We start from the raw sequence: 57,671 nt of genomic DNA on the forward strand, positions 1-57,671 counted from the left end.
GAAGCTAAGCCTTTCAGCGCCGATGGTACTGCAGGGGGGACCCTGTGGGAGAGTAGGACGCCGCCGAACAATCATTGTGGGAAAGCCCCGCACCTCATGGTGCGGGGCTTTTCTGCGTTTACGGTACGGATCCCCTTTCGGAGGGGGTGTCTGTCGTTCGGGCTCAGAGGCGGCCGGCCGCTTTCAGGGCCAGGTAGGCGTCTGCCAGGGCCGGGGCGAGGGTGTCGGGGGTGGCGTCGACGACTGTGACGCCGTGGTGCTGCAGTTGGTCCGCGGTGCGGGCGCGCTGGGACTGTGTCTGCGTTGCCGCCGCTGCCTCGTAGACCGCCTCGATGGTGCCGCGGGCCTTGGACATGTGCGTGACGTGCGGATCGGCCACGGAGGCCACCAGGACGGTGTGGCGCTGGGCGAGTTGCGGGAGGACCGGGAGGAGGCCCTCCTCGATCGGGGCCGCGTCGAGGCTGGTGAGGAGGACGATCAGCGAGCGGCGCGGCGCGCGTGCCAGAGCCGTCGCGGCGAGGCCGCGCGCGTCCGTCTCCACCAGCTCGGGCTCCAGCGGGGCGAGGGCGTTGACCACGGCCGGCAGGACGTCGCCGGCGGAACGGCCCTGGACCTGGGCGCGCAGGCGGCGGTCGTAGGCCAGCAGGTCCACGCGGTCACCGGCGCGGGAAGCGAGTGCGGTGAGGAGGAGGGCCGCGTCCATCGAGGCGTCCAGACGGGGTACGTCGCCGACGCGGCCCGCCGAGGTGCGGCCGGTGTCGAGGACGATCAGGATGTGCCGGTCGCGCTCCGGGCGCCAGGTGCGGACCGCGACGGCGGTCTGGCGGGCCGTGGCCCGCCAGTCGATCGAGCGGGTGTCGTCTCCGGGGACGTACTCGCGGAGGCTGTCGAACTCCGTGCCCTCGCCGCGGGTGAGCACGCTGGTGCGGCCGTCGAGCTCGCGGAGCCGGGCCAGACGCGACGGCAGGTGCTTGCGGCTGGTGAAGGGCGGCAGGACGCGGACGGTCCAGGGGACCTCGTGGTGGCCCTGGCGGGCCGCGAGGCCGAGAGGTCCGAAGGAACGGACCGTGATCCGTTCGGCGCGGCGGTCGCCGCGGCGCGTCGGCCGCAGGCTTGTGGTGAGGCGGCGGCGCTCGCCGGCGGGGACGGTCAGGCGGCGGCGTGAGGCGGCCTGCTCGGTGCCGGGGAGCCAGCTGCTGGGCGGCCAGGCGTCGCGGAGCTGGGCCCGGAGCCGACGGCGGGACGGGTTGGTGACGGTGAGCTGGACTTCGGCCCCGTCACCGAGTCGAACGGATGTATCACCACTTCGGGTGAATTGGAGCGTTCTCACTGGCGCCGCCAACGCGTAGTCGCACAGAATTGCGAGCGAGAGAGGCGCGTTCACCGCGAGCATCCCCGCCCAGCTGGGGGCGAGGATGCCCACGGGGAGCGATCCGAGAGCCGCGAGCAGCGCGGTTCGTCCGGTGAGGGCCATGGGGCGCCGTTCTCAGCGGGGGACGGGGACGTGGGCGAGGATCGAGTTGATGACGGAGTCGGGGGTGACCCCCTCCATCTCGGCCTCGGGCCGCAGGTGGATGCGATGACGCAGAGTGGGGAGCGCGAGGGCCTTCACATCGTCCGGGGTGACGTAGTCCCGGCCTGTGAGCCAGGCCCAGGCGCGGGCGGTGGAGAGCAGGGCGGTGGCGCCTCGGGGAGAGACCCCGAGCGTGAGTGAGGGGGAATCACGCGTGGCACGACAGATATCGACGACATAGCCGGCGATCTCGGCGGAGACCGAGACCTTGGCGACGGCGGCCCTGGCCGCTTCGAGCTCGGCGGGTCCCGCGACGGGGCGGACGCCGGCGGCCTTCAGGTCGCGGGGGTCGAATCCCTCGGCGTGGCGGGTGAGGACGTGGATCTCGTCCGCGCGTGACGGCAGAGGGACCGTCAGCTTGAGGAGGAACCGGTCCAGTTGGGCCTCGGGGAGCGGGTAGGTGCCCTCGTACTCGACGGGGTTCTGGGTCGCGGCGACCAGGAACGGCTCCGGGAGGGGGCGCGGGGTGCCGTCGACCGTGACCTGACGCTCTTCCATCGCCTCCAGGAGGGAGGACTGGGTCTTCGGGGGCGTGCGGTTGATCTCGTCGGCGAGCAGCAGATGGGTGAAGACCGGGCCGGGCTGGAAGGAGAACTCGGCGGTGCGGGCGTCGTAGACCAGGGAGCCGGTGACGTCACTCGGCATCAGGTCGGGGGTGAACTGGACGCGCTTGGTGTCGAGTTCGAGTGCGGCCGCCAGCGAGCGGACCAGGAGGGTCTTGGCGACTCCGGGGACGCCTTCCAGGAGGACGTGTCCCCGGCAGAGCAGGGCGACGACGAGACCGGTGACGGCGGGGTCCTGGCCGACCACGGCCTTCGCGATCTCGGTGCGCAGGGCCTCCAGGGAGGCGCGGGCGCTGTCCGAGTCCGTGGCGGTCTCGGGGGTCGGGGCGCTCATGAGGTGCGTACCTCTCTTTCGAGGGCGTCGAGTTGGTCCGCCAGGCGGATGAGGGTGGCGTCGTCGGCGGGAGCCGGGCCGAAGAGGAGGTTCCTGGGGTCCGCGGTGGTCCCGGGGAGACGGGCGGAGAGTGCGGGGAGGAGACGGTCGGGGGAGTGGGCGTCCTGGAGGGGGACGCCGAGCAGGGGCGCGATCCGGGAGCGGGTCGCGGTGCGCAGGACGGTGGCGGCGCGGTCGCGGGCGTTGGCCTTGCGGTAGAGGCGGGCGCGGCCCTCGGTGGCCTCCGAGGCGCGGAGGGCCACGGGGAGGCGCTCGGTGACCAGGGGGCCGAGGCGGCGGCCGCGCCAGAGGGCGGCGAGCAGGGCTGCGAGGGCGAGTTGGAGGGCGCCCCACAGCCAGCCGGAGGGGATGAGGGCGAGGAAGTTGCCCGTGGTGTCGTCGGCCGGTGCGTCGGCGGTGGCCGAGGCATCGGAGAGGGAGGGGAGGTACCAGACGAGATGGGGCTGGGAGCCGAGGAGTTGCAGGGCCAGCGAGGCGTTGCCCCGTTGGTCGAGGCGGGAGTTGTAGAGGATGTCGGGCGAGCCGAGGAGGACCGTGTCCGTACCCGTGCCTCTGCCGGAGTGGGTGTCGGGGAGGTGGAGCAGGGTCGGCAGGCCGTCGGCGAGGTAGCAGACGGAGGTGGTGGTGCCGGGGGAGGGCTCGTAGCGTTCGCCGCCGAGGTCGACGCTGCCGGCGCGGGTGGCGGCCGGCAGGGCGCAGTCGGGGGTGCGTTCCCGTACCGGGACGCTCGGGGCGCTGGTGACTCCCGGGGCGAGGGTGGAGAGGGACGCGCGGCCGGCGCCGATGAGGACCGTGCGGCCGGTGGAGTTCTCCATGGCCCTGTGGAGGGTGGACTGCTGGGAGTCCGTCAGCAGGTCGGGGGTGGTGACCAGGAGGGTCGTTCCGGTGTCCGTGGCCGCGGTGGCCTCGTCGAGGGTGGTGGCGAGGGTGACGGTGACGCCGCGGTCCCTGAGGAGTTCGGCGACGGCCAGGCTGCCGTGGGGGTCGGCGGAGCGCGGGTCGAGGGCGGCGTGGGCGTCGGTGGAGCGGACCGTCGCGAGGACGAGGCCGCCGATCAGGACCAGGGCGACGACGAGGACCGCGCCGCGGACGCGGGTCCACACCTGGCGGGCGGTGGGTGCGGTCGAGGTGCCGGCGGCCGGGCGGCTCATGCGGGTGCCCCCGTGGAGGCGGAGTCGAGGGTGGGGCGGGTCCGCTCCAGGGCGGTGTCCAGTTCCTGGACGCGGCGGTACGCGGGCTCGTCGGCGGTGCGGCCGCCGTATGTGACGTCGTCGAAGGTGCGGGCCGCGAGGCGGAGCTCGTCCGCGTGGGAGGGGAGGGTGCGGCCGGCTTCGGCGGCGGCCTCGTCGGCGGTGCGGCCGGGGCGGGGTTCGAGGAGGGTGCGCTCTTCGAGGGAGCGGACGATGGCGCGCATCCGTTCCTGCACGGCCTCGTTCCAGCGGCCTGCGGAGGCGTGCCGGGCGGCGGCCGTGCGGTGGTCCCGGGCGGTGCGGGGGCCGTCGGCGAAGAGCGAGTCGCCGGTGGTGCCGGGGGCCCGGCGCGGGGTGCCGAGGCGCCACCAGAGGGCGGCGACGAGGGCGGCCACGAGCAGGACGATGACGACGAGGCCGAGCACGCCGCCCGGGGTGGCCCCCGAAGCGGCGCCGAAGAGGTCGTCGAGCCACTCCCAGAAACGGTCGAGGCCGCGCTGGAGGAGGTTCGGGTCGTTCTGGTGGTACTTCGGGTCGGACAGCTCCCGTTCCGCCGCCTCGCGGGCCGGGACGCGGGAGATGTCCACCGGTACGTCGCCGTCGGCGCGCAGCCGTCCCAGTGTCGCGGCCGCTCCCCCCGTGACCGTCACCGCATCAGCCCCCGACGGTGTCGGTGCCCGGCGTGGTGCCGTAGCCGGGGAGGCCCGCGGCCCGGGCCAGTTCGAGGTCCAGGGCTTCGCGGCGGATGCGCTGGTCCACGTAGAGGAGGACCGTGACACCGGCCGAGATCGGGTAGGTGATCGCGCTGGTGATCACGCCGCCGATGCCCGTGACGATCAGGAACGGCCAGCCGACGGTGGTGGCGGTGCCGGAGAGCACGCCCTCGAAGCCTTCGCCGTCCACCGCGAAGCCGACGATGGTGAACGGGATCGCGATGATCATGGCGAAGAGGAAGATCAGCAGCTGCGTCAGCATCGTGATGCCGAAGATCCGCCACCACGAGCCCTGCACCAGCTTCGCCGAGCGCTTCAGCGACGGGATGATGCCCTGGCGCTCCAGCATCAGGGCGGGGGAGGAGAGGCTGAAGCGGATCATCAGCCAGACGACCGCCACCATGGCGCCGAGACCTCCGAGGAAGGTCAGGGCCACACCGGCGGCGCCGCCGATCAGGAGACCGGGGAACAGGCCGACGCTCACGATGGCGGCGACCATGACGGCGAGCAGCAGGGTCAGGCCGAGCATCTGGAGCAGCCGCGGGCGGGCCTCCTGCCAGGCGGAGCCCAGGGAGACCGGGCGGCCGAGGATCGCGCGGCTGATGACGACGGTCAGCAGGGCGGCGCTCACCAGCGACGCCATCATCGTCACGAGCAGTGCGGGGCCGAGGCCGATCAGGGAGGCCTGGGCCGCGTCCAGGGACTGTTCCAGCGCCTCGGCGGGCGTGGCGTCCGGGTTGAGCTCCGGGGCGGCCGGCACGAGGTAGCGCTGGGCCAGGATGTCGGCGATCTGGGAGATCACCGCGACCGTGACCGTGATGGAGAGGACCGTGCGCCAGTAGGTGCGGAGGGTCTTCGCCGCGCCGTCGAGGATCTCCCCCATGCCCAGCGGGCGCAGCGGGATGACTCCGGGCTTCGCGGCCGGAGGCCTGCCCCAGTTGACGTTCGGGGGCGGGGTTCCCCAGTTCTGGCCGGGTGCCGTCGGCGGGGTCCGGTCGGTCGGCGGGGACCACTGGCCGGCGGGCGGCTGGTCCTTGGACCACTGGGTGGCGGAGCCGTTCGCGTCGGCCGCGGAGGGGGGCCCGGGGACCCCCGAGCCGTCCTGGCCGTCGGAGGGGGCGGATCCGGGCGAGGTCCAGCCCGGAGTGTCGTTCACGGTCGTCCACCTCGGAGGAATGGTCGCGGTGCCGGATCGGCGAACCGGCTCGGTCACGGCGGCCGACACCTGACACGGCGGCGGGCCGGGTGCCATCGTGCCACGCGGGGCCCGCCCGTGGGCCGGAGCCTTGATCTCCTTCGTACGTTCGTCCGGACCTTCATTGTGCGAGCGGCAGACGGCACACTGTGCGGATGCCCGATCAGGTCGCGCGAACCGCACGACTACGGGCCGAGCGGGCCACCGACCATGAGATCAGGGCCCGGGCTGGGGGAGGCGCTGTGGGACAGGTCACGGCAGGTAACGATTGGCTAATGGGATGATGTCGATATGAAGGGACGCGTTCTTGTCGTCGACGACGACACCGCACTGGCCGAGATGCTCGGCATCGTGCTGCGGGGTGAAGGGTTCGAGCCGTCGTTCGTCGCTGACGGTGACAAGGCGCTTGCCGCTTTCAGAGAGGCCAAGCCAGACCTGGTGCTGCTCGACCTGATGCTGCCCGGCAGGGACGGCATCGAGGTGTGCCGGCTCATCCGGGCCGAGTCCGGGGTGCCGATCGTCATGCTCACGGCCAAGAGCGACACCGTCGACGTGGTCGTGGGCCTGGAGTCCGGTGCCGATGACTACATCGTGAAGCCGTTCAAGCCGAAGGAGCTCGTCGCCCGCATTCGGGCGCGGCTGCGGAGGTCCGAGGAGCCCGCTCCCGAGCAGCTCACCATCGGCGACCTGGTCATCGACGTGGCCGGGCACTCCGTGAAGCGGGACGGTCAGTCCATCGCGCTGACCCCGCTGGAGTTCGACCTGCTGGTCGCGCTGGCGCGCAAGCCGTGGCAGGTGTTCACGCGTGAGGTGCTTCTGGAGCAGGTCTGGGGCTACCGGCACGCGGCCGACACCCGGCTGGTGAACGTGCACGTCCAGCGGCTGCGCTCGAAGGTCGAGAAGGACCCCGAGCGCCCGGAGATCGTGGTGACCGTCCGCGGTGTCGGTTACAAGGCGGGACCGAGCTGACATGAGTGCAGGCAGTGCTGCTCCGAGGCCCGGGGACCCGGGAGTCCGTACGGGGCGGACTGCCGGACCGGGGCGGGGGGGCTCGCGATTCGGCCGTCTGCTCCGCAGCAGGGCGGTCCTCCGGCTGTTCGCGCGCTGGGTCCGCCGGCCGCTGCTGCCCGCGGTGCGGCTGTGGCGGCGGAACATCCAGCTGAGGATCGTCGCGGGCACCCTGCTGATGTCCCTCGGAGTGGTGCTGCTGCTCGGCATCGTCGTCATCGGGCAGGTCCGCAACGGTCTGCTCGACGCCAAGGAGAGAGCCGCCCAGAGCCAGGCCGCCGGGGGGTTCTCCGCCGCCCAGGACCGGGCGGCGACCACCCCCTCGGCGCCCGGGCAGCAGGACGGCGGACGGGCCGGCGCCTCCGTGAACTGGCGCTCCACCCTGGTCGAGCAGCTCGCCAGCGGTGGGCAGAGCGCGTTCAACGTCGTGGCGCTCTCCCTCGACACCGGTGACACCGCGAGCCGCGGCGCCCGCGCCTCCGGCGAGGTCGACCCGACCACGAGCATCCCGGCGGACCTGCGGCACTCGGTCGCCCAGGGCACCGGGACCTTCCAGAAGTTCACGCGCATCCACTACACCAGTGGCAAGGCGTCCGAGGCCGGCCTGGTGATCGGCAAGCGGCTGAACGACGCCGACGGCGACCAGTACGAGCTGTACTACCTCTTCCCGCTGACCCAGGAGGAGGACTCCCTCACCCTGGTCAAGGGCACCCTGGCGACCGCCGGGCTCTTCGTCGTCGTGCTGCTCGGCGCCATCGCCTGGCTCATGGTGCGCCAGGTCGTCACGCCCGTACGGATGGCCGCCGGGATCGCCGAGCGGCTCTCGGCCGGCCGCCTCCAGGAACGCATGAAGGTCACGGGCGAGGACGACATCGCGCGCCTCGGCGAGGCCTTCAACAAGATGGCCTCCAACCTCCAGCTGAAGATCCAGCAGCTGGAGGAGCTCTCGCGGATGCAGCGGCGCTTCGTCTCCGACGTCTCGCACGAGCTGCGCACGCCGCTGACGACGGTACGGATGGCCGCCGACGTCATCCATGAGGCCCGTGTCGACTTCGACCCCGTCACCGCCCGCTCCGCCGAACTCCTCGGCGACCAGCTCGACCGCTTCGAGTCGCTGCTCTCCGACCTCCTGGAGATCAGCCGCTTCGACGCGGGCGCGGCCGCCCTCGAAGCCGAGCCGATAGACCTGCGGCAGGTCGTCCGCCGGGTCATCGGCGGCGCCGAACCCCTCGCCGAGCGCAAGGGCACCCGGATCGTCGTCCTCGGCGACCAGCAGCCCGTCGTGGCCGAGGCGGACGCCCGCCGGGTCGAGCGCGTGCTGCGCAACCTCGTCGTCAACGCCGTCGAGCACGGCGAGGGCCGCGACGTCGTCGTGAAGCTCGCCGCCGCCGGCGGGGCCGTCGCCGTCGCCGTACGGGACTACGGAGTGGGTCTGAAGCCCGGCGAGGCGACCCGCGTCTTCAACCGGTTCTGGCGTGCCGACCCGGCACGTGCGCGGACGACCGGCGGCACCGGCCTCGGCCTGTCGATCGCCGTCGAGGACGCGCGGCTGCACGGCGGCTGGCTCCAGGCCTGGGGCGAGCCCGGCGGTGGCTCGCAGTTCCGGCTCACCCTGCCGCGCACCGCGGACGAGCCGCTGCGGGGCTCCCCGATCCCGCTGGAGCCCGAGGACTCACGGCGCAACCGCGAGCAGGCGGCCGCCGTACGCGAACAGGAGAGCGGCCGCCTCACCTCGGTGCCGACGCAGCCCGCGGGCGACCGGCCCGCGCTCGCCGTGCCGCCGAGGCTGCCCGCGCCGCCGCGGGCGACCGTCGATCCGACGGCGCTGCCCGGCAGCGGCGCCCGGGTCGTGGCGCGCGCGGCGACGGACGGCGACGGCGGGGTGGGCACGACGACGGCCGGTGGAGACGGGCACCTGGAGCGGGAGGACGGAACACGTGGGCGCTGACTCCCGAGCGGAGCACGCGGGGCGGGGACGGAGTACACGCGCGGTGGTCCTCGCCGCGTGCGGCGGGCTCCTGGTGACCGGATGCGCGACGATGCCCGACAGCGGCGACGTACAGCCGGTCAAGGGGTCCAACACGGGCGACTCGCAGGTGCGGGTCTACGCCGTCGCGCCCCGGGAGAACGCGGACCCGGACGAGATCGTCGACGGCTTCCTCGAAGCCATGACCAGTGACGACCCCGGCTTCGCCACCGCCCGCAAGTACCTCACCAAGAAGGCCGCGCAGAGCTGGAGGCCGGAGCAGAGCATCACCGTGCTCACCACCGCGCCCGACCGCGAGCCGACCGACCGCAACGCCGACCCCGACAACCAGGGCCGCGCCTACCCGCTGTCCGGCCGCAAGATCGCGACCGTGGACGCCCGGCACGCGTACCAGCCGGTCAGCCCCGCCGAGTACCTCCAGTCGATCCACGTCGTGCAGCAGCCCTCGGCGAACGGCAAGGGCAAGGAGTGGCGCATCGACAGCCTCCCGCCCGGCCTGGTCCTCGGCGAGGCCGACTTCCTCCGCAACTACCGGTCGGTCAACAAGTACTACTTCGCCTCCGGTGCGAACTGGGTCGTCGCCGACCCCGTCTACATCCGGCAGCGGCAGGACCCCGTCACCCGGATGGATCCGGTGACGCAGACGGTCAAGGCGCTCCTCGAAGGCCCGACGAACTGGCTCAAGCCGGCCGTCGACTCGCAGTTCCCCTCCGGTACGGAGCTCAAGAGCGGCGTCACCACCCTGACCACCGACGACCAGTCCACCCTGAGGGTGCCGCTCAACCGCAAGGCGGACCGGGCCGGCGGAGAGGCCTGCCGGCGGATGGCCGCGCAGCTGCTGTTCACCCTGGGCGACCTCACCTCCGTACGGGTCGAGCAGGTGGAGCTCCTCGGATCGGGCGGGCAGTCGCTGTGCCGGCTCGGCAAGGGGCAGGCGGCCGAGTTCGCGGCCGTGCGCAACGCCGACCGCGAGGAGACCCCCTACTTCGTCGACGAGCACGGCAAGCTGATGAAGCTCCTGATCGGCGGCAAGGAGGCGGACGCGCCGATCGAGGTGCCGGGGCCCTTCGGCAAGGGCACCGTGCCGCTCGGCTCCGTCGCCGTCGACCGGAGCGAGACCCGGGCCGCCGGCGTCGGCGAGACCGGCCGCCAGCTCCTCGTCTCCTCCATCACCACCGAGCAGGACCCGCTGCCGCCGGTCCTGACGAGCCGCGGCGCCCGGCCGTCCGACCGGCTGTCCGCCCCCAGCTGGGACGTCAGGGGCGACCTGTGGGTCGCCGACCGCGACCCGGCCGCGTCCCGGCTGTGGATGGTGCCCGGCGGCACCGGCCACCCCGTCAAGGTCCGCACGCCCTGGCTGGGCGACGACACCCGCATCGAGTCCCTGCGGGTCTCCGCGGACGGCGTACGGATCGCCCTGGTCGTCACCCGGGGCGAGCGCACGACCCTGCAGATCGGCCGGATCCAGCGCCAGACGTCGGGCGACGAGGAGGTCGTCTCGGTCCTCGACCTGCAGCCCGCCGCGCCCCGGATGGAGTCGGTCACGGCCGTCTCCTGGGCGGGGCCGAGCCGGCTCGTCGTGGTCGGCAAGGAGGCGGGCGGCGTCCAGCAGATCCGCTACCTCCAGACCGACGGCTCGACCTCGACGACCTCGGTGCTCCCCGGTCTGAACGGGGTGACGTCGGTGGCCGCGCCGCACACGGACAAGGCGCCGGTGGTGGCCGACTCCGGCGACGACGGCATCGTCCGGCTGGCCCCGGGGACGAACTGGCAGCCGGTGGCCAAGAAGGGGTTCTCGCCCGTCTACCCCGGCTAGGACCCCTTCCGCCGAGCGCTGACGAGGCCCCGGCCGAAGGGCGTACCTGACGTACTTCCGGGCTGCCCGTGGGTTTTCCACAGGGGTGGCCCGGAAGCGTCCCGAGGCGCACAGTGGAGCCATGCGGGGGTGGTGGCGCGAGATCGCCGGGCTGGTGCTGCCGGTCGCCTGCGGAGGCTGCGGCAGACCACGCACGGAGTTGTGCCCTGCCTGCGCGGACGCGCTCGCCGGTTCGGCGCCGCGCAGGGTGCGGCCCTCGCCCGAGCCCGCCGGGCTGCCCGTGGTGCACGCCGCCGCGCCGTACGCCGAAGCTGTACGGGAGCTGCTCATCGCCCACAAGGAACGCGGCGCGCTCACGCTCGCCGGGCCCCTGGGCGGCGCCCTCGCCGGGGCCGTGGAGGCCGCTGCCGGGGCCGCGAAGGGGCCGGCGGACGGTCCACTGCTCCTCGTACCGGTGCCGTCCTCGCGGCGTTCCGTACGGGCGCGTGGCCATGATCCGACGCGGCGGATCGCGCTGGCGGCCGCGGCCCGGCTGCGGCGGGCGGGCCGGCCGGCGCGGGTCGTGCCCGTGCTGCGGCAGCGGCGTCACGTGGCGGACCAGGCGGGCCTCGGGGCGCGCGGGCGGCTCGCGAACCTGTCGGGGGCCCTGGAGGTCGTACCGGGCGGAGCACGGCTTCTGACGGCGGGAAGGGTGGTGCTCGTGGACGACCTGATGACCACGGGCGCCTCGCTCGCGGAGGCGGCGCGCGCCATCGGAGCCGTACACCTTCCGTTCATTCACGGAATACCGCACGGCTTACCGGCCGGTTCGGCGCAGCGCGGAATCGAACAGCGGGTGGCGGCTGTGATCGCATCCTCTCCCGCTTCGTTCGAAATAAACCGGAACTCGCCGGAAACTTGGATCGTTGCAGGTGGTGAGAGGTGAAAGCACTCGAACGGAGGTATGTCGCGGTAGCGGGTGCCGACACCCGTCCGAAGGGGCTATGTTCGGTTGTGAGGAATGGCGAATGCCATCGCCTCACCGAATACATGGTTGCGCCTACAGGACAGGAGTTCAGGGCGAATTAACCTCTTGTCGATGGGGTGGAGATCTTGTCGACTGGGGAGGAGGAGGTCGAAGTCGCCAAGTCCGAGCTCCGGTGACCACCGGAGCTGGTGCAAAGGGAGATGCCCGGCGGCCAAGGAGCCGACCAGGGCGATCCGGGAACGGAGTTCTGCGTGGACATCGTCGTCAAGGGCCGCAAGACCGAGGTGCCCGAGCGGTTCCGCAAGCACGTGGCCGAGAAGCTGAACCTGGAGAAGATCCAGAAGCTCGACGGCAAGGTGATCAGCCTCGACGTCGAGGTGTCCAAGGAGACCAACCCGCGGCAGGCCGACCGGTCCGACCGTGTGGAGATCACCGTCCATTCCCGAGGCCCGGTGATCCGGGCGGAAGCAGCGGCAGGCGACCCTTACGCAGCGCTCGACCTCGCCCACGGCAAGCTCGAGGCCCGACTGCGCAAGCAGCACGACAAGCGGTACACCCGCCGTGGCAGCGGCCGGCTGTCCGCGGCGGAGGTCGCGGACGTGGTGCCCGGCGCCGCCAAGTTCAACGGAAACGGCCAACTGGCCGTGGACGAGACCGAGACGGTCCCCACCACGATGATGGGCTCCATCGAGGTCCAGGGCGAAGGCCCGCTCGTGGTCCGCGAGAAGACCCACCGGGCCGCACCGATGACGCTCGACCAGGCGCTCTACGAGATGGAGCTGGTCGGGCACGACTTCTACCTCTTCGTCGACTCCGACACCAAGCAGCCCAGCGTCGTCTACCGGCGACACGCCTACGACTACGGCGTCATCCACCTGGAGAGCGACCCGCTCGCCGAGGGCGGCGGCGTCGGCGGTGCGCTCGGCGGCTGACCGGCCGCCCGTACCGCCTCCGAACTGAGGTGTCCCTCTCGGTGCCCCTGGAGCGCACTTCGCGCCCCCAGGGGCACCCCCGTGCGTCCGTGGATCGCCCCGTGGCCGCCCGGGCATGAAATCATGGCGTGCACGCCAACCGGTGCCGAGCGAGCACGGGTTGGAGGACCGGAAACGAATTCAGGCCACGGCCTTCAGGGGGAGGAACGATGGCGGACAGCTTCGGGCCGGTGCTCAGCGGGCGCGAGCACGGTGGCGCGGTCCCGGAGGGATCGGATTCGGACAGCGGAGCCTTCCGCAAGGAGCCGATCCGGGTCCTCGTCGTGGACGACCATGCCCTCTTCCGCCGGGGACTCGAGATCGTCCTCGCCCAGGAGGAGGACATCCAGGTGGTCGGCGAGGCCGGTGACGGTGCCGAGGCCGTCGACAAGGCCGCCGATCTGCTGCCGGACATCGTTCTGATGGACGTACGGATGCCACGGCGCGGCGGCATCGAGGCGTGCACCTCCATCAAGGAGGTGGCCCCAAGCGCGAAGATCATCATGCTGACGATCAGCGACGAGGAGGCCGACCTCTACGACGCGATCAAGGCGGGGGCCACCGGCTACCTCCTCAAGGAGATCTCCACCGACGAGGTGGCCACCGCGATCCGCGCGGTCGCCGACGGGCAGTCGCAGATCAGCCCCTCGATGGCGTCCAAGCTCCTCACCGAGTTCAAGTCGATGATCCAGCGCACCGACGAGCGCCGGCTCGTGCCCGCGCCCCGGCTGACGGACCGCGAGCTGGAGGTCCTCAAGCTCGTCGCGACCGGGATGAACAACCGGGACATCGCCAAGGAGCTGTTCATCTCCGAGAACACGGTGAAGAACCACGTCCGGAACATCCTGGAGAAGCTCCAGCTGCACTCCCGCATGGAGGCCGTGGTCTACGCGATGCGGGAGAAGATCCTCGAGATCCGCTGAGGCCCCACCACGAGGCGCTCCCTGCTGGGGGGCCGGGGGTCGTCCCCCGGGGGATGCAGTGCGATGCGGGAGAAGATCCTCGAGATCCGTTAGGGCCGCAGCACCGGGGCGCCCCTGTGAAGAGCCTCGAGATCCGCTGACCCTCAGGCGAGCGCCTTGAGCAGTTCGGGCAGCAGCTGCGGGTGGTCGAGACGCTCCACCGTCACCGCCTCGCAGCCCACCCATTCGGCCGCCTCGCGCAGTGCCTTCGCCACCGCCGGTACGGCCTTGGGGCCGTCGAGCGAGACCTGCTTCGCCACCAGCGTCCGGCCCTCCCGCGCCGGGTCCACCCGGCCGACCAGCCGGCCCCCGGCGAGCACCGGCATCGCGAAGTAGCCGTGGATCCGCTTCTGCTTCGGCACGTACGCCTCCAGGCGGTGCGTGAAGCCGAAGATCCGCTCCGTGCGGGGCCGCTCCCAGATCAGCGAGTCGAAGGGCGAGAGCAGCGTCGTGCGGTGCCGGCCGCGCGGCTCCGTGGCCAGCGCCGCCGGGTCCGCCCAGGCGGGCTTCCCCCAGCCCGCCACCGTCACCGGCACCAGACCCGAGGCCTCCACCACCGCGTCGAACTGCTCGGCCTTGATCCGGTGGTAGTCGGCGATGTCCGCGCGCGTGCCCACGCCGAGGGCCTCGCCCGCCTGCCGTACCAGCCGTCGCACGCACTCTGCGTCGTCCAGGTCGTCGTGGAGCAGCTCCTGCGGGATCGCCCGCTCGGCCAGGTCGTACACCCGCTTCCAGCCGCGCCGCTCCGTGACCACCACCTCGCCGTACATCAGGGCCCGCTCGACGGCGATCTTGCTGTCGGACCAGTCCCACCACTCGCCCTTGTTCTTCGCGCCGCCCAGCTCGGTCGCCGTCAGCGGGCCCTGGTCCCGCAACTGGTCGATCACCTTCCCGTACGCCCCGGGGGACAGCTCGTGGCCCCAGTGCGGGCGGTCGCGGTAGGCGCGCCGGCGGAAGGCGAAGTGCGGCCACTCCTCGACGGGCAGGACGCAGGCGGCGTGCGACCAGTACTCGAAGGCGTGCGCCCCGGTCCAGTACGCCCGCTCCACCGCCGGGCGGCCCACGGCGCCCAGGCGCGCGTACGGAATGAGCTCGTGCGAGCGGGCCAGGACCGAGATGGTGTCGAGCTGGACCTGGCCGAGCGACCGGAGCACCCCGCGCACCCCGGCCCTGCGGTCGGGCGCGCCCAGGAACCCCTGGGCGCGCAGGGCGATCCTGCGGGCTTCGTCGGCGGACAGTTCGGCGGCGGGTCGCGGCGCAGTCGTCATGGACCGCACCCTAGGCCCCGGCACTGACAGTGGCCCGTGCGCTCAGGCGGTACGGGCCGGGAGGTACGGCAGGGGGCTGGGCAGTCCGAAGTCGGAGGGGAGCAGGGCGCCGACCCAGGCGTCCCGGAGGGTGCCCTTGTTGGGCAGGCCGGCGCGCTGGACGCCCTCGACGACGAAGCCGACCCGCTCGGCCACCGCGCGCGAGCCGGCGTTGCCGACCTCGGCGCGCCAGATCAGGCGGGTGCAGCCGAGCCCGGTGAAGGCCCAGTGGGCGAGCGCCCGGACGATCTCGGTCATGTGGCCCGCGCCGCGGTGCTCCTTCGCCAGCCAGTAGCCGACCTCCCAGACGCCCCCGCCGCGACTGCTCAGGCTGGCCGCGGCGAGCAGCGGGCCGCCCTCCACGGGTTCGGCGGCGAAGGCGTACTCGGTGTCGTCGCGCCAGCCGTCCGGGACGAGGCGGTGGACGAACAGCTCGGCGTCCTCGCGCCGATAGGGGTCCGGGACCGTCGTCCAGCGGCGGATGTCGGGGTCCTGGCAGATCGCGTACACCGCGTCCACGTCCTCGGGGACGAAGTTCCGCAGACGCAGCCGGTCGGTCGTGAGGGTGATGGGATCCATGCCGGGATTGTGGTGACCACGCGGACCGGAAGCGAACACTTTTCGGATGGGGCGGCACCTTCCGCCCACCTCGTGCGTTCTCTTTACGGGCGGACGTACGGCTCCGGCACTGCGGGCCTCCCTCTGCACGGGCGGTCTCGCTTACGATGGCCGTTACGGTGGGGACCACCTGCCGTGCCCGCGCTCGCGTCCATCACAAGACCCAGTGCCAGGCCCGACCGGCAAGGAGACCAGCCTCAGTGTCCGTCTTCAACAAGCTCATGCGTGCAGGCGAAGGCAAGATCCTGCGCAAACTGCACCGCATCGCGGACCAGGTCAACTCCATCGAAGAGGACTTCGTCAACCTCTCCGACGCCGACCTGCGGGCGCTCACCGAGGAGTACAAGCAGCGGTACGCCGACGGCGAGAGCCTCGACGACCTGATGCCGGAGGCCTTCGCGACCGTCCGCGAGGCCGCCAAGCGCGTCCTCGGCCAGCGCCACTACGACGTCCAGCTGATGGGCGGCGCCGCCCTCCACCTCGGCCACGTCGCCGAGATGAAGACCGGTGAGGGCAAGACCCTCGTCGGTACCCTCCCGGCGTACCTCAACGCGCTCTCCGGCAAGGGCGTGCACCTGATCACGGTCAACGACTACCTGGCCGAGCGCGACTCCGAGATGATGGGTCGCGTCCACAAGTTCCTCGGTCTGACCGTCGGCTGCATCCTGGCCAACATGACGCCGGCCCAGCGCCGTGAGCAGTACGCCTGCGACATCACGTACGGCACGAACAACGAGTTCGGCTTCGACTACCTGCGCGACAACATGGCGTGGTCCAAGGACGAGCTCGTCCAGCGCGGCCACAACTACGCCTGTGTCGACGAGGTCGACTCCATCCTCGTCGACGAGGCCCGTACGCCGCTGATCATCTCCGGCCCGGCCGACCAGGCGACCAAGTGGTACGGCGACTTCGCCAAGCTGGTCACCCGGCTGAGCAAGGGCGAGCCCGGCAACCCGCTCAAGGGCATCGAGGAGACCGGCGACTACGAGGTCGACGAGAAGAAGCGCACCGTCGCCATCCACGAGGCGGGCGTCGCCAAGGTCGAGGACTGGCTGGGCATCGACAACCTCTACGAGTCGGTGAACACCCCGCTCGTCGGTTACCTGAACAACGCCATCAAGGCGAAGGAACTGTTCAAGAAGGACAAGGACTACGTCGTCATGGACGGCGAAGTCATGATCGTCGACGAGCACACCGGCCGTATCCTCGCCGGCCGCCGCTACAACGAGGGCATGCACCAGGCGATCGAGGCGAAGGAAGGGGTGCAGATCAAGGACGAGAACCAGACCCTCGCCACGATCACCCTCCAGAACTTCTTCCGCCTCTACGACAAGCTCTCCGGCATGACCGGTACGGCCATGACCGAGGCCGCCGAGTTCCACCAGATCTACAAGCTCGGCGTCGTCCCGATCCCGACGAACCGGCCGATGCAGCGCAAGGACCAGTCCGACCTGATCTACCGGACCGAGGTCGCCAAGTTCGCCGCCGTCGTCGACGACATCGCGGAGAAGCACGAGAAGGGCCAGCCGGTCCTCGTCGGCACGACCTCCGTCGAGAAGTCCGAGTACCTCTCGCAGCAGCTCGCCAAGCGCGGCATCCCGCACGAGGTCCTCAACGCCAAGCACCACGAGCGCGAGGCCACGATCGTCGCCCAGGCCGGCCGCCGCGGCGCCGTCACGGTCGCCACGAACATGGCCGGCCGTGGTACGGACATCAAGCTCGGCGGCAACCCGGACGACCTCGCCGAGGCCGAGCTGCGCCAGGCGGGCCTTGACCCGGTCGAGCACGTCGAGGAGTGGGCCGCGGCCCTGCCCGGCGCCCTGGAGCGGGCCGAGAAGGCCGTGAAGGCGGAGTTCGAGGAGGTCAAGGAGCTCGGCGGGCTGTACGTCCTCGGTACCGAGCGCCACGAGTCGCGCCGTATCGACAACCAGCTCCGCGGTCGTTCCGGCCGTCAGGGCGACCCCGGCGAGTCCCGCTTCTACCTCTCGCTCGGCGACGACCTGATGCGTCTGTTCAAGGCGCAGATGGTCGAGCGCGTGATGGCCATGGCCAACGTGCCGGACGACGTCCCGATCGAGAACAAGATGGTCACCCGCGCCATCGCCTCCGCCCAGTCGCAGGTCGAGACCCAGAACTTCGAGACCCGTAAGAACGTCCTGAAGTACGACGAGGTCCTCAACCGGCAGCGCGAGGTCATCTACGGCGAGCGCCGCCGCGTCCTGGAGGGCGAGGACCTGCACGAGCAGGTGCGCCACTTCATGGACGACACGATCGACGACTACATCCGCCAGGAGACCGCCGAGGGCTTCGCGGAGGAGTGGGACCTCGACCGTCTGTGGAACGCCTTCAAGCAGCTCTACCCGGTGAAGGTCACCGTGGAGGAGCTGGAGGACGCGGCCGGGGACCGGGCGGGCATCACCGCCGAGTTCATCGCCGAGTCCATCAAGGACGACATCCACGAGCAGTACGACGCCCGTGAGAAGCAGCTCGGCTCGGACATCATGCGCGAGCTGGAGCGTCGCGTGGTCCTCTCCGTCCTCGACCGCAAGTGGCGCGAGCACCTCTACGAGATGGACTACCTCCAGGAGGGCATCGGCCTGCGCGCGATGGCGCAGAAGGACCCGCTGGTCGAGTACCAGCGCGAGGGCTTCGACATGTTCACCGCCATGATGGAGGGCATCAAGGAGGAGTCCGTCGGCTACCTGTTCAACCTGGAGGTCCAGGTCGAGCAGCAGGTCGAGGAGGTCCCGGTGCAGGCGTCCGCTCCTTCGCTCACGAAGGAGGACGCGGTTCCGGCGGGTGCCGGGCGTCCGGAGATCCGCGCCAAGGGGCTCGACACCCCGCAGCGGCCGGACCGGCTGCACTTCTCCGCGCCGACCGTGGACGGGGACGGCGGTGTCGTCGAGGGCGACTTCGGCGCCGAGGACGCGGAGGGCGACGGGATGACCCGCGCGGAGCGCCGCAAGGCGCAGAAGAACGCGGGCGGCGGGCGTCGCCGCAAGAAGTGACGTTCTGAAGCTGTCGTAGGAGGGGTCGGTCGCCCGGGAGGGCGGCCGGCCCCTTCGTCATGGGTGGCGGGCGGCCACGCCGAGGCCGTCGAGCTCCACGGCGGCGCAGCGCCAGCGCTGGTCCTCGCCGCGCTCCAGGCGGAACGCCATGGCCCGTACGCGGGGGCCGGTCGCGATGGTCGCGAAGGCCTCGATCGCCGCCTGCGGCCGGTGGAGCTGGACCGAGCAGCGGCGCAGGACCGGGCGCGGGCCCAGCGAGCGCAGGGGCGTCTCCGGGGCCAGCCGGACGAGCTGCTCGTACGCGTCTCCGACGGTGTGGCCGAGCATCCAGTGGACGGGTCGCTCCCCGCTCAGCACGGCGAGCAGGCGCTCGGCGAAGACGGTGTGCGGGGGGAGCGTGCGGGGCGGGCCGGCCTGGGCGGGGGTGCGGGGGCGGGTCCCGGCGGAACCGCGCGGGCGCGTGCCGGCCGGGCCGCCCGGGGCCGTGCGGGAGCGGGAGCGGGGTCGGGGGAGCGGGGAGGGCGTGGTGGTGAGCGTGGCGTTCATGGCGATCCCCTGTCGTTGCGTAACCGAGTGGTACCAGTCGGTAACTTCCGTTGGGGATCTTGTACGGCTCGACTCCGAGGCCCCGCAAGGAGTCCGACGCGACGGATGGGCTTCGAAACCGGATCACCTATCCGGGTGACGCGCTCGAAAATCGGGTCTCCGGCGGCTCGGCGGGCGGCCCTCGGCGGTGGACGGACGGCAAGTCCGGCCCGCCGCCCCGAAGGGGGACTCCGCACGTATCCTGAGGGCCCTGCGTCTACGAAAGCGGCCTGCCATGCGCGTCTACGTCCCTCTGACCCTCCCCGGTCTCGCACAGGCGCACAAGGCGGGCGAGCTGGGTCCCGGTCCGCTGACCGCCTACGCCGTCACCCCCGCGCTGCGCGAGTGGTACGTCTCCGACGACATCGAGGAGCTGGAGTACGCGGCGCTCAACCGGGCCGCCTCCGCCTCCCTGCGGCTCCTCGCCGGCGACCCCGACGCGCCCCGGCGCCGGATCGTCGTCGCCGTCGACGTGGCCGACAAGGACGCGACCGTCGACCCCGACCGCGGCCTCGACTCCGGCTCCATCGGCGAGGTCCGCGTCGCCGGAGCCGTACCGCTGGCCAAGGCCGCGGCCGTGCACGCCGACGCGGACGACGCCGAGGCCGACGTCACGGCGGCGGCCGACGCGCTCGGCGCGGCGGACCAGGGCGACGACGACGCGCAGTTCGTCGTGGACGGGGCCGAGGACCACGAGCTGCTCTGGTTCGGGGTGCAGGAGATCCCCTCCCTGCTGGGCTGAGCCGCCGGGTACCGTCTCTCTCCATGGGGAAGCACGGAAAACACCTGGTCTGGGACTGGAACGGCACACTGCTCGACGACATCGGCGCGGTGATCGGCGCGACGAACGCGGCCTTCGCCGAACTCGGGCTCGAATCGATCACGCTGGAGCGGTACCGCGATCTGTACACGGTGCCGGTGCCGAAGTTCTACGAGCGGTTGATGGGGCGGCTGCCGACGGACGAGGAGTGGACCGTCATGGACGGGGCCTTCCATCGGCACTACTGGGAGCGGGCCGAGTCCTGCGGGCTCACCGCGGGGGCGGCGGAGCTGCTCCTGGCGCGGCAGGAGGCGGGGGCCACGCAGTCGCTGCTGTCCCTTGCGCCGCATGCCGACCTGATTCCGCTGGTGCGGAGGCATGGGATCGCGGAGCGGTTCGTCCGCGTGGACGGGCGCGTGGATGCGTCGACCGAGGGGAAGTCGGGGCACATGGTGCGGCACCTTGCCGCGCTGCGCGTTCCGGCCGAGCGGGTCGTCGTCATCGGCGATGCGGCGGATGACGCGATCGCTGCGGCACATGTGGGGGCTCGGGCGGTGCTTTACACCGGGGGGTCGCACAGTCGGGCGTCGCTGTCGCGGGTGGGGGTGCCGGTGGTCGACTCGCTGGAGGAGGCCGTCGCCGTGGCGGAGGAGCTGGTCTGACGGACGCTGTCCGGGTGGGCAGGCGGACCGGCCGGGTGCGGCCCGGTGGGTGGGTTGTGCCCACCTTTCCGCCCTGCGGAACGCCTGCCCACAACGGGGGTCCTAGCCCTTGGCGCGGAGGACCTTCAGGAATTCGCGCATCCAGGTGGGGTGGTCCGGCCAGGCCCGGGAGGAGACCAGGAGGCCGTCCACGACCGCCTCGCTGTCCTGGTAGGTCGCTCCCGCCGACTGCATGTCGAGTTCCAGGGCCGGGTAGGCCGTGACGCGGCGGCCCTCAAGGCTGCCGATCGCCGCCGTAAGGAGCGGGCCGTGGCAGATCTGGGCCACCGGCTTGTCGGCGTCGAAGAAGGCCTTGAGGATCTTCCGGAGCTCCGGATCGTTGCGCAGGTACTCGGGCGCCCGGCCGCCCGGGATCACCACCGCCACGTACGCGCCCGGGTCGACCTCCGAGAAGGCCAGGTCGGCGGGCCAGGTGTAGCCCGGCTTCTCCGTGTACGTGTCGTAGCCCGGTTCGAAGTCGTGGACGACGAAGCGGAGCGTCTTGCGGGCCGGGGCCGCGATGTCGACCTCGTAGCCCTCCTCCAGAAGCCGCTGGTAGGGGTACATCACCTCCAGGGACTCCGCTGCGTCCCCGGTCACGATCAGGATCTTCGCCATGGCTCTCCCAGATCACAGATGGTCGGTCTGTCGTGCTGTGTCCATGCTTGCGCACACGGTGCCTCCGGCGTGCGGGTTTGCCGAGGAGACACGTGTCGCTGTCCATATCGTCAAACTTCCCCCGCTCTTTTGTACGCATACGGCTCATGACGGTTCGGGGGTCGGGGGCGATAGGCTTTTGCCGTGATCAGCGCGATACGCCAGGGGGGCAGTGAAGCCCCCGGCTGCCGCCCGGACCGCAACAGCGGCCGGGCCGACCGTGCGTTCGCCGATCCTCTCCGTCCGGGCGTGCCGCTCTCCGTGGCCGGATTCGGCCCGGGCGTCTCTCATTCGGGCATAACGTCTCCTTCGACCGGAATCACCGCGTCGTGGCGTTGTGCCCTTTCTTCCACCGACGTCACGCAACGGCGCGCGACAGGAGTCAGAGGACATGCAGACCAAGCTGGACGAAGCAAAGGCCGAGCTGCTCGAGAGGGCCGCTCGCGTAGCTGAGCACAGCCCGGTCGGGGGGCGACTTCCGACGGGCCCGGAGGGCTCTGGGGAGCGTCCGGACCGGGACACCGTGCTCGATTACCTCCAGCGCTACTACCTGCACACCGCGCCCGAGGACCTCGCCGACCGCGACCCGGTCGACGTGTTCGGCGCCGCGCTCTCTCACTACCGCCTCGCGGAGAACCGCCCGCAGGGCACCGCGAACGTGCGCGTCCACACCCCGACGGTGGAGGAGAACGGCTGGACCAGCAGCCACTCCGTCGTCGAGGTCGTCACGGACGACATGCCGTTCCTCGTCGACTCGGTCACCAACGAGCTGTCCCGCCAGGGCCGCGGCATCCACGTCGTGATCCACCCGCAGGTCCTCGTCCGCCGTGACGTGGCCGGGAAGCTCATCGAGGTCCTGTCGGCGCAGATCCACGGCGAGCTGCCGCACGACGCGCTCACCGAGTCCTGGATCCACGTCGAGATCGACCGCGAGACCGACAAGGCCGACCTCAAGCAGATCACCAACGACCTGCTGCGCGTCCTGTCCGACGTCCGCGAGACCGTCGAGGACTGGGAGAAGATGCGCGATGCCGCCCTGCGCATCGCCGACGGCCTCCCCGGCGAGCCCACCGCCTCCGACCTGCGCCCGACCGAGGTGGAGGAGGCCCGCGAGCTGCTGCGCTGGCTCGCCGACGACCACTTCACCTTCCTCGGCTACCGCGAGTACGAGCTGGTCAACGGCGACGCCCTGTCCGCCGTTCCCGGCACGGGCCTCGGCATCCTGCGCTCCGACCCGCAGCACGGCGCCGACGACGAGGGCCACCACGCCCACCCCGTCTCGCCGTCCTTCAGCCGGCTGCCCGCCGACGCCCGCGCCAAGGCGCGCGAGCACAAGCTGCTGATCCTGACGAAGGCCAACAGCCGGGCGACCGTGCACCGCCCCTCGTACCTCGACTACGTCGGCGTGAAGAAGTTCGACGCCGAGGGCAACGTCATCGGCGAGCGCCGCTTCCTCGGCCTCTTCTCGTCCGCCGCCTACACCGAGTCCGTCCGCCGGGTCCCGGTCGTCAAGCGCAAGGTCCAGGAGGTCCTCGAGGGCGCCGGCTTCTCGCCGAACAGCCACGACGGCCGCGACCTCCTCCAGATCCTGGAGACCTACCCGCGCGACGAGCTCTTCCAGACCCCGTCCGACCAGCTGCAGTCCATCGTCACCAGCGTCCTGTACCTCCAGGAGCGGCGGCGGCTGCGGCTCTACCTGCGCCAGGACGAGTACGGCCGCTACTACTCGGCCCTCGTCTACCTGCCGCGCGACCGCTACACCACCCGCGTCCGGCTGCGGATCATCGACATCCTGAAGGAGGAGCTCGACGGCACCAGCGTCGACTTCACCGCCTGGAACACCGAGTCGATCCTCTCCCGGCTGCACTTCGTCGTCCGCGTCAAGCCCGGCACCGAGCTGGCGAAGCTCACCGACGCCGACGTCGACCGCATCGAGGCCCGGCTCGTCGACGCCGCCCGCTCCTGGGCCGACGGTTTCGGCGAGGCGCTCAACGCCGAGCTCGGCGAGGAGCGCGCCGCCGAACTCCTCCGCCGCTACGGCAACGCCTTCCCCGAGGGCTACAAGGCCGACCACTCGCCGCGCGCGGCCGTCTCCGACCTGGTCCACCTGGAGGCCCTCGCCAGCAGCGGCAAGGACTTCGCGCTCTCCCTGTACGAGCCCGTCGTCGCCGGCCCCGGCGAGCGCCGCTTCAAGATCTACAAGACGGGCGACCAGATCTCCCTCTCCGCCGTCCTGCCGGTCCTCAACCGGCTCGGCGTCGAGGTCACCGACGAGCGCCCGTACGAGCTGCGCTGCTCCGACCGCACCCACGCCTGGATCTACGACTTCGGCCTGCGGATGCCGGCCGCGACCGGCAACGGCGGCGACTACCTCGGCGACGACGCCCGCGAGCGCTTCCAGGAGGCCTTCGCCGCCACCTGGACCGGCGAGGCCGAGAACGACAATTTCAACTCCCTCGTCCTCTCCGCCGGGCTCACCTGGCGCGAGGCGATGGTGCTGCGCGCCTACGCCAAGTACCTGCGGCAGGCCGGCGCGACCTTCAGCCAGGACTACATGGAGGACACCCTCCGCAACAACGTCCACACCACCCGGCTGCTCGTCTCCCTCTTCGAGGCCCGGATGGCGCCCGAGCGCCAGCGCGCCGGCACCGAGCTGATCGACGCGCTCCTCGAAGAGCTCGACGCCGCCCTCGACCAGGTCGCGAGCCTGGACGAGGACCGGATCCTGCGGTCCTTCCTCACCGTCATCACGGCGACGCTGCGGACGAACTTCTTCCAGACCACGGCCGAGGGCAAGCCGCACGCCTACGTGTCGATGAAGTTCGACCCGCAGGCCATCCCGGACCTGCCGGCCCCGCGCCCCGCCTTCGAGATCTGGGTGTACTCCCCGCGCGTCGAGGGCGTCCACCTGCGCTTCGGCAAGGTCGCCCGAGGCGGTCTGCGCTGGTCCGACCGCCGTGAGGACTTCCGTACGGAGATCCTCGGCCTGGTCAAGGCGCAGATGGTGAAGAACACCGTCATCGTGCCCGTCGGCGCCAAGGGCGGCTTCGTCGCGAAGCAGCTCCCGGACCCGACCGTGGACCGCGACGCCTGGCTGGCCGAGGGCATCGCCTCGTACAAGACCTTCATCTCGGCCCTCCTCGACATCACCGACAACCTGGTCGCGGGCGAGGTCGTGCCGCCGGTCGACGTGGTCCGCCACGACGAGGACGACACGTACCTCGTGGTCGCCGCCGACAAGGGCACCGCGACCTTCTCCGACATCGCCAACGGCGTCGCGGAGTCGTACGGCTTCTGGCTCGGCGACGCCTTCGCCTCCGGCGGCTCCGCCGGCTACGACCACAAGGGCATGGGCATCACCGCCCGCGGCGCCTGGGAGTCCGTCAAGCGGCACTTCCGCGAGCTGGGCCACGACACCCAGACCGAGGACTTCACCGTCGTCGGCGTCGGCGACATGTCCGGCGACGTCTTCGGCAACGGCATGCTGCTCTCCGAGCACATCCGCCTGGTCGCCGCCTTCGACCACCGCCACATCTTCATCGACCCGACCCCGGACGCGGCCGTCTCGTACGCCGAGCGCCGCCGGCTCTTCGACCTGCCGCGCTCCTCGTGGGCGGACTACGACACCTCGCTGCTCTCGGCGGGCGGCGGCATCCACCCGCGCAGTGCCAAGTCCATCCCGGTCAACGCGCAGATGCGGGCCGCCCTCGGCATCGAGGACGGCGTCACCAAGATGACCCCGGCCGAGCTGATGAAGGCGATCCTCCAGTCGCCCGTCGACCTGCTGTGGAACGGCGGCATCGGCACGTACGTGAAGTCCTCCGCCGAGTCCAACGCCGACGTCGGCGACAAGGCCAACGACGCCATCCGCGTCGACGGCCAGGACGTCCGCGCCCAGGTCATCGGCGAGGGCGGCAACCTCGGCGCGACCCAGCTGGGCCGCATCGAGTTCGCCCGCAGCGGCGGACCCGAGGGCCAGGGCGGCAAGGTCAACACCGACGCCATCGACAACAGCGCCGGCGTCGACACCTCCGACCACGAGGTCAACATCAAGATCCTGCTCAACGGGCTCGTCGCCGAGGGCGACATGACCGTCAAGCAGCGCAACAAGATCCTCGCCGAGATGACGGACGAGGTCGGCCGGCTCGTCCTGCGCAACAACTACGCGCAGAACACCGCCCTGGCCAACGCCGTCGCCCAGTCGCCGTCCCTGCTCCACGCCCACCAGCGCTTCATGCGCCGCCTGGGCCGCGACGGGGCCCTCGACCGCTCCCTGGAGTTCCTGCCCAACGACCGGCAGATCCGCGAGCTCCTCAACAACGGCCGGGGCCTCAGCCAGCCCGAGCTCGCCGTCCTCCTCGCGTACACCAAGATCACGGTGGCCGACGAGCTGATCGGCACGGAGCTGCCGGACGACCCGTACCTGCGCGGGCTGCTCCACGCCTACTTCCCGACGCTGCTGCGCGAGAAGTTCGGCGAGGCCGTCGACAGCCACGCCCTGCGCCGCGAGATCATCACGACGGTCCTGGTCAACGACACCGTCAACACCGGTGGCTCGACCTTCCTGCACCGCCTCCGCGAGGAGACCGGCGCGTCCATCGAGGAGATCGTCCGCGCGCAGACCGCCGCCCGGGTCGTCTTCCGCCTCGGCCAGGTCTGGGACGCCGTCGAGGCCCTCGACAACGTGGTGCCGGCCGACGTCCAGACCCGGATGCGGCTGCACTCCCGCCGGCTCGTCGAGCGCGGCACCCGCTGGCTGCTCAACAACCGGCCGCAGCCGCTCCAGCTCACCGAGACCATCGAGTTCTTCGCCGACCGCGTCGAGGAGGTCTGGGCGCAGCTGCCGCAGCTGCTGCGCGGTGCGGACCTGGAGTGGTACCAGTCGATCCTGGACGAGCTGACCGAGGTCGGTGTGCCGGAGGAGCTCGCGCTGCGGGTCGCCGGCTTCTCCTCCGCCTTCCCGACGCTCGACATCGTCGCGATCGCGGACCGCACGGGCAAGGAGCCGCTGGCGGTCGCCGAGGTCTACTACGACCTGGCCGACCGGCTGCGGATCACCGACCTGATGGACCGGATCATCGAGCTGCCGCGCAACGACCGGTGGCAGTCGATGGCCCGGGCCTCGATCCGCGAGGACCTCTTCGCGGCGCACGCGGCGCTGACCGCCGACGTCCTGACGGTCGGCAACGGCACCACGAGCCCCGAGGAGCGGTTCAAGGCCTGGGAGGAGAAGAACGCGGCGATCCTGGGCCGCGCGCGGACGACCCTGGAGGAGATCCAGGGCTCGGACACCTTCGACCTGGCGAACCTGTCGGTGGCGATGCGGACGATGCGGACGCTGCTCCGTTCGCACAGCTGATCCCTGCATGAGGAAGGGCCCCGCCGGTGTTCCGGCGGGGCCCTTCCTCATGTGCCTTGTGCGCGGGTCCTCTAGGGCTTCCAGACGGTGAGCTCGGCGAAGTAGTCGGGCAGGTCGTTCTCGGCGTTCCGGGTGATCCTGGTGATCTCGAGGAGGGCGAGCCGGCCGTCGCTGGTCGTGCCGCACAGGAGGGTGCCCACGGGGATCTCCGTACGCAGGTCCTTGGCGTCGATCTTGTCGGGCAGGGCGTTGCTCCGGGCGCCTTCCAGGCACTCGCGGGCCGTCCTGCCGGTGCTCTTGCCCATGCCGTTGGGGAACTCCCAGCGGCCTCCGGAGATCTCGCTCATGACCAGCTCGGCCTCGGGAGTGTTGAACTTCGCGCTCGAATCGACCGCGGGGATGTCGAGGTCGGCCTTGGCGATTCCCGGGTCCGCCGGGGCGCGGAGAGCGAAGGGACGGTCCTTGAAGAGGAGGGTGCCTTCGTCGCCGCCGCTGGACGGGATGGTGGAGGGCTTGGCGGAGGGTGTGGTGGAGGCCGTGGGGGTGGGCTTGCGGCCTCCTCCTCGTGCGTCGTTCTCGTCGTCGCCGCCGGCGCCGAGGCTCTGGGCGAAGCCCCAGGCGCCGGCGACCGCGAGGACGGCCGCCGTCACGGTCAGCGCGATGCGGACCTGCCGCCGTCGGCTCGGTGCGGGGGCGGGTGCGGGGGCCGCGGTCGGCGGACCGAACCGTGGCGGTGGCGGCGGGGCCGGGGCGTCCACGGTCGGCGCGTAGGGGGTGCCGGTCGGAGGCGTGTCCGGGCGGGTCGGTTCGTGGGGCGGTGGGGGAGGCGTGTCCGGGCGGGTCGGTTCGTGGGGCGGTGGGGGAGGCGTGTCCGGGCGGGTCGGTTCGTGGGGCGGTGGGGGAGGAGTGTCTCCGGTCGCCGGCTGGGCGGCGGCCCGTACGCGACGGTCGACGGCCTCCGCCACGGGACCCGGCAGCCAGTCGCCGAGGGCGGTCAGCGGGCGGCCCGTGGCGCGCTCGCACCAGTCGGTCAGCTCGGCGGGGGTGATCCTGACCGCCGGGTCGGCGGCCAGGCAGCGCTCCAGGAGCGGGCGCAGCTCCGTCGGGTAGCCGTCGAGGTCCGGCGGCCGCAGGGCGGTGTTGGCGATCCGGGTGCCCACGGTGAAGGCCCCGCCGTCGCCGTAGGGGTGGCGTCCGGTGGCGGCGACCGCCGCGATCAGGCCGAGGGAGAAGACGTCGCCGGCCGGGGTGACCGGCTCGCCGAGGGCGTGCTCCGGCGACATGTACTGCGGGGTGCCGATGATCCGCCCGCTGCGGGTGATCTGGGTGGCGTCCGCGGCCCGGGCGATGCCGAAGTCGATGACGTACGGACCGGTGGGGGCGAGCATGACGTTGCTCGGCTTCAGGTCGCGGTGGACGACCCCGGCGGCGTGGATGGAGGTCAGGGCCCGGGCCGCGCAGCCGACGAGCGGGAAGACGGTCGTCAGCGGGAGGGCCCCGAAGGCGCCGAGCGCGTCGTGGAGCGCGATGCCCGGGACGAAGGCGGAGGCCAGCCACGGGGAGGTGCCCGAGGTGTCGTGGTCGACCACGGGCACGAGGTGGTAGCCCTGCACCCGGCGGGCGGCCTGCACCTCCTGCTCGAAGCGCTGCCGGAACTCGGGGTCCTGGCCGTACTCGCGCAGGATCAGCTTCAGGGCGACGGGCTGACCGCCCCGGGTGTGGGAGAGGTAGACGGTGCCCATGCCGCCCGCGCCGAGCCGGGCGACCAGCCGGTATCCGGCGACGTCCCGAGGATCGTCGGGGCCGAGGGGCGTGAGTATGTCGTCGACGCCGGTACCGATGAGAGCCTCCCCCGCTCCGGGTGTCGCCGCCGTGCACAGGCGCCGGCAGTGCTTGCCGGACGAGACTACGGCACGGTGGATCTTGTCGAACTCCCTTGTCGGCGGGGTGGGTTCACTCGGCGGGTGGCGCGCCGGCCGTCGAGGTCCACAGGCGACGGGCGGCGAGCAGGGCCGCGGCGAGGAGCAGGGCGTTGCGGAGCACCATGACGGCCACGCCGGTGGGGGTGCCCAGGACGACCTCGTCGTAGAGGACGGGGTACGCGAGGGAGCTCAGCGCGGCCGCCGGGAGGAGCAGCAGGGCGACCGGGCGCATCACGGTGTCGCGGGAGGTCAGGCAGACGGCGGCGAGGCCGAGGAGCCAGATCAGGTACTGGGGGCTGATCACCCGGCTGGTGACGGTGAAGAGCAGGACGGCGGCGAGGGTCGCGTCGAGCGGGGTGGCGGGGGTCCAGCGCCGGGCCTGGAGGCGCCACAGGAGCAGCCAGCCGAAGGCGATGACGGTGAGCAGCAGGGCGAGGTGTCCGAGGGTGGAGACGTACGGGCCGACGTACTCGAAGGCCCCGTAGCGGAACTCGACCCTGCCCGGCCAGACGGCGGTGGCGCGGGCGACCGCGAGGGCCGTGCCGCACAGGGACTCGATCTGGATGCCGCGGCTGCCCTGCTGGCGCAGGAAGCCCAGCGAGTCGGAGAAGAACAGCGCGAGGGTGGCGAGGAGCGCGAGCGCGGTGACCGCGGCGGCGGTCCAGGCCTCGCGGGTGGTACGGCCCCGGGGCGTGCCGATCAGGGCGAGCGCCGGCCACACCTTGACCATGGCGCCGATCCCGGCGAGCGCCCCGCCGAGCTGATGGCCCGCGGTGGAGCGGGCGCCCAGGGCGAGGAGGGCGAGCACGGCGAGGGCGGTGGCCTGGACGTCGTACCGGGCGAGCGGGAGGTGGAGGAGGAGCGGGAGGCCGCAGACCCAGATCCAGGCGCCGTGGGTGAGGCGGGCGCTGTCGGCGCGGGCGAGGGCGAGGGTGACGAGGACGTCGGCGAGGAGGGTGAGGGTGACGAAGGCCTGGAAGTAGCTGAGCCAGGGGAGGATGCCCGGCGACATGATCACGAGTCCCGCGCCGGGCGGGTACTGCCAGGTGACGTCGCCGGGCGGGAAGGTGCCGTCGGCGAACTTCCCGTACCAGTGCTGGTAGAGGGCGACCTCGCGGCCCACCCCGCCGATGCCGAGGTCGTCGCGGGCGAGGAGCAGGAGCATGCCGGCCCGGGTGAGGAGCCAGACGACGGCGAGGGCGAGGTGGGGGCCGCGGCCGACGGTGACGAAGGTGGCCGAGGTGAAGGTGTCCGAGTCGAAGGGGGACCCGGTGAGGGCGGGGGGTTCGCTTGCGGAGCGGGGCGGCGACGGCAGGGGATCCGGCTGCTGCTGATCGTTCGTCATCCCACCGCACTTTAGACCGCTATGTCTTATTTCTTGGCCTTCTGTGCGTCCGGTTTGGCCGTGAACTCCTCGTATGCCGCCACGACCTCCTTCGCCGGGCCGTCCATCCGCAGCGTGCCCGCCTCCAGCCACAGCGCCCGCTCGCAGGTCTCCGTGATCGTGGAGTTCGAGTGGCTGACCAGGAAGACCGTGCCCGCCTCCGCCCGCAGCTCGTCGATCCGCCGCTGGCTGCGGCGGCGGAAGCGCGCGTCGCCGGTCGACAGGGCCTCGTCGATGAGGAGGACGTCGTGGCTCTTGGCGGCGGCGATGGCGAAGCGCAGCCGGGCGCCCATCCCGGAGGAGTACGTCCGCATCGGGCGGGAGATCGCGTCGTCCTTCTCGTTGATGCCGGAGAAGTCGACGATCTCGTCGTAGCGCTCGCGGACCTCCGCGCGGCTCATGCCCATCGCGAGGCCGCCCAGGATCACGTTCCGCTCGCCGGTCAGATCGTTCATCAGGGCCGCGTTGACGCCGAGGAGGGAGGGCTGGCCGTGGGTGTGGATCGCTCCCCGGTCGACCGGCTGGAGGCCCGCGATCGCCTTCAGGAGGGTGGATTTCCCACTCCCGTTCGAACCGATCAGGCCAATCGCCTCGCCCCGGTACGCGACGAAGCTGACTCCCTTCACGGCGTGGACCCGGCGGCCGGCCGGAGCCGTGCCGCGCCGCATGATCCGGCCGAGCGCGGCGGTGGCGCCGCCCCGGCCGCCCGGGCCTCCGCCGTGCACGGTGTACGTGATGTGGACGCCGTCGGCGATGACGGTGGGGGTTCCCTGTGTCTGCTGGTGCGTGTCAGCCACGGCCGTACGTCTCCTCCGCCTTCCAGAACCAGATGAAACCGCCCACGAAGGCCAGCACGGCCCAGCCGACGGCGAGCCCCCACACGTGCGGCGGCAGCTGCGCCCGCGTGTAGCTCTCGATCAGCGCGAAGCGCATGAGGTCGATGTAGACCGCCGCCGGGTTGCACTGGAGCGCGAGGACCACGGCCTCCGGGAAGCGCCCGCTGCTCGCCAGGTTCTGGATCGACCACATCGCGCCCGAGGCGTACATCCAGGTCCGCAGCACGAACGGCATCAGCTGGCTGATGTCCGGGGTGCGGGCGGCGACCCGGGCCAGCGCGAGCGCCACGCCCGTGCTGAACAGCGCCTGGCAGAACAGGGCCGGGACGGCGAGCAGCCAGCTCCAGGTGGGGAACTGGCCGAAGCAGGCCAGCATCACGACCAGCGCGGCGAGCGAGAACAGCAGCTGCTGGAGCTGCTGGAGCGCGAGCGAGATCGGCAGGCTCGCGCGCGGGAAGTGCAGGGCGCGCACCAGGCCGAGGTTGCCGCTGATCGCCCGGGTGCCGGCCTGGGCCGTGTTGGCCGTGAAGGTCCACACGAAGATGCCGGTCATGAGGAACGGGACGTAGTCCGGCACGCCGCTCTTCGCGTTCATCAGGACGCCGAAGATCAGGTAGTACACGGCCGCGTTGAGGAGCGGGGTCGCCACCTGCCAGACCTGGCCGAGGCGCGCCTGGCTGAACTGGGCGGTGAGGCGGGCGGTGGCGAAGGCGGCGATGAAGTCACGGCGGGACCAGAGCTGCCGCACGTAGAGGGGGAGCGAGGGGCGGGCCCCGCTGACGCTCAGGCCGTGGCGGCGGGCGAGGGCGGCGAGGTCCTCCTGCTCCGCGGGGGCGGCCTGCTGCACGGGTGGGGCGAGGGTCGTGGTCACGGGCGGGCGCTTTCGACGAGGGGTGCGGGGGCGCGGGCGGTCCGGTCCCGGTGTGCGGGGATCGGGCGCGTGATGCCGTCGGCGATGGAACGGGTCCGTATCGTCGCTACGGGGACATTAGGACGCCCGCACGTCGGAACGCAACCGTCTCGTCGTAACGCTGCCGGGATGTCGCGGTTCGTTAGGATGCCGTCCATGACCGATCCGACCCCCCGCCGCGCCCCCGCCGGAGCCGCCGTACTCCGCGAGGACGTGACCGAGGCCATCCGCGCCGCCGTCTTCGAGGAGCTCGCGTCCGTCGGCTACGCCCGGATGTCCATCGAGGGCATCGCGCGCCGCGCGGGAGTCGGCAAGACCGCCGTCTACCGGCGCTGGAAGTCCAAGCTCGCCCTCGTCCTCGACCTCGTCGGCGCCTTCGCCGCCCAGGGCCTGCCGGCCCCCGCCACCGGCTCCCTGTACGGGGACGTGCGCGCCCTCCTCGAAGTGGCCTCGCACGCCCTGCGCCACCCGGTCGCCTCCCAGGTCATCCCCGACCTGCTCGTCGAGGCCGCCCGGCACCCCGAGATCGCCGAGACCGTCAAGGCCGTGCTGCTCGACGGGCAGCAGGGCGTCATGACCCAGATCGTCCGCGAGGCCGTCGCCCGCGGCGAACTCCCCGAGGGCACCGACCCGGGCAAGGCCCTCGACCTCGTCGTCGGCCCGCTCTACTGGCGCCTCGTCGTCGTCCGTACGCCCCTGCCGAAGGGGTACGCGGACGAGCTCGCGCGCGCGGCGGTCGCGGCGCTCAAGAGCTGAGGCCCTACTTCACCGCCCCCGCCATCACCCCGGACGCGAACTGCCGCTGGAACGCGAAGAACACCACCAGCGGCACCACCATCGACACGAACGCCCCGGGCGCGAGCACGTCCACGTTGTTGCCGAACTGGCGCACCTGCTGCTGGAGCGCCACCGTGATCGGCGGCGACTGCGAGTCCGCGAAGATCAGCGCGATCAGCATGTCGTTCCACACCCACAGGAACTGGAAGATCCCGAGCGAGGCGATCGCCGGACCGCCGAGCGGCAGCACCACGCGCGTGAAGAGCCGGATCTCGCCCGCCCCGTCGAGCCGCGCCGCCTCCAGGAGCTCGCGCGGGATCTCCGCGAAGAAGTTCCGCAGCAGGAAGATCGCGAACGGCAGGCCGAAGGCCGTGTGGAAGAGGACCACCCCGGCCGTCGTCTCGAAGAGCCCCACCGCGCCGAACAGCTTCGACACCGGGATCAGGGCCACCTGCACCGGGACCACCAGGAGGGCGACCACGCCCAGGAACCACCAGTCCCGGCCCGGGAACTCCAGCCACGCGAAGGCGTAACCGGCGAGCGAACCGATGAGGAGGACCAGGAGGGTCGCCGGGACGGTGATCAGGACGGTGGAGAGCAGCGAGCCGGTGATCGTGTCGTTCGCCAGGAGACGGCTGTAGTTCTCGGTGGTCAGCTCGGCCGGCGCCGTGAACACCCGCCACCAGCCGCTCGCCGCGATGTCGGACGGCGAGCGGAGCGAGGAGAGCAGCAGCCCGACCGTCGGCAGCAGCCAGAACAGGCCGGTGAGGAGGAGGAAGACCCGGACGGCGCCGCCCGCCGCACGGGCCGAGACCTTGGCCGCGAAGCTCTTCACCGGCGGGACTCCCTTCGGATGCGGCGGATGTTGACCACCATCACGGGCAGCACGAGAAGGAGCAGGACGACGGCGATGGCCGAGCCGACCCCGAGATCCGCGTCCGTGCCGAACGACGAGCGGTACAGCTGCAGCGCCAGCACGTTCGCGTCGTCCTGCGCGGAGCCCGGCGCGATGACGAAGACAAGGTCGAAGACCTTGAGCACGTTGATCATCAGCGTGACGAGGACGACCACGAGCACCGGTGCCAGGAGCGGCACCGTGATCCGCCGGAAGACCTGCCACTCGTTCGCCCCGTCCACCCGCGCCGCCTCCAGGAGCTCGCGCGGTACGGCCGCGAGCCCGGCGCCGATGAGGACCATGGCGAAGCCGGCCCACATCCACACGTACGAGCCGATCACCGCCGGGGTGACGAGCGAGGGGCCCAGCCACTCCACGCCGTTGTACTGCTCCCTGAAGTTGCTCGCGGGCAGCCGCAGTACGGCTCCGTCGGCGCGGTCCGCGGGCAGGGCGAAGCTGCCGTCGGCCGCCGCCGTGGCCGTGGCGACCACCTTCCCGTCCCGTACGGCCTCGATCCGCAGCCCCTTGAGGCCCAGCTCCTTCGGGTCGACCACGTTCGGCTTCCCGCCGCCGCCCCGGGTGAAGTCGAGCCAGGCCGTTCCCGTGATCTCGGTGTTCTTCGCCGTCGGCGCGTGCGCGGCGCGGGCGTCCTGCGGCATCCGCGCCGGAGCCACCCCGACCAGCGGCAGGAGGACGGGCACCCCGGCCCGTACCGGCGTCTTCGTCTCGTACGCGCCGCCGCCGGCCGCCTTCAGCGGGTGCACGGGCAGCGGCCGGGCCTTCGGGAAGCCGGAGGACTCGGCGAAGGTGTCGTGGACCCCGACCCAGACGGCGTTGGCGACCCCGCGGTCCGGGTCCTGCTCGTAGACCAGCCGGAAGATGATCCCGGCGGCCAGCATCGAGATCGCCATCGGCATGAAGACGACCAGCTTGAACGCCGTCCCCCAGCGGACGCGTTCGGTGAGCACGGCGAAGACCAGACCGAGGGCGGTGGCGACCGCAGGGGCCACGAGGAGCCAGATCAGGTTGTTGCGGACGGCGGTGCGGAGCGAGTCGTCGGTGACCAGCGCCAGGTAGTTGTCGAGGCCGACGAAGGACGAGTCCGAGCGGTCGAAGAGCGAACGCCGGACGGAGTACCCGATGGGGTAGACGACGAGCGCGCCGAGGAGGAGCAGGGCGGGCAGCAGGAAACCCGCCGCCACGGCCCTGCTCCTGTCGGGGATCCGCGGCATGGCCGGCCCCTCAGCCCTTGTACGCCTTCGCCGCGTCCGCCTCCAGGCGCGCCTGCGTCCCCGCGATGTCCTTCGGGTTCTTCAGGAAGTCCTGGAGCGCCTTCCACTCGCCCTTGCCCGGCGTCCCGCCGAAGGACTGGGGCATCTGGTCCGACATGTCGAAGCGGAAGTCGTCACCGGCGCCGATGAGCGCCTTGGCGATCTCCCGCTGGACGTCGTTCGGGTACGCCGCCGGGTCCAGGTTCTTGTTGGGGGAGAGGAAGCCGCCCTCGGCCGCCCAGATCTTCGCGGCGTCAGGGGAGGCGAGGAAGGCGAGCAGCGCCTGCGCGCCCTTGGTGTCCTTCAGCGCCACGGCCGCGTCGCCGGCCGTCACCACCGGCGCGGTGCCGGCGTCGCCGACCTTCGGGAACGGGAAGACCTTCGCGTCCTTCCCGATCTCCGCCTTGGTCTGGGCGATGTTGACGGCCGCGAAGTCGCCCTCGAAGACCATCGCCCCCTTGGGCTGGTCGCCGCCCGTGAAGGTCTGCGTGACCGAGGCCGGGTACTCCGTCTGCAGCGCGCCGGACGACCCGCCCGCGACCAGTGACGGCTTCCCGAAGAGTTCGGCGAGGGTCTTGAGGGCGGCGGCGACGGACGGGTCCGTCCACTTGATCTCGTGCTTCGCCAGCTGGTCGTACTTGGCCGGGCCCGCCTGCGAGAGGTAGACGTTCTCGAACCAGTCGGTCAGGGTCCAGCCGTCCGCGCCGCCGACCGAGACCGGGGTCACGCCGGAGGCCGAGATCGTCTCGGCGGTGGCCAGGAAGTCCTTCCAGGTCTTCGGCTCGGAGGCGCCCGCGTTCTCGAAGACGGCGTTGTTGTACCAGACCAGGGACTTGTTGGCGGCCTTGAAGTACACCCCGTACTGGGTGCCGTCCACCGCGCCCAGCTCCTGCCAGCCGCGCGAGTAGTTCGCCGCCAGCGCCGCCTTGGCGTCCGGGCCGACCGGCTTCAGCCACTTCTGGGCGGCGGCCTGCTGGATCGCGCCCACCTGAGGCAGCATCGCCACGTCGGGCGGCGAACCGCCGGCGATCTTCGTGCCGAGGAAGTTCACGATCGGGTCCTGCGCGGGCACGAAGGTGACGGTCGCGCCCGTGCGCCTCTCGAACTCCTTCAGGACCTTCGTGAAGTTCTCCTGCTCGGGCCCCGTCCACACGGCGGCGACCTCGATCTTCTCGCCCTTGAGGGAGAGTTCGCGGTCGGGCGCGGGCTGTGGGTCCTTCGCGGACTCGCCTCCGCAGCCCGCGAGGGCGACCGCGAGGACAGTCGCCGTTGCCATGACCAAGACCCTGCGTGGACCCGGCCGAAGAGTTGTACGCATCGCTGCCCCGTCTCTGCCGTGCGCTTCGCTGTCCGTCCGACAGGTCTACGCCGGGCCGCGGGGCCCCGCAATACCGCCTTCCGCGTCCCGGGCGGTCAAGTGTGCGATCGTGATGCCCTTGTGACGTACCGTCAGCCGTGCGTGGCCGGGGTGAGCGGGGGCACGGGCGTCGCCTCGACCGAGCGCGCGGCCCGGTCCAGCGCGCTCGCCAGGAGCGCCAGGTCCGTCGGTCCGTTGCCCAGCTCGCGGACCGGGCGACGGGTCGGCGGGTCGCCCATCCGCTCCCACTCCAGCGGGACCACCGTCGGGCGGAGCGTCGCCGTCCGGGGGATCCGGCCCGTCACGCGGCCCGCCTGGAACGGGGTCACCCGGCCGTCCGGGTGCCCGAGGCGGCCCCTCCCGGCCGCCGGCACGTCCGGGCCCGCCGTGACCGGGGGCGCGTCGAGCACGATCCGCAGCCGGGCCCCGTGGGCCAGCTCCGTGTCGGCGGTCCGGTCCGGGCGCGCGGAGGTCGCGACGAGGTGCACCCCGAGCCGCTCGCCGTGCCGCGCGACGGCCTCGAGGGCCCGCACGACGGACCCGGCGGCGGGCCGCCCGGGAGCGCCGAGCGCGGGCGCGACCAGGGCGTCGAAGTCGTCGACGAGCACGACGAGCCGCGGCAGGGCCCGCGCGGAAACCTGCTCCCCCGAGCCGGGTCGCGCAACCCGCCCGCCGGCGTCTTCGGAGGCGGGGCGGGGGATCCGGCCGCTGGTACGGGCGGTGGCGTCGTCGGTGTGGGGGTACGGAGTCCGGCCGCTGGTCCGGGTGGTGACGTCGTCCGCGCTCGGGTGCGGGACGCGGTTGCTGGTGCGGCTCGTGAGGTCGTCTCCGGCGGCGGGGTGGGGGATCCGGCCGCTGGGGCGGCTGGTGGCGTCGTCGGTGTGGGGGTACGGAGTCCGGCCGCTGGTCCGGGTGGTGACGTCGTCCGCGCTCGGGTAGGGGACGCGGCCGCTGGTGCGGCTGGTGACGTCGTCGGCGTTCGGGTGCGGGACGCGCCCGCTGGTCCGGCCCGTCACGTCGTCCGCCCCCGCCGCGCGCGGGACGCGGCCGCTGGGACGGTCCGAGAGGTCGCCGTCGCCCGTGCGGAGGGTGCGGCTGCTCGGGCGGTCGTCGAGGGCCCCGCCGTCCCGCCGGGGCAGCCGCCCGCTGGGCGTATCGGCGAGGTAGGCGTCCCCGCCGGACCGCGCCCGCGTGCCGGCCCGCTCGTCGAGCGACCCGTCCCCGGACCGGGGGACGCGCCCGCTGGACCGGTCGGTCAGCTCACCCGTCCGAGCGACGCGGCCGCTCGGACGGTCGGTCGGATCGCCGGAACGGACGACCCGCCCGCTCGGGTGATCCGTGAGATCACCGGCACCCGGGTGGGCGATCCGGCCGCCGGCCCGACCGGTGACGTCGTCGGCGCCGGGGTGCGGGACGCGCCCGCTGGTGCGGCTGTCGAGGTCGTCGGCGCCCGGGTACGGGACTCGGCCGCTGGTCCGGGCGGTGACGTCGTCCGCGCCCGGGTACGCGACGCGGCCACTGGCGCGGGTCGTGACGTCCTCCGCGCCCGGGTACGGCACCCGGCCGCTCGCGCGGGTCTGGACCTCGTCCGCGCCCGCGCGGTCGTCGGTCGTGCGCAGGGTGCGGCTGCTCGCGCGGGCGTCCGGGTCTGCCGTACCGGGGTACGGGACGCGGCCGCTCGAACGGCCCGGCACCTCGTCCGCGCCCTGGTACGGCGCCCGGGCGTTCGGGAGGGCGCCGATCGGGCCCTCGCCCGTGCGGAGCGTGCGGCCGCCCGTGCGGTCCGGCAGGTCGCCGGTGTCCGGGAGGCGGACCGTCGCGCGGGCGCCCTGCGGTACGGACTCCGCCGCGCTCGGGGTGCGCTGACCGATCAGCCGGTCGGCGGCGCGCGCCACCCCACGGCGGTCGGCGAAGTGCGCGTCGCCCAGCAGCTCCGCCCGGCGCTTCAGCTCGGCGCCGAGCGCCTGCGCGAACTCCCGCATGCGGACCGGGTCCGAGGCCACCAGGTGCTCGGTGACGTGCGGCAGCTCCGTACAGACCGCGAGGCCCTCGCCGCGCTCCCCGCCCGCGCCGTCCACGAGGAGCAGGCCGAGCCGGTCCGGGCGGCCGCCCGCCGCGAGGGAGGCGGCGATCGAGCGGAGGAGCTCCGTGCGCCCGCTGCCCGCGGGGCCCTCGATCAGGAGGTGCGGGCCCTCCGCCGTGAGGTCCACGGACAGGGGGCCGCGCGGGCCGGCGCCCAGGACCGCCGTGCCGTCGCCGGCCGAGGCCCAGCGGGCCATCAGGGAGGCGGGGGTGGCCCGGGCGAGCCCGAGTTCGTCGAGGAGCCGGGACGACGGGGGCAGCGCGGCGGCCCGGGAGCCGGGCGCCGCCGACGTCTCGGGACGCAGCGGGGCGAGGGCCCGGCCGAACCGCTCGGCCCAGGCGACGGAGACCGCGTCGACGACGCCGACGGTGCCGTGGCCCGCGAGCCGCCCGCCGGAGGTGCGGAGCAGCCGCAGCGCCGTCGCGACGTCGCCGCTGAGGAGCGCGGCGGCCCCGCACTCGCGGAAGGCGAGGGACGCGGCGCACGCGGCCTCGTACGTGGCGGCCACCGGCGAGTCCGGGGTCGCGGCGGGCGCCTCGGCGAGGCACAGGAGGTGGATGCCGGCCGCCGCGCCGACGCCCGCGAGGCGGGCGACCGTCTCGCGCAGCGCAGCCGAACCGGGGTCGCCGTCGACGATCACGACCGTCGTCGGCCCGTCGTGGCGGGCCGCGGCCTCGGCGACGGAGGCACGGTCGGCGCTGGGCCAGCCGGGGCCGAGCGGGCCGTCGTCGAGCCGCCGGGTCAGCTCGGCCGTCCGGGCCTGGGCCTGCTCACGGTCGTACGCCAGGAGCAGCCGGCAGTCCTGGCCGTGGGCCGGCCGGACGTGCGGGAGCCAGCCGAGCCAGCCCCAGGCGCGGCGCCGCGCCTCCAGGGGCCGGTTCCGGTCGGCGCTGATGAGCACGATCTCCAGGTCGGAGGGGGAGTGCAGGGCGGCGAGCTGGGCCACGACCGAGCGCGCGAGTCCGGTGAGCCGGTCGCCGGGGCCCGCCAGGCCGAGGGAACCGGCCTCGCGGAGGCCGACGGTGACGGGCACGCCGGAGAGTTCGGCACGGTCGGTGGTGCCGAGCCGGACCACCAGGGCCTCGGGGTGGTCCTGGGCCCGCTCCCAGAGCCGGGGGTCGGGGCCGAGGGCGGTGAGCAGGACGGTGGCCGGGTCGGGCCAGGTGTCGGCGAACGATACGGGGCCGGGGGCGGCGCCGCGCGCGCCGGGACCGGGCCGGGTGTGGGTGTGCGTGTCCGGTGAGGCGTGGGTGGCGCGGGCGTCGGTGGCGGGGGGCTCCTCGCGGCCGCCCGCGAGGCGCCGGGCCCAGGCGCCGAGCCCGCGCTTGCCGCCGCCGCGCGCGGACGCGGCGGGAGCCGTGGGCGCGTCTCCCCGGTCCCGGGTCCTGCCGCCGTCGTGGCTCGACGGCGCGTCGTGCTCGTCGTGCGGGTCCCTCGCGTGCGCGTGGCCTCCGTCGTAGACCTCGCCGTACGCGATGCCGCGCGCCCCGCCGTGGGTGGCGTCGTCCGTCCCGCCCGTCGGTTCGGGGCGGTCCGGCAGGTCCGTCGTGTGCGCGACGCGCAGGTGTCCCTCGCCGTCGGGGGCCGTCGCCACCGCGTCCGTGCCTCCGGGAGTACCGCCTCCGGGAGTACCGCCGGAGGCGCCGCCCCGGGGGCCCGTCAGGCGGAGGGCGGACTCTCCGAGGCGCAGCAGCGCGCCCGGGCGGAGCGGGACCGGCCGGTCGCCGACGGGCGCGCCGTCGAGCGTCGTCCCGTTCGTGGAGCCGTGGTCGGCGACCGTGACCCGGCCGTCCTCACCGACGGTCACCGTGCAGTGGGAGCGGGAGACGTCCGGGTCGTCCAGCGGCACGTCGGCGTCGACGGAACGGCCGATTCTGATCGCTCCGCCGTGCAGCAGGTGCACCCCGCCCGCGTCGGGGCCCGCAACCACGTGGAGCCGGGCCGCGGCCGTCTCGTCGGCCCGGTCGTCCGGACCCGGGACCTGGAGGGAGAGGACCGCTCCGTCGACCAGTGGGGGCTCGCCGAGCACGGCGCGCCGGTTGTCGAGCCGCTCCGCGCCCGCGTAGAGCACGGTGGTGCCCGAGGCGGAGGTGTCGGGGCCGGTGACGGCGGCGGCGAGGTTCGAGGCCACGGCGGCGAGGGCCGTCCCGGCGGGGGCCGTGACGAGCACGTCGCACGCGCGCCCGGCGCCGTGGCCGGCGTACGGCGCGAGGACGGTCAGCCGGATCTGCATCGCCGTCAGCGGTCCCTTCTGCGCGAGCTGGCCCGGCAGGAGGGAACCGCCTCGTGTCTCCCCCCACCCGGCACGGACGCGTCGCCCGGTACAGGTCGGCACGGCGCGGGGGCTCCCGACCCCGTCGACGCGACGTGCTGGAGGCATCCTCGCACCTGCCGCCGACAACACGCCCGCGGGTCGGCCACAAGTGATCTTGAATGGTCGGCCGTGGACGAGAAATAGCCCGGTTGGGCATGCCTTCGGAGCATGCGTGGCAACCGTCGCCCACCGTGGAGCGTCTTCTTCCGGACAAGTTCGGTTCGCCCGGCCCCCTCGGGGAGGCTCGGACACGGCATCGGAATCGGCCTGTGGACGACCGGCCTGTGACCCGTTCGGCGGCACTAAAGTGGGTCGGACACCCGGACGGGGTCACAACAGAGGACAGGAACCCCGGGGACAGCTCAGGAACCACCCCAGGACCACGATCAGCAGGGAGCGCGTGACGTGCGGCCTATCGGCAGCAAGTACCTGCTCGAGGAGCCGCTCGGCCGCGGCGCCACGGGCACCGTCTGGCGAGCCCGCCAGCGGGAGACGGCGGGCGCCGAGGCGGCCGTGCCCGGCGAGCCCGGCGAGACCGTCGCGATCAAGGTCCTCAAGGAGGAGCTGGCCAACGACGCGGACATCGTGATGCGCTTCCTGCGCGAGCGTTCCGTGCTGCTCCGGCTGACCCACCCGAACATCGTGCGCACCCGCGACCTGGTCGTCGAGGGCGATGTCCTCGCGCTCGTCATGGACCTCGTCGAGGGCCCCGACCTGCACCGGTACATCCGGGAGAGCGGCCCGCTCACCCCGGTCGCCGCCGCGCTCCTCACGGCCCAGATCGCCGACGCGCTCGCCGCGAGCCACGCCGACGGCGTCGTCCACCGCGACCTCAAGCCGGCCAACGTGCTGCTCGCCGAGCAGGGCGGCCAGATGCACCCGATGCTGACCGACTTCGGCATCGCGCGCCTCGCGGACTCCCCGGGCCTGACCCGCACCCACGAGTTCGTCGGCACGCCCGCGTACGTGGCGCCGGAGTCCGCCGAGGGCCGCCCGCAGACCTCCGCCGTCGACATCTACGGCGCGGGCATCCTCCTCTACGAGCTGGTCACCGGCCGGCCCCCGTTCGCGGGCGGCACCGCCCTCGAGGTCCTCCACCGGCACCTCAGCGAGGAGCCCCGCCGCCCCTCGACCGTGCCCGGACCGCTGTGGACGGTCATAGAGCGCTGCCTCAGCAAGGACCCGGACCGGCGGCCGAGCGCCGTGAACCTGGCCCGGGGCCTGCGCGCCGTCGCCGCCGGCATCGGCGTGCACGCCACGCCCGCCCAGATCGAGGCCGCGGAGGGCGTCGGGGCGCTCCTCGCCCCGGACCCCGCGCCCGCGCCGGTCCCGGGGACCCCGGAGGCGCAGACCCCGGGCGCCGCCGACCCCACCCAGGTGCTGCCGACCGGCGCCGCCGCGGCCGCTGCCGGGATGCCCCCGCAGTACGACCCCGCCGCCGCCACCAGCGTCATGCCGACCGGCGGACCGGCGGGCGCCGCCGACCCGACGGCCGTCATGCCCCCCGTACCGCAGAACCCGCCAGCCGAGGACCCGCACCCCTGGCAGAGCCAGCTCCGGCAGGTCCGCGACCGCAACGAGCAGACCCAGGTGCAGTACCTGGACCCGAACGACGACCCGCTGCGCCGCCGCCCGCAGCGTCAGCCGCAGCCCCAGCAGCCGCAGCAGCCCGGCGCGTACGGGCAGCAGGGCCGGCAGCCGTACCAGCAGCAGCGCCCCGCCCCGCAGCGGCCGCCGCAGCCCCAGCCGTACCAGCAGCAGCCCCAGCAGTACGCGCCGCCGCCCCCGCAGCAGCAGTACGCCGCGCCCCAGCAGCAGTACCAGCCGCCGCAGCCGCCGCCCCAGGCGCCCGCGCCGCGCGAACCGCGCCCCCCGCGTCAGCGCAGCGCGAACCCGGTGCACATCCCCGGCCTCGGCTGCCTCAAGGGCTGCCTGATCATGATCGTCCTGTTCGTGGTCGCCGGCTGGCTCGTCTGGGAGCTCACCCCGCTCCAGGACTGGGTCGCCCAGGGCAAGGGCTACTGGGAGGCCATCGGCGACGGCATCTCGACGGTCACCGACTGGATCTCCTCGATCGGCGAGGCCACCGGTTCCGGGGGTACTACCGGCGGTACGGGGCAGTAACACTGCCGATTTGTCGACTTCCGAGGGGTGAATTCCCCTCGGAGGTCGAGACCGGCGGCCGTGGACGCGTAGTTTTGTCGAGAACCGCAGCCGCTGAGGGAGCAGTCTTGGCACGGAACATCGGCAGCCGCTACACCGCCCACCAGATCCTCGGCCGGGGCAGCGCCGGAACGGTGTGGCTCGGCGAGGGACCCGAAGGGCCCGTCGCCGTCAAACTGCTGCGCGAGGACCTGGCCTCCGACCAGGAGCTCGTCGGCCGCTTCGTGCAGGAGCGGACCGCCCTGCTCGGCCTCGACCACCCGCGCGTGGTCAAGGTCCGCGACCTCGTCGTCGACGGCACGGACCTCGCCCTCGTCATGGACCTCGTCCGCGGCACCGACCTGCGCACCCGGCTCGACCGCGAGCGGCGCCTCGCGCCCGAGGCCGCCGTCGCGATCGTCAAGGACGTCGCCGAGGCCCTCGCCGCCGCCCACGCGGCCGGCGTCGTCCACCGGGACGTCAAGCCGGAGAACATCCTGCTCGACATGGAGGGCCCGCTCGGCCCCGGCGGCGCCCACCCCGCCCTCCTCACCGACTTCGGCGTCGCCAAGCTGATCGACACCCCCGGCCGCACCAAGGCCACCCGGATCATCGGCACCCCCGACTACCTCGCGCCCGAGATCGTCGAGGGCCTCCCGCCGCGCGCCGCCGTCGACATCTACGCCCTCGCGACCGTCCTGTACGAGCTGCTCGCCGGTTTCACCCCGTTCGGCGGCGGCCACCCCGGCGCGGTCCTGCGCCGCCACGTCACCGAGACCGTCGTCCCGCTGCCCGGCATCCCCGAGGAGCTGTGGCAGCTGATCGTCCAGTGCCTCGCCAAGGCCCCCGCCTCCCGGCTGCGCGCCTCCGAGCTCGCCGCCCGCCTGGGCGACGTCCTGCCGCTGCTCAAGGGCATCCCGCCGCTGGACGTCGACGAACCGGACGCGGAGCCGGCCCCGGAGCCGTACGAGGAGGACACGTACGCCACCGGTACGGGCGCGGGCGAGCCCGGCCCGCGCCGCGCCGCCGTCCCGCTCGTCCCCGGCGCCTCCGCCGACTCCAACCGCGACACCCACACCTCCATGCGTGTCCCGGCCCCCGACGAGCTCTCCGGCGGCCCCCTCGGCACCGCCCGCGCCCCGCGCCCCGCCGGGGCCCGCCGCCCCGGCTCGGCCCGCCACAAGGCGGGCACGGTCCGCAAGAGACGGATCACCCTCGCCGTGGCGGCGGTCGTGGTCGCCGGCGCGCTCGGCGCGGGCGGCTACCTGGCGGCCTCGGGGGACGCGGACACCCCGCCGCAGGACTCCAAGCAGTCCTCCCTGCCGTAGGACCGGCGGCGAGCCGTTACGCTGGACGCGTGGCAGTCGTCGATGTATCCGAAGAGCTGAAGTCCCTCTCCTCGACCATGGGGTCGATCGAGGCCGTCCTGGACCTCGAGAAGCTGAGGGCCGACATCGCCGTGCTCGAAGAGCAGGCCGCGGCCCCGTCCCTGTGGGACGACCCGGAGGCGGCGCAGAAGATCACGAGCAAGCTTTCGCACCTCCAGGCCGAGGTCCGCAAGGCCGAGAACCTGCGCGGCCGGATCGACGACCTCGGGGTGCTCTTCGAGCTCGCCGAGGAGATGGACGACCCGGACACGCTCGCCGAGGCCGAGACGGAGCTCGCTGCCGTCCGCAAGGCCCTCGACGAGATGGAGGTCCGCACCCTCCTCTCCGGCGAGTACGACGAGCGCGAGGCCCTGGTCAACATCCGGGCCGAGGCCGGTGGCGTCGACGCCTCCGACTTCGCCGAGCGCCTCCAGCGCATGTACCTGCGCTGGGCGGAGCGCCACGGCTACCCGACGGAGATCTACGAGACCTCGTACGCGGAAGAGGCCGGCATCAAGTCGACCACCTTCGTCGTGAAGTCGCCGTACGCCTACGGCACGCTCTCCGTCGAGCAGGGCACCCACCGCCTGGTCCGCATCTCGCCCTTCGACAACCAGGGCCGCCGCCAGACGTCCTTCGCGGGCGTCGAGGTCCTGCCGGTCGTCGAGTCCTCCGACCACGTCGAGATCGACGAGTCGGACCTCCGCGTCGACGTCTACCGCGCCTCCGGCCCCGGCGGCCAGGGCGTCAACACGACCGACTCGGCCGTGCGCATCACGCACCTTCCGACCGGCATCGTCGTCTCCTGCCAGAACGAGCGCTCGCAGATCCAGAACAAGGCGAGCGCCATGAACGTCCTCCAGGCCAAGCTCCTGGAGCGCCAGCGCCAGGAGGAGCGCGCCAAGATGGACGCCCTCAAGGACAGCGGCAGCTCCTGGGGCAACCAGATGCGTTCGTACGTGCTCCACCCGTACCAGATGGTCAAGGACCTCCGTACGGAGTTCGAGGTCGGCAACCCGCAGTCCGTCCTGGACGGCGAGATCGACGGCTTCCTGGAGGCGGGCATCCGCTGGCGCAAGCAGCAGGACAAGTAGTCCCCACGGTCGTACGAGCCCGGGCCCCGCACCTTCTGGTGCGGGGCCCGGTGCCGTTCCCGGGGCTCGCGTGCATTCGCTGACGCAAGCGGAACGGGGGCCGTCGGGGCGCTTTGTCGACAAGGGAACTGCCGTCGCCGGGCCCGGAGTTCCGGGTTTACGTCACAGTTGCATCGTCGCATCTCGGTCAGCTGGTGATCTTTCGGGCATCGCACGCGCAACGACCTTGACGCCTCATCGGAAACTCGGAAGGGTGGCGCAATGGCATGCGCTTCTCTGGGACGCGTGTGAACGGGGGCCGGTCCAGTGATTCCGTCGCCCCTGCTGCGCGGGGCCCGAGCGCTGCCCCATGACGAGATGAGCTACTGGGGGTAGCAGCCAGATGACCAACAAGACGCGAGTCCGCCTGGTGCGGGTCGCGGCCAGTGCCGTGATCATCGCCGGTGCGTCCCTGACGGCGGCCGGTGCCGCGCAGGCCGTCGGCGGATTCGGAACAGAGTCGACCCAGACCCAGGACGCGGGTCTCGGTATCCAGGACACCGAGGAAGACACCAACGGCATCATCGGCGGCGGCATCTCCGGCGGCGCGGCCGCCGACGGTGGTGCCGCTGCTGACGGTGGTGCGGCTGCCGATGGTGGTGCGGCTGCTGACGGTGGCGCGGCCGCTGACGGTGGTGCGGCTGCCGATGGTGGTGCGGCTGCTGACGGTGGCGCGGCCGCTGACGGTGGTGCGGCTGCCGATGGTGGTGCCGCTGCCGATGGTGGCGCGGCCGCTGACGGTGGTGCGGCTGCCGATGGTGGTGCCGCTGCTGACGGTGGCGCGGCCGCCGATGGTGGTGCGGCTGCCGATGGTGGTGCCGCTGCCGATGGTGGCGCGGCCGCTGACGGTGGTGCGGCCGCTGACGGTGGCGCGGCCGCCGATGGTGGTGCGGCCGCTGACGGCGGTGCCGCCGCCGACGGTGGTTCGTCGTCCAGCGCTGGTTCGTCCTCCAACGGGGGCTCCTCCTCCAACGGCGGTTCGTCCTCCAGCGGTGGCTCCTCCACCACGACCGGCGGTTCGTCCACCGACGGTGGTTCGACCTCCACCACCGGCGGCTCCACCACCACCGGTGGCGGCTCGACCACCGACGGTGGCGCCGGCACCTGCACCGTCGACCTCGACGGCGCCGAGTGCGTGGACACCCCGAACAACACCGACCCCAACCAGGGCGGCTCGCAGCCCGTCCAGCAGGGTGAGGCGAAGGAGGAGCTCGCCGAGACCGGTGCGGCCGAGACCTCGTTCCTGGTCATCGGTGCCGCGACCATGATCGCCGGCGGCATCGGCTTCCGTATGCTGCCGCGTCTCGTGGGCGGCGGTCGCGCCGCCGTCTGAGGCGCGTGACGCATGACGAAGGGCCGGGGAGTTCGCTCCCCGGCCCTTTCGCGTGGTTCCGGCTCGTGGGCGCCGCGCGCCCTTCCGTCAGGCCGCCTGCACCGCGGCGAGCAGCGCGATCGCCGCCAGCAGGGCGACCGCCAGTGTCAGCAGCATCGCGGGCGACAGACCCTGAGGGGTCAGACGCTCCCGGTTCGCGCGGCAGACGGGGCAGCGGCCCTCGGCGACCGGGGCCGCGCAGTTGGCGCACACCAGTCGGTCGTAGGTCATGCGCTCTCCTCCTCCCGCACTGGGGTACACACCAGGACAACGTCCGGAGGGATCCGGACGTTCCCCCTACCACTGTGCCAGCTCCCGGGCGTTTCGGCGCGCCCCGTCCGATCGGCCGCCTTCCGTCCGGAGGGGCGAAAAGGATAAACGTCGCAAGCCAGGACCGCGACTGCGCGGGCCATCCCCGTTCGCGTAAGGTCACGCACACCTACTCCCGGCCGACCGTGGTGCATCCGTGATCCGATTCGACAACGTCTCCAAGTCCTATCCGAAGCAGAGCCGCCCCGCCCTCCGGGATGTCTCCCTGGAGATCGAGAAGGGGGAGTTCGTCTTCCTCGTCGGTTCCTCCGGCTCCGGAAAGTCGACCTTCCTGCGACTGCTGCTGCGTGAGGAGCGCGCCAGCCAGGGCCAGGTGCACGTCCTCGGCAAGGACCTGGCCCGGCTCTCCAACTGGAAGGTGCCGCAGATGCGGCGCCAGCTGGGCACCGTCTTCCAGGACTTCCGCCTGCTGCCCAACAAGACCGTCGCCGAGAACGTGGCCTTCGCGCAGGAGGTCATCGGCAAGCCGCGCGGCGAGATCCGCAAGGCCGTGCCGCAGGTGCTCGACCTGGTCGGACTCGGCGGCAAGGAGGACCGGATGCCGGGCGAGCTCTCAGGTGGTGAGCAGCAGCGCGTCGCCATCGCCCGGGCCTTCGTCAACCGGCCGATGCTGCTGATCGCCGACGAGCCCACCGGCAACCTCGACCCGCAGACCTCCGTCGGCATCATGAAGCTGCTCGACCGGATCAACAGGACAGGGACCACCGTCGTCATGGCGACCCACGACCAGAACATCGTCGACCAGATGCGCAAGCGCGTCATCGAGCTCGAAAAGGGCCGCCTCGTCCGCGACCAGGCGCGCGGCGTCTACGGCTACCAGCACTGACGGCGGGGGATCCAGAACACCATGCGCGCTCAGTTCGTGCTCTCGGAGATCGGCGTCGGTCTCCGCCGCAACCTGACGATGACCTTCGCCGTCATCGTCTCCGTCGCCCTGTCCCTGGCCCTCTTCGGCGGCGCGCTGCTCATGCGCGAGCAGGTCAGCACGATGAAGGACTACTGGTACGACAAGGTCAACGTCTCCATCTTCCTCTGCAACAAGGCGGACGCGGCCACGGCGGCCAAGTGCGCCAAGGGCGCGGTCACGGGCCAGCAGAAGGAGCAGATCGAGGCCGATCTGAGGAAGATGGACATCGTCGAGTCCGTCCAGCACGAGTCGGCCGACGAGGCGTTCAAGCACTACAAGGAGCAGTACGGCGACACCGCCATCGCCTCCGTGGTGACGCCGGACCAGATGCAGGAGTCGTTCCGGGTCAAGCTCAAGGACCCGGAGAAGTACAAGGTCGTCGCCACGGCCTTCGCCGGCCGCGACGGCGTGGAGTCGGTGCAGGACCAGCGGAACATCCTGCAGAACCTGTTCGACCTGATGAACGGCATGAACATCGCCGCCCTCGGCGTCATGGGCCTGATGCTGATCATCGCGCTGATGCTGATCGTCAACACCGTCCGCGTCTCGGCGTTCAGCCGCCGCCGCGAGACCGGCATCATGCGACTGGTCGGCGCGTCCAGCTTCTACATCCAGATGCCGTTCATCATGGAGGCCGCGTTCGCCGGCCTCCTCGGCGGCGCCGTCGCCTGTGTGCTGCTGCTCGTCGGCCGGTACTTCCTGATCGACCACGGCATCGCGCTCGCCGAGAAGATGCAGCTGGTCAACTTCATCGGCTGGGACGCCGTCCTCGCGAAGCTGCCCCTGGTGATCGCCATCGGCCTGCTCATGCCGGCCGTGGCCGCCTTCGTCGCGCTGCGCAAGTACCTGAAGGTGTGACAAGACACTTCCGTCGGTGAATGGCGTCGTGCGGGCAAAGCCCGTGCGGCGCCATCGCCTTGTCCTAGAGTGGGCGGCATGCCGGCCGGGCCCGCACCCTTCTGTATCCGGCCCCGTGGAGTCGTCCGCGGGGCCGTTCTGACGTTGGTGTTCACCGGCGTCCTCGCCACGGCCGCGGCCACCGGTGTCCTGCCCCGGCAGGAGCCCGCGGGCGCGGAGCGGCGGGCCGCGCCGGCGCGTGCGGGGGACGGTGCGACCGTCGACAGTGCCGCGCTCAGCCGGGCCGCCGCCGCGGCCATGGCCGACGGGAAGTCGGGCAAGAAGGCCGCCGAGGAGTTCGTCAGCCGCAGCGGGGACCGCTGGGGCGCGGTCTACGACAAGAAGGAGTACGCCGAGTTCGAGCAGGCCCTCGACGGCTCCTACACCGGGGTCGGGCTCTCCGCCGGGCGGTCCGGGGACGGCGGGGTCCGGGTGACGCGCGTGCAGTCCGGGGGGCCCGCCGAGCGGGCCGGGCTGCGGGTCGGCGACCGGCTCGTCTCCGTCGACGGGCGGTCGGTGGACGGGCTCTCGGTTTCCGAGGTGGTGTCGCTGCTGCGGGGTGACGGGGTCGCCGGCTCGGCCGTCTCCCTCCGGGTCGAGCGCGGCCGTGCCCTGTGGACGCAGACGCTGCGCCGGGCCCGGCTCGTCACCGAGCCCGTCAGCGTCCGCCGCCTCGACGACGGGACCGTACTGATCCGGGTCGCCGCCTTCACCAAGGGCGCCGGCACGCGCGTGCGTGACGCGGTACGGTCCGCCCCGCCCGGTGCCGGGGTCCTCCTGGACCTGCGGGGCAACTCCGGCGGTCTGGTCGCGGAGGCCGCGGTCGCCGCCTCCGCCTTCCTCGACGGCGGTCTCGTCGCCACGTACGACGTGGAGGGCGAGCAGCGGGCCGTGTACGCGGAGGACGGCGGCGACACGGGCAGGCCTCTGGTCGCGCTGATCGACGGGGGCACCATGAGCGCGGCCGAGCTGCTCACCGGCGCCCTCCAGGACCGTGGCCGGGCGGTCACCGTCGGCTCGCGGACCTTCGGCAAGGGCTCGGTGCAGATGCCGAGCGCCCTGCCCGACGGCTCCGTCGCCGAGCTGACCGTCGGCCACTACCGCACCCCCGCCGGGCACGCGGTCGACGGGCGCGGCATCACGCCGGACCTGGCGGTGGGGGAGCGGGCCGAGGAGCGGGCGAGAACGGTATTGAGTGGCCTCGGAGGGGGCTCGTAGTGCGAAAATGGCCGCACTATGGCAAAGGGACTCGTGAACGTGCAGGGCAAGCCTGCGAAGAAGGCATCGGACAAGGCGCCTGAGCGCAAGCTCATCGCGCAGAACAAGAAGGCGCGGCACGACTACCACATCATCGACACCTACGAGTGCGGTGTGGTGCTCATGGGCACCGAGGTGAAGTCGCTGCGCATGGGCCGGGCCTCGCTGGTCGACGGCTTCGTCCAGATCGACGGCCACGAGGCGTGGCTGCACAACATCCACGTGCCCGAGTACATGCAGGGCAGCTGGACCAACCACCACGCGAAGCGGAAGCGGAAGCTGCTGCTGCACCGGGCCGAGATCGACAAGCTGGAGTCGAAGTCGCAGGAGACGGGTCACACGATCGTGCCCCTCTCGCTCTACTTCCTGAACGGCCGGGTGAAGTGCGAGATCGCGCTGGCCAAGGGCAAGAAGGAGTACGACAAGCGCCAGACCCTGCGGGAGAAGCAGGACACGCGCGAGACGAACCGGGCGATCGCTTCGGCCCGCCGGCGGCAGCGGGCGGCCCAGGCGGCCGAGCGCGGTTAATACGCTGGCAACCGGACCCGTCGGTCACGTACCATGGGACCTGCACCCCACCGAGGGTGCGACCTTTGAAAAAACAACATGGGGATGATCGGTTTCGACAGCGGATGTCGAAGCAGTGGGAAGCGTGTCGAGGAAGCGGCAATGATCTCGTAAACCATATGTCGCAACCAATAATCGCCAACACCAAGAGCGATAACTCCCGCTTCGCCCTCGCTGCCTAATTTTAGGTAACGAACAGAAGCCTCTGTGAGGAGCGTCAGCCCGGGGGTGGTCCCGACCCGGATCCTGGCGTCATTCAGGGATCTAAACCTCTCGCCCCGGTCACGGGGGTGGGAGGGAAATCAAACAGTGACTGAGCCCGTTCCGGACTTGTCTGGGTGATCCGGAGGGCCGAGAAACTCGTACCAGACTGCACACGGAGAAGCCCTGATTCCGCACCGTTGGACGCGGGTTCGATTCCCGCCATCTCCACTCATCCCATGTGGGCACAGGCCCGGTGGTCGCGCGAGCGACTGCCGGGCCTTTGTCATGTTCGCCGACATGCCCCCGCCCTCTTGTGGGCTTGGTCTGGACCTGACACTCTGCGGTCGCCGCCCCCCACGCCACGGCACTCCCGGAGGTACGTATGCGTCACAGACCCCTCGCGGTCCTGCTCATGCTCCTCGCCCTCCTCGTCCCCGCCACCCTGCCCGCCGGCGCCGCCACGCCCGCGCCCGTGCAGGTCTACGGCACCTGGCACTGCGGGGACGACTACTGCACCTGGTCCACCGTCCGCGACGTCGCCGAGTTCGACGCCAAGAACCACTGGCTGATCGACCGCGGCGACGGACGGCCCTCCGTCAACCTGGTCGTGCTCAGCTTCGTCGAGCCGCTCAAACTGCTCCACCGCACCACCGACGCGGGCACCGCGAACGGCGTCCCCGTCGGCATGAGCCGCGAGATCGTCCAGTACTTCACCTCGCGCGGGATCCGCGTGATGCTGTCCATCGGCGGGATCACATACACCGACGAGTGGGACGCCGCCCTCGCCGAGAACGCCACCCAGCTGGGGCTCAACGCCGCCGCCGTCGCCGCCGACCTCGGCGTCGGCATCGAGATCGACTACGAGCAGAACACCGACCCGAACCTCACCGGGCTCCAGGCCTTCATCGACGCCTACCGGTCCGTCCACCCCTACGACGCCTCCGGTACGCGGCCGGCCGCGCGGCTCACCATCGACACCGCCGCCGGTGACCGCTGGCTCATCGACATCAACCGCAAGGCCACCGCCGACTGGCTGCGCACCGACACCCCGGTGCTCGACTACGCCAACGCGATGGTGCCCGCCCGGCCCACCTCCGCGAGCTCGCACATCGCGAACTGGCAGGAGCACCTCGACGGCAAGCCCCAGTTCTCGCCGCCGGTCGCCCCGCTCGCCCCCGCGAAGCTCACGGCCGGTCTCTACCTGGCGTACGGCCGGAGCCCGCTGCCCGAGTGCGTCGACTTCGCGAACTCGCTCCAGAAGGCGACCGGCGACTGGGTGCGGAACGCGGCGCCCAACGGGGCCGGGACCACCCCGGGGCTCCTCGGCTACATGTTCTGGGCCGCCGAGAAGCCGTCCACCCGGGGCCTCGGCACCCAGGAGCCCGACGGGTGCGAGGGCGGCGCCGGGGCCGGCGCGACCGCGTACGGGGTGCAGCTGCCGATGGCGCCGCTCCGGCAGAGCTGAACCCCTCAGTCCCGTGTACGGCGGCCCACCCCGGTCGCCGTGCACAGGGTCAGGGCCAACGCCGCCGCCGTCACCGGGATCAGGAACCCGAAGGAGGCGAAGGGCGCGTGGTCGGCGGCCCAGCCGCCGGTGGCCGAGCCGGTCGCGATGCCCGCCAGGAGCGCGGTCACCGCGAGGGTCATGCCCTCGTTGAGCTGGGCCGCGGGCGTGAGGCGCTGGACCAGGCCCATGCCCGTGACCATCGTCGGGGCCGTCGCCATGCCCGCCAGGAGGAGGCCGGCGGCCAGGGCGGGCAGGAAGCCGGTCGAGGCGGCGAGCAGCGGCATCGCCATCAGGACGGTCATCGCGGCCAGGCAGGTGCGCAGCCGCGCCGTGCGACGGGCCCGGCCGTAGAGGAGGCCGGCCGCGCAGGAGCCGGCGGCCTGCAGGGCGAGGACCGGTCCCGCGACGGGGCCGTCCACGTACGCGAGGGTGACGACCTCCATGGAGCCGAAGACCGCTCCCGTGGCGAGGAAGACCGCGAGCAGCGGCGCCATGCCGGGGGCGCGCAGCGGGGAGCCCGCTGTGGTGCGGGGGGCGACCGGGGGCTCGGTGGAGCGCTGGGCGGCGAAGATCAGGACGCCGCCGAGGAAGAGGACGCCCGCGGTGAGCGTGCCCGCCTCCGGGAAGAGCGCGGAGCACAGGACGGCGGCGAGCACCGGGCCGAGCATGTAGCAGAGCTCGTCGGCGGCCTGCTCGAAGGCGTTCGCGGTGTGCAGCGCGTCCGGATCGTCCCGGAAGAGGTACGCCCAGCGGGCCCGGGACATGCCGCCCGTGTTCGGGGTGGTGGCGGTGACGGCCGTCGTGAGGAACAGCGCCCAGGCGGGAGCCTTCTCGTGCACGCAGAGCAGCAGGACCAGATGGCCCAGGACCGCGTAGGCGGTGGCCGGGACCGCGACCCTGGCCTGGCCGTACCGGTCGACCAGCCGGGCGATCAGCGGCCCGGTGACGGAGCCGACGGCGAGGCCGGTGGCGGTGACCGCGCCGGCCAGGGCGTAGGAGCCGTACGCCGCCGCGATCATGATCACGGCGCTGACGCCGAACATGCCCATGGGCAGCCGGGCGATCAGGTTCCCGGCGGTGAAGGCGCGGGTGCCGGGGTGGGTGAAGAGGCGGAGGTAGGGGCTGCGGGGGAGGGCGGCGGGCCGGTCGCGGTAGCGGGGGGCGAGGGCCGGGCCCGCGGGGGTGAGGGTGAGGTCCGGTTGCGGCATGGACCAAGGGTGGGTCGGCACGATCCCGGCGGTCCAACACCTAACCGGTGGTGATTGACGCGCCTGTGTTGTTAAATGCGGCGGTGTCCACCGACCCGCGTCTGCTGCGCGCCTTCACCGCCGTCGCCGAAGAGCTGCACTTCACCCGCGCCGCCGCCCGCCTCTACGTCGCCCAGCAGGCCCTCAGCCGCGACATCCGGCGCCTGGAGCGGGAGTTGGGCACCGAACTCTTCGTACGGACCACCCGGCAGGTCACCCTCACCCCCGACGGCGAACGCCTCCTCCCGTACGCCCGCCGGGTGTTGGCCGCCCACGACGAGCTCAGCGACGCCTTCCGCGCCGAACCCCGGCCGCTCCTCGTCGACCTCAACACCCCCGACCTCGTCCAGGAGCGGATCCTCCAGCGCGCCCGCGAACTCGCCCCGGAACAGGAGCTGATGGCCCGCTACGAGAGCGGACTCACCGGCGCGGCCCAGTCCATCCTCGCCGGCCGGCTCGACACCTCCTTCGGCCGGTACGGAGGACTCGACGCCCGGCTCAGGGCGCGGCTCGACTCCCAGTTCGTCCGGTACGAGCCGATGGCCGTGGTCCTGCGCGAGGACCACCCCCTCGCCGGCCTGCCCGAGGTGCCGCTCGCCCGCCTCGCCGGCCTGCGGATCTACGCCGGCGCCGGAAACGACCGCACGCCCGAGTGGACCGACCTCGCCACCCGCCTCTTCGCCGGCCGGGACATCGACGTCGCCCCGCCCGCACCGCTCGCCGTCGGCCACGAGGAGTTCCGCCGGCTCATGGCCAAGTACGGCGACCCCGTCCTCGCCGTCGTCGACTTCCCGCCCATGCCGAACTGCGTGATCCGGCCACTCGTCGACCCCGTCCCCCTCTCACCCGTGAGCCTCGTGTGGCGCAAGGGACTCCGCCACCCCGGCCTGGACGCCCTGCGCCGGGCCGCCGCCGAGCTGGGCGCCCGGGAAGGCTGGCTGAAGCGCCCGCCCGGCTCCTGGCTGCCCGACGGAGAGCCCGGGCTGCCGGCCTAGCACGGGGGCGCTCACAGGGCTCGTACGCGCCGGGTGAGAGCAAGGTTCCGTCACCGTCACCTCACGGCACCGGCCTGAAACGCGCCCTTCCTAGCGTCGGTCGCATCAGGGATCCGACTCCGTGGAGGTGCGAGATGGGTGGCCGCTGGATCGAACGCTGGGAACCGGAGGACGAGACCTTCTGGCGGGAGAAGGGCGAGAAGATCGCCCGGCGCAACCTGGCCTTCTCCGTGCTCTCCGAACACATCGGCTTCTCCGTCTGGAGCCTCTGGTCGGTCATGGTCCTCTTCATGGGCCCGCAGTACGGGGTCGACCCGGCCGGCAAGTTCTTCCTGATCGCCACCGCGACCTTCACCGGCGCGCTGATCCGGATCCCGTACACCTTCGCCGTCGCCCGCTTCGGCGGCCGGAACTGGACCGTCTTCAGCGCCCTGCTGCTCCTGCTGCCCACCGCCCTCGCCTTCACGGTGATGGAGCCCGGCACCTCGTACACCACCTTCGTCCTCGTGGCGGCGCTCACCGGTGTCGGCGGCGGCAACTTCGCCTCCTCCATGACCAACATCAACGCCTTCTTCCCGCTCCGGAAGAAGGGCTGGGCCCTCGGCCTCAACGCCGGCGGCGGCAACATCGGCGTCCCCGTCGTCCAGCTCGTCGGCCTCCTCGTCATCGGCACCGCCGGGGCACTGCACCCCCGGATCGTGCTCGGCGTCTACCTGCCGCTGATCGTCGTCGCCGCCGTCTGCGCCGCGCTCTTCATGGACAACCTCGCCCCCGTCAAGAACGACACCGGCGCCGCGAAGGAGGCCGTGAAGGCCCGGCACACCTGGATCATGGCCTTCCTCTACATCGGCACCTTCGGCTCCTTCATCGGCTACAGCTTCGCCTTCGGCCTCGTCCTCCAGACCCAGTTCGGCCGCACCCCGCTCCAGGCCGCCTCGCTCACCTTCATCGGCCCGCTGCTCGGCTCCCTCATCCGGCCCGTCGGCGGCACCCTCGCCGACCGGCACGGCGGCGCCCGCATCACCCTGTGGACCTTCGCCGCGATGGCCGCCGCCACCGCCGTCGTGATCTACGCCTCCGTGACCGAGTCCCTCGCCGTCTTCCTCGTCGGTTTCATCGGGCTCTTCGTCCTCAGCGGCCTCGGCAACGGCTCCACGTACAAGATGATCCCCGCGATCTTCCTCGCCCAGGGACACCGCAAGGGCCTCGCCGGCGAGGCCGCCGAAGCCTACGGACGACGGCTCTCCGGGGCCTCCATGGGCCTCATCGGCGCCGTCGGCGCGCTCGGCGGACTCGGCATCAACCTCGCCTTCCGCCAGTCCTTCCAGACCGCCGGCACCGGCACCGCCGCCTTCGTCGCCTTCCTCGCCTTCTACGCGGCCTGCATGGTCGTCACCTGGGCGGTATACCTTCGGGCCCCGGCCGCCGTCCCCGAGACCGCCGCCGCGGTCACGGAGCCGGAGCCCCGGTCCGGCTACGCCCGGGTGTGACCCCTCATGCCCGGCACGGACCGTAACGACCAGGAAATACGGGCGAACCGAGACCGTCACGCGTCCCCGTCAGGCTCAGGCCCCATGGACGAGCAAGAACACGGCCCCCTCGCAGGCTTCACCGTCGGCGTCACCGCGGCACGCCGCGCCGACGAGCTGATCGCGCTGCTGCGGCGGCGCGGTGCGGCCGTCGTCCACGGCCCCGCGCTGCGCATCGTCCCCCTCGCCGACGACACCGAACTCCTCGCCGCCACCAAGGAACTCATCGGCCACGCCCCGGACGTCGTCGTCGCCACCACGGCGATCGGCTTCCGGGGCTGGATCGAGGCGGCGGAGGGGTGGGGGTACGGGGAGGAGCTCATCGACGTGCTGCGCCGCGTCGAACTCCTCGCCCGCGGGCCCAAGGTCAAGGGGGCCGTACGGGCCGCGGGGCTCACCGAGTCCTGGTCGCCCTCCTCGGAGTCCATGGCCGAGGTCCTCGACCGGCTCCTCGCCGAAGGCGTGGCGGGGCGCCGGATCGCGCTCCAGCTGCACGGGGAGCCCCTGCCGGGCTTCGTGGAGGCCCTGACGGCCGGCGGCGCCGAGGTCGTCGGCGTCCCCGTCTACCGCTGGATGCCGCCCGAGGACCTCGGGCCGCTCGACCGGATCCTCGACGTGACGCTCGCGCGGGGCGTCGACGCGATGACCTTCACCAGTGCGCCGGCCGCCGCCTCGCTCTTCTCCCGGGCGGCGGAACGGGGGGTACGGGACCAGCTCGTCGCCGCGCTCCGGCACGACGTGCTCGCGGTGTGCGTGGGGCCCGTGACGGCGCTGCCGCTCCAGGCGGAGGGCATCGACACCTACCAGCCCGAGCGCTTCCGGCTGGGGCCGCTCGTCCAGCTCCTCTGCCGGGAGCTTCCCGGGCGGGCACGGGTCCTGCCGGTCGCCGGCCACCGCGTCGAGATCCGCGGGCAGGCGGTCCTCGTGGACGGCGCCCTGCGGCCCGTCCCGCCGGCCGGGATGGCCCTCCTCGGCCTCCTCGCCCGCCGGCCCGGCTGGGTGGTCTCCCGCGCCGACCTCCTCCGGGCGCTCCCGGGGGCGGGGCGGGACGAGCACGCCGTGGAGACGGCGATGGCGCGGCTGCGTACGGCCCTCGGGGCGCCGAAGCTGATCCAGACGGTGGTGAAAAGGGGCTATCGGCTGGCGCTGGACCCGTCAACGGAGAAGTACGACAGCTAGCCCCCCCGTTGTGGGCATGCGTTCCCGCTGGGGCGGAACGGGTGGGCACAACGGAACGGCGCCCATGCCGGCGCCAGAGGCTTACGCGCCCTGACCCGCACCCCGTGTGCACCGCCGCTCGGGGTGCGGGTCCAGGCTCGGAACGCGGAGGCGCCGCTGAGGGCGCCGTCCCGCGTGCCCACCCGTCCCTCCCCCTAGGACTTCGTCCTGGGGGGACCCCCATGCGGGACGATTGCCCACACGGCAGCGGGGCACCGCCCGCCCGGGCGCGGGCCTGCACACGGGGCGTGGGCTGGGGGGCCGTCCGCCTCGGTGTGGGTTCGCGCCTGACACGGTGCCCCCTCGTGGCGTACGCTCGACGGCTGCCCAGTGCACGTGAGAAGGGGGCCTTAGGTGGCCGCGCAGGAAGCCGTGGACACGGTCAGAGACCGTGAGATCGGTGTCGAGCAGGAACATCTGGATCAGGTCTACCGCCGTCTGGAGGAGAAGATCCACGAGGCGGAGTTCCTGATGAACGACGCCGCCCAGCGGGGCCAGGTCGGCACGCCCGGCGCCCTCGCCGAGCGTGACGCCCAGGTCTTCCGGGCCGGTATCCACCTCAACCGGCTCAACAACGAGTTCGAGGACTTCCTCTTCGGTCGCATCGACCTGCTGTACGGCAAGGACGGGAAGAAGGGACCGGACGGGGCGTACACGTCCGTCGAGCCCGCCGAGGACGCCGTCCGTCCCGACAACACCGCCGAGATCGGTGAGACCCTGCACATCGGGCGCATCGGCGTTCTCGACTCCGACTACGCGCCCCTCGTGATCGACTGGCGCGCGCCCGCCGCCGCGCCCTTCTACCGGTCCACCCCCGTCGACCCCGGCCGCGTCGTGCGCCGTCGCGTCATCCGCTCCAAGGGCCGCCAGGTCCTCGGCGTCGAGGACGACCTCATGCGTCCCGAGCTGCGCGCCA

General features: G+C 72.5%; 43 protein-coding genes, 1 rRNA gene and 1 other RNA gene (1 of these 45 running past the window's edge). 26 read left to right on the forward strand and 19 right to left on the reverse strand.

The genetic code is table 11. The features are described from left to right. Positions 1 to 69, forward strand: a 5S ribosomal RNA gene (rrf, locus tag ABT041_RS39130); the annotation flags it as partial. Between the two features lie 94 nt (positions 70 to 163). Here rrf and ABT041_RS31780 read toward each other — a convergent pair. From ABT041_RS31780 to ABT041_RS31800, 5 genes are read right to left on the reverse strand one after another with little or no spacing between them, the layout of a single operon-like run. Then, positions 164 to 1,474: a DUF58 domain-containing protein gene (locus ABT041_RS31780; protein ID WP_351190989.1), complete on the reverse strand. Its 1,311-nt coding sequence runs from the start codon at positions 1,472 to 1,474 to the stop codon at positions 164 to 166. Positions 1,475 to 1,486: 12 nt separating this feature from the next. Next, positions 1,487 to 2,470 carry an AAA family ATPase gene (locus tag ABT041_RS31785; RefSeq protein ID WP_351190991.1) on the reverse strand — a complete coding sequence of 328 codons (984 nt, stop codon included), beginning with the start codon at positions 2,468 to 2,470 and terminating at the stop codon, positions 1,487 to 1,489. Next, a complete protein-coding gene (locus ABT041_RS31790) occupies positions 2,467 to 3,681 on the reverse strand; it encodes a DUF4350 domain-containing protein (RefSeq protein ID WP_351190993.1) in 1,215 nt (404 codons plus the stop codon). The genes ABT041_RS31785 and ABT041_RS31790 overlap by 4 nt, the downstream gene beginning before the upstream one ends. Then, positions 3,678 to 4,370 (reverse strand): DUF4129 domain-containing protein, encoded by a 693-nt coding sequence (locus ABT041_RS31795; RefSeq protein ID WP_351190995.1) that lies wholly within the window; start codon positions 4,368 to 4,370, stop codon positions 3,678 to 3,680. Before ABT041_RS31795 ends, ABT041_RS31790 begins: the two co-directional genes overlap by 4 nt. 4 nt (positions 4,371 to 4,374) lie before the next feature. Further along, positions 4,375 to 5,589 (reverse strand): hypothetical protein, encoded by a 1,215-nt coding sequence (locus ABT041_RS31800; protein ID WP_351190997.1) that lies wholly within the window; start codon positions 5,587 to 5,589, stop codon positions 4,375 to 4,377. 330 nt (positions 5,590 to 5,919) lie between these two features. Between ABT041_RS31800 and mtrA the strand changes: the two genes are divergently transcribed. The 6 genes from mtrA (at position 5,920) to ABT041_RS31830 (ending at position 13,300) form a co-directional block, all read left to right on the forward strand. Next, on the forward strand, positions 5,920 to 6,597 hold the full coding sequence (gene mtrA, locus ABT041_RS31805; RefSeq protein WP_010356958.1) for a two-component system response regulator MtrA: 678 nt from the start codon (positions 5,920 to 5,922) through the stop codon (positions 6,595 to 6,597). Between the two features lies 1 nt (position 6,598). Further along, entirely contained in the window at positions 6,599 to 8,584 is a 1,986-nt protein-coding gene (mtrB, locus tag ABT041_RS31810) for an MtrAB system histidine kinase MtrB (RefSeq protein ID WP_351191000.1), read from the forward strand. Next, positions 8,574 to 10,439: an LpqB family beta-propeller domain-containing protein gene (locus ABT041_RS31815; RefSeq protein WP_502976629.1), complete on the forward strand. Its 1,866-nt coding sequence runs from the start codon at positions 8,574 to 8,576 to the stop codon at positions 10,437 to 10,439. Before mtrB ends, ABT041_RS31815 begins: the two co-directional genes overlap by 11 nt. Before the next feature lie 121 nt (positions 10,440 to 10,560). Further along, positions 10,561 to 11,364: a ComF family protein gene (locus ABT041_RS31820; protein WP_351191002.1), complete on the forward strand. Its 804-nt coding sequence runs from the start codon at positions 10,561 to 10,563 to the stop codon at positions 11,362 to 11,364. Between the two features lie 293 nt (positions 11,365 to 11,657). Next, entirely contained in the window at positions 11,658 to 12,338 is a 681-nt protein-coding gene (gene hpf / locus ABT041_RS31825; protein ID WP_502976630.1) for a ribosome hibernation-promoting factor, HPF/YfiA family, read from the forward strand. A gap of 209 nt (positions 12,339 to 12,547) precedes the next feature. Further along, positions 12,548 to 13,300, forward strand: coding sequence for a response regulator (locus ABT041_RS31830; protein WP_017237000.1), 753 nt, complete (start codon positions 12,548 to 12,550; stop codon positions 13,298 to 13,300). Positions 13,301 to 13,443: 143 nt separating this feature from the next. Here the strand turns inward: ABT041_RS31830 and ABT041_RS31835 are convergent, their stop codons facing one another. Together ABT041_RS31835 and ABT041_RS31840 are read right to left on the reverse strand one after the other, a co-directional pair. Further along, positions 13,444 to 14,607, reverse strand: coding sequence for a winged helix-turn-helix domain-containing protein (locus ABT041_RS31835; RefSeq protein ID WP_351191007.1), 1,164 nt, complete (start codon positions 14,605 to 14,607; stop codon positions 13,444 to 13,446). Positions 14,608 to 14,649: 42 nt separating this feature from the next. Continuing rightward, positions 14,650 to 15,225, reverse strand: a complete 576-nt coding sequence (locus ABT041_RS31840; protein WP_351191009.1) for a GNAT family N-acetyltransferase — start codon at positions 15,223 to 15,225, stop codon at positions 14,650 to 14,652. Between the two features lie 239 nt (positions 15,226 to 15,464). Here ABT041_RS31840 and secA point away from each other — a divergent pair, with 239 nt between their 5' ends. Then, positions 15,465 to 18,272 carry a preprotein translocase subunit SecA gene (gene secA, locus ABT041_RS31845; RefSeq protein ID WP_351191011.1) on the forward strand — a complete coding sequence of 936 codons (2,808 nt, stop codon included), beginning with the start codon at positions 15,465 to 15,467 and terminating at the stop codon, positions 18,270 to 18,272. 57 nt (positions 18,273 to 18,329) lie between these two features. On the opposite strand, the gene ABT041_RS31850 is transcribed toward secA, so the two are convergent. Then, on the reverse strand, positions 18,330 to 18,818 hold the full coding sequence (locus tag ABT041_RS31850) for an Rv3235 family protein (RefSeq protein WP_351191013.1): 489 nt from the start codon (positions 18,816 to 18,818) through the stop codon (positions 18,330 to 18,332). A 274-nt stretch (positions 18,819 to 19,092) separates the two neighbouring features. On the opposite strand from ABT041_RS31850, the gene ABT041_RS31855 reads away from it, so the two are divergent. Both ABT041_RS31855 and ABT041_RS31860 read left to right on the forward strand, forming a co-directional pair. Further along, complete coding sequence (locus tag ABT041_RS31855; RefSeq protein ID WP_351191015.1) at positions 19,093 to 19,599, forward strand: DUF6912 family protein; 507 nt, start codon at positions 19,093 to 19,095, stop codon at positions 19,597 to 19,599. 23 nt (positions 19,600 to 19,622) lie between these two features. Further along, positions 19,623 to 20,279 carry an HAD family hydrolase gene (locus ABT041_RS31860; protein ID WP_351191017.1) on the forward strand — a complete coding sequence of 219 codons (657 nt, stop codon included), beginning with the start codon at positions 19,623 to 19,625 and terminating at the stop codon, positions 20,277 to 20,279. A 102-nt stretch (positions 20,280 to 20,381) separates the two neighbouring features. Here ABT041_RS31860 and ABT041_RS31865 read toward each other — a convergent pair whose 3' ends face one another. Next, positions 20,382 to 20,936, reverse strand: a complete 555-nt coding sequence (locus ABT041_RS31865) for a DJ-1/PfpI family protein (RefSeq protein WP_351191019.1) — start codon at positions 20,934 to 20,936, stop codon at positions 20,382 to 20,384. Positions 20,937 to 21,366: 430 nt separating this feature from the next. Between ABT041_RS31865 and ABT041_RS31870 the strand changes: the two genes are divergently transcribed. Continuing rightward, positions 21,367 to 26,334, forward strand: coding sequence for an NAD-glutamate dehydrogenase (locus ABT041_RS31870; protein ID WP_351191021.1), 4,968 nt, complete (start codon positions 21,367 to 21,369; stop codon positions 26,332 to 26,334). Between the two features lie 71 nt (positions 26,335 to 26,405). Here the strand turns inward: ABT041_RS31870 and ABT041_RS31875 are convergent, their stop codons facing one another. From ABT041_RS31875 to ABT041_RS31890, 4 genes are all read right to left on the reverse strand, one after another. Further along, complete coding sequence (locus tag ABT041_RS31875; RefSeq protein WP_502976633.1) at positions 26,406 to 28,214, reverse strand: serine/threonine-protein kinase; 1,809 nt, start codon at positions 28,212 to 28,214, stop codon at positions 26,406 to 26,408. A gap of 73 nt (positions 28,215 to 28,287) precedes the next feature. Continuing rightward, positions 28,288 to 29,601: a glycosyltransferase 87 family protein gene (locus tag ABT041_RS31880; RefSeq protein ID WP_351191023.1), complete on the reverse strand. Its 1,314-nt coding sequence runs from the start codon at positions 29,599 to 29,601 to the stop codon at positions 28,288 to 28,290. 26 nt (positions 29,602 to 29,627) lie between these two features. Beyond that, a complete protein-coding gene (locus tag ABT041_RS31885; protein WP_351191025.1) occupies positions 29,628 to 30,437 on the reverse strand; it encodes an ABC transporter ATP-binding protein in 810 nt (269 codons plus the stop codon). Next, the gene (locus tag ABT041_RS31890; RefSeq protein ID WP_351191027.1) at positions 30,430 to 31,347 is read right to left on the reverse strand and encodes an ABC transporter permease; all 918 of its coding nucleotides are present in this window, start codon (positions 31,345 to 31,347) and stop codon (positions 30,430 to 30,432) included. The genes ABT041_RS31885 and ABT041_RS31890 overlap by 8 nt, the downstream gene beginning before the upstream one ends. A 195-nt stretch (positions 31,348 to 31,542) precedes the next feature. On the opposite strand from ABT041_RS31890, the gene ABT041_RS31895 reads away from it, so the two are divergent. Then, positions 31,543 to 32,142 (forward strand): TetR/AcrR family transcriptional regulator, encoded by a 600-nt coding sequence (locus tag ABT041_RS31895; RefSeq protein ID WP_351191029.1) that lies wholly within the window; start codon positions 31,543 to 31,545, stop codon positions 32,140 to 32,142. A 4-nt stretch (positions 32,143 to 32,146) separates the two neighbouring features. Here the strand turns inward: ABT041_RS31895 and ABT041_RS31900 are convergent, their stop codons facing one another. The 4 genes from ABT041_RS31900 to ABT041_RS31915 form a co-directional block, all read right to left on the reverse strand. Beyond that, positions 32,147 to 32,998, reverse strand: a complete 852-nt coding sequence (locus tag ABT041_RS31900) for a carbohydrate ABC transporter permease (protein ID WP_351191031.1) — start codon at positions 32,996 to 32,998, stop codon at positions 32,147 to 32,149. Then, positions 32,995 to 34,290, reverse strand: a complete 1,296-nt coding sequence (locus ABT041_RS31905; protein WP_351191033.1) for a carbohydrate ABC transporter permease — start codon at positions 34,288 to 34,290, stop codon at positions 32,995 to 32,997. Before ABT041_RS31905 ends, ABT041_RS31900 begins: the two co-directional genes overlap by 4 nt. A 10-nt stretch (positions 34,291 to 34,300) precedes the next feature. Beyond that, positions 34,301 to 35,647, reverse strand: a complete 1,347-nt coding sequence (locus ABT041_RS31910) for an ABC transporter substrate-binding protein (protein ID WP_502976631.1) — start codon at positions 35,645 to 35,647, stop codon at positions 34,301 to 34,303. 131 nt (positions 35,648 to 35,778) lie between these two features. Beyond that, positions 35,779 to 40,002, reverse strand: a complete 4,224-nt coding sequence (locus tag ABT041_RS31915; protein ID WP_351191037.1) for an FHA domain-containing protein — start codon at positions 40,000 to 40,002, stop codon at positions 35,779 to 35,781. Between the two features lie 486 nt (positions 40,003 to 40,488). Between ABT041_RS31915 and ABT041_RS31920 the strand changes: the two genes are divergently transcribed. From ABT041_RS31920 to ABT041_RS31935, 4 genes are all read left to right on the forward strand, one after another. Next, the gene (locus ABT041_RS31920; protein WP_351191039.1) at positions 40,489 to 42,207 is read left to right on the forward strand and encodes a serine/threonine-protein kinase; all 1,719 of its coding nucleotides are present in this window, start codon (positions 40,489 to 40,491) and stop codon (positions 42,205 to 42,207) included. A 107-nt stretch (positions 42,208 to 42,314) separates the two neighbouring features. Beyond that, positions 42,315 to 43,553 carry a serine/threonine-protein kinase gene (locus tag ABT041_RS31925; RefSeq protein ID WP_351191041.1) on the forward strand — a complete coding sequence of 413 codons (1,239 nt, stop codon included), beginning with the start codon at positions 42,315 to 42,317 and terminating at the stop codon, positions 43,551 to 43,553. Positions 43,554 to 43,582: 29 nt separating this feature from the next. Next, the gene (gene prfB, locus ABT041_RS31930) at positions 43,583 to 44,686 is read left to right on the forward strand and encodes a peptide chain release factor 2 (RefSeq protein WP_351191043.1); all 1,104 of its coding nucleotides are present in this window, start codon (positions 43,583 to 43,585) and stop codon (positions 44,684 to 44,686) included. A 382-nt stretch (positions 44,687 to 45,068) separates the two neighbouring features. Continuing rightward, positions 45,069 to 46,058: a hypothetical protein gene (locus ABT041_RS31935; RefSeq protein WP_351191045.1), complete on the forward strand. Its 990-nt coding sequence runs from the start codon at positions 45,069 to 45,071 to the stop codon at positions 46,056 to 46,058. A gap of 87 nt (positions 46,059 to 46,145) precedes the next feature. On the opposite strand, the gene ABT041_RS31940 is transcribed toward ABT041_RS31935, so the two are convergent. Continuing rightward, positions 46,146 to 46,328 carry a hypothetical protein gene (locus tag ABT041_RS31940; RefSeq protein WP_351191047.1) on the reverse strand — a complete coding sequence of 61 codons (183 nt, stop codon included), beginning with the start codon at positions 46,326 to 46,328 and terminating at the stop codon, positions 46,146 to 46,148. A gap of 235 nt (positions 46,329 to 46,563) precedes the next feature. Here ABT041_RS31940 and ftsE point away from each other — a divergent pair, with 235 nt between their 5' ends. From ftsE to ABT041_RS31970, 6 genes are all read left to right on the forward strand, one after another. Further along, positions 46,564 to 47,253, forward strand: a complete 690-nt coding sequence (gene ftsE / locus ABT041_RS31945; protein ID WP_030692056.1) for a cell division ATP-binding protein FtsE — start codon at positions 46,564 to 46,566, stop codon at positions 47,251 to 47,253. Between the two features lie 21 nt (positions 47,254 to 47,274). Then, positions 47,275 to 48,192: a permease-like cell division protein FtsX gene (gene ftsX, locus ABT041_RS31950; RefSeq protein WP_351191050.1), complete on the forward strand. Its 918-nt coding sequence runs from the start codon at positions 47,275 to 47,277 to the stop codon at positions 48,190 to 48,192. A gap of 78 nt (positions 48,193 to 48,270) precedes the next feature. Next, on the forward strand, positions 48,271 to 49,449 hold the full coding sequence (locus ABT041_RS31955) for a S41 family peptidase (protein ID WP_351191052.1): 1,179 nt from the start codon (positions 48,271 to 48,273) through the stop codon (positions 49,447 to 49,449). A gap of 18 nt (positions 49,450 to 49,467) precedes the next feature. Beyond that, positions 49,468 to 50,016, forward strand: coding sequence for an SsrA-binding protein SmpB (gene smpB / locus ABT041_RS31960; protein ID WP_351191054.1), 549 nt, complete (start codon positions 49,468 to 49,470; stop codon positions 50,014 to 50,016). An 80-nt stretch (positions 50,017 to 50,096) separates the two neighbouring features. Next, positions 50,097 to 50,490: a transfer-messenger RNA gene (gene ssrA, locus ABT041_RS31965) on the forward strand. A 151-nt stretch (positions 50,491 to 50,641) separates the two neighbouring features. Next, a complete protein-coding gene (locus ABT041_RS31970) occupies positions 50,642 to 51,724 on the forward strand; it encodes a glycoside hydrolase family 18 protein (RefSeq protein ID WP_351191056.1) in 1,083 nt (360 codons plus the stop codon). A gap of 5 nt (positions 51,725 to 51,729) precedes the next feature. Here the strand turns inward: ABT041_RS31970 and ABT041_RS31975 are convergent, their stop codons facing one another. Further along, positions 51,730 to 52,974, reverse strand: a complete 1,245-nt coding sequence (locus tag ABT041_RS31975; protein ID WP_351191058.1) for an MFS transporter — start codon at positions 52,972 to 52,974, stop codon at positions 51,730 to 51,732. Between the two features lie 83 nt (positions 52,975 to 53,057). Between ABT041_RS31975 and ABT041_RS31980 the strand changes: the two genes are divergently transcribed. The 4 genes from ABT041_RS31980 to ABT041_RS31995 form a co-directional block, all read left to right on the forward strand. Continuing rightward, positions 53,058 to 54,008: a LysR family transcriptional regulator gene (locus tag ABT041_RS31980; RefSeq protein ID WP_351191060.1), complete on the forward strand. Its 951-nt coding sequence runs from the start codon at positions 53,058 to 53,060 to the stop codon at positions 54,006 to 54,008. 134 nt (positions 54,009 to 54,142) lie between these two features. After that, a complete protein-coding gene (locus ABT041_RS31985) occupies positions 54,143 to 55,498 on the forward strand; it encodes a nitrate/nitrite transporter (protein ID WP_351191062.1) in 1,356 nt (451 codons plus the stop codon). Positions 55,499 to 55,582: 84 nt separating this feature from the next. After that, positions 55,583 to 56,716: a uroporphyrinogen-III synthase gene (locus tag ABT041_RS31990; RefSeq protein ID WP_351191064.1), complete on the forward strand. Its 1,134-nt coding sequence runs from the start codon at positions 55,583 to 55,585 to the stop codon at positions 56,714 to 56,716. A gap of 393 nt (positions 56,717 to 57,109) precedes the next feature. Continuing rightward, on the forward strand, positions 57,110 to 57,671 hold the 5' end (the start) of the coding sequence (locus ABT041_RS31995; protein ID WP_351191066.1) for a HelD family protein. The gene runs 1,718 nt beyond the window's last position; 562 of the gene's 2,280 nt are visible here — the first part of the coding sequence; the start codon lies at positions 57,110 to 57,112; its stop codon lies off the right edge, out of view.

Origin of the sequence: Streptomyces sp. NPDC002825, from assembly GCF_040295385.1 — a bacterium.
Lineage (GTDB): Bacteria > Actinomycetota > Actinomycetes > Streptomycetales > Streptomycetaceae > Streptomyces.

Excerpts from the sequence above, each read along its gene's own strand:
- ABT041_RS31780 (WP_351190989.1), bottom strand. The coding sequence starts at position 1,474 with ATGGCCCTCACCGGACGAACCGCGCTGCTCGCGGCTCTCGGATCGCTC.
- ABT041_RS31785 (WP_351190991.1), bottom strand. The coding sequence starts at position 2,470 with ATGAGCGCCCCGACCCCCGAGACCGCCACGGACTCGGACAGCGCCCGC.
- ABT041_RS31790 (WP_351190993.1), bottom strand. The coding sequence starts at position 3,681 with ATGAGCCGCCCGGCCGCCGGCACCTCGACCGCACCCACCGCCCGCCAG.
- mtrA (WP_010356958.1), top strand. The coding sequence starts at position 5,920 with ATGAAGGGACGCGTTCTTGTCGTCGACGACGACACCGCACTGGCCGAG.
- mtrB (WP_351191000.1), top strand. The coding sequence starts at position 6,599 with ATGAGTGCAGGCAGTGCTGCTCCGAGGCCCGGGGACCCGGGAGTCCGT.
- ABT041_RS31820 (WP_351191002.1), top strand. The coding sequence starts at position 10,561 with ATGCGGGGGTGGTGGCGCGAGATCGCCGGGCTGGTGCTGCCGGTCGCC.
- ABT041_RS31830 (WP_017237000.1), top strand. The coding sequence starts at position 12,548 with ATGGCGGACAGCTTCGGGCCGGTGCTCAGCGGGCGCGAGCACGGTGGC.
- ABT041_RS31835 (WP_351191007.1), bottom strand. The coding sequence starts at position 14,607 with ATGACGACTGCGCCGCGACCCGCCGCCGAACTGTCCGCCGACGAAGCC.
- ABT041_RS31840 (WP_351191009.1), bottom strand. The coding sequence starts at position 15,225 with ATGGATCCCATCACCCTCACGACCGACCGGCTGCGTCTGCGGAACTTC.
- ABT041_RS31850 (WP_351191013.1), bottom strand. The coding sequence starts at position 18,818 with ATGAACGCCACGCTCACCACCACGCCCTCCCCGCTCCCCCGACCCCGC.
- ABT041_RS31855 (WP_351191015.1), top strand. The coding sequence starts at position 19,093 with ATGCGCGTCTACGTCCCTCTGACCCTCCCCGGTCTCGCACAGGCGCAC.
- ABT041_RS31860 (WP_351191017.1), top strand. The coding sequence starts at position 19,623 with ATGGGGAAGCACGGAAAACACCTGGTCTGGGACTGGAACGGCACACTG.
- ABT041_RS31865 (WP_351191019.1), bottom strand. The coding sequence starts at position 20,936 with ATGGCGAAGATCCTGATCGTGACCGGGGACGCAGCGGAGTCCCTGGAG.
- ABT041_RS31870 (WP_351191021.1), top strand. The coding sequence starts at position 21,367 with ATGCAGACCAAGCTGGACGAAGCAAAGGCCGAGCTGCTCGAGAGGGCC.
- ABT041_RS31880 (WP_351191023.1), bottom strand. The coding sequence starts at position 29,601 with ATGACGAACGATCAGCAGCAGCCGGATCCCCTGCCGTCGCCGCCCCGC.
- ABT041_RS31895 (WP_351191029.1), top strand. The coding sequence starts at position 31,543 with ATGACCGATCCGACCCCCCGCCGCGCCCCCGCCGGAGCCGCCGTACTC.
- ABT041_RS31905 (WP_351191033.1), bottom strand. The coding sequence starts at position 34,290 with ATGCCGCGGATCCCCGACAGGAGCAGGGCCGTGGCGGCGGGTTTCCTG.
- ABT041_RS31910 (WP_502976631.1), bottom strand. The coding sequence starts at position 35,647 with ATGCGTACAACTCTTCGGCCGGGTCCACGCAGGGTCTTGGTCATGGCA.
- ABT041_RS31915 (WP_351191037.1), bottom strand. The coding sequence starts at position 40,002 with ATGCAGATCCGGCTGACCGTCCTCGCGCCGTACGCCGGCCACGGCGCC.
- ABT041_RS31935 (WP_351191045.1), top strand. The coding sequence starts at position 45,069 with ATGACCAACAAGACGCGAGTCCGCCTGGTGCGGGTCGCGGCCAGTGCC.
- ABT041_RS31940 (WP_351191047.1), bottom strand. The coding sequence starts at position 46,328 with ATGACCTACGACCGACTGGTGTGCGCCAACTGCGCGGCCCCGGTCGCC.
- ftsX (WP_351191050.1), top strand. The coding sequence starts at position 47,275 with ATGCGCGCTCAGTTCGTGCTCTCGGAGATCGGCGTCGGTCTCCGCCGC.
- ABT041_RS31955 (WP_351191052.1), top strand. The coding sequence starts at position 48,271 with ATGCCGGCCGGGCCCGCACCCTTCTGTATCCGGCCCCGTGGAGTCGTC.
- smpB (WP_351191054.1), top strand. The coding sequence starts at position 49,468 with ATGGCAAAGGGACTCGTGAACGTGCAGGGCAAGCCTGCGAAGAAGGCA.
- ABT041_RS31970 (WP_351191056.1), top strand. The coding sequence starts at position 50,642 with ATGCGTCACAGACCCCTCGCGGTCCTGCTCATGCTCCTCGCCCTCCTC.
- ABT041_RS31975 (WP_351191058.1), bottom strand. The coding sequence starts at position 52,974 with ATGCCGCAACCGGACCTCACCCTCACCCCCGCGGGCCCGGCCCTCGCC.
- ABT041_RS31985 (WP_351191062.1), top strand. The coding sequence starts at position 54,143 with ATGGGTGGCCGCTGGATCGAACGCTGGGAACCGGAGGACGAGACCTTC.
- ABT041_RS31990 (WP_351191064.1), top strand. The coding sequence starts at position 55,583 with ATGGACGAGCAAGAACACGGCCCCCTCGCAGGCTTCACCGTCGGCGTC.